General features: G+C 69.4%; 46 protein-coding genes and 12 pseudogenes. 27 read left to right on the top strand and 31 right to left on the bottom strand.

Features of this window, described 5'->3' with window-relative positions; all coding sequences use genetic code 11:
* Positions 1-538: 538 nt before the first annotated feature.
* The 3 genes and pseudogenes from AB0927_RS14485 to AB0927_RS14495 all read right to left on the bottom strand — a co-directional run.
* Entirely contained in the window at positions 539-1,723 is a 1,185-nt protein-coding gene (locus AB0927_RS14485; RefSeq protein ID WP_366667898.1) for a citrate/2-methylcitrate synthase, read from the bottom strand.
* A gap of 140 nt (positions 1,724-1,863) precedes the next feature.
* Positions 1,864-2,577 carry a Sua5/YciO/YrdC/YwlC family protein gene (locus tag AB0927_RS14490; RefSeq protein ID WP_366667899.1) on the bottom strand — a complete coding sequence of 238 codons (714 nt, stop codon included), beginning with the start codon at positions 2,575-2,577 and terminating at the stop codon, positions 1,864-1,866.
* A 708-nt stretch (positions 2,578-3,285) separates the two neighbouring features.
* A pseudogene (locus tag AB0927_RS14495) lies at positions 3,286-3,770 on the bottom strand (transposase); the annotation flags it as partial.
* A gap of 305 nt (positions 3,771-4,075) precedes the next feature.
* On the opposite strand from AB0927_RS14495, the gene AB0927_RS14500 reads away from it, so the two are divergent.
* Together AB0927_RS14500 and AB0927_RS14505 are read left to right on the top strand one after the other, a co-directional pair.
* Complete coding sequence (locus tag AB0927_RS14500; RefSeq protein WP_366667900.1) at positions 4,076-4,672, top strand: nucleotidyltransferase family protein; 597 nt, start codon at positions 4,076-4,078, stop codon at positions 4,670-4,672.
* A 167-nt stretch (positions 4,673-4,839) separates the two neighbouring features.
* Complete coding sequence (locus tag AB0927_RS14505; RefSeq protein ID WP_366667901.1) at positions 4,840-5,355, top strand: GNAT family N-acetyltransferase; 516 nt, start codon at positions 4,840-4,842, stop codon at positions 5,353-5,355.
* A gap of 62 nt (positions 5,356-5,417) precedes the next feature.
* Here AB0927_RS14505 and AB0927_RS14510 read toward each other — a convergent pair.
* From AB0927_RS14510 to AB0927_RS14530, 5 genes and pseudogenes are all read right to left on the bottom strand, one after another.
* Positions 5,418-6,023: pseudogene (locus AB0927_RS14510) on the bottom strand (S-methyl-5'-thioadenosine phosphorylase); the annotation flags it as partial.
* Positions 6,024-6,028: 5 nt separating this feature from the next.
* Complete coding sequence (mtnC, locus tag AB0927_RS14515; RefSeq protein WP_366667902.1) at positions 6,029-6,775, bottom strand: acireductone synthase; 747 nt, start codon at positions 6,773-6,775, stop codon at positions 6,029-6,031.
* Positions 6,776-6,798: 23 nt separating this feature from the next.
* Complete coding sequence (locus AB0927_RS14520; RefSeq protein ID WP_366667903.1) at positions 6,799-7,377, bottom strand: cupin; 579 nt, start codon at positions 7,375-7,377, stop codon at positions 6,799-6,801.
* A gap of 71 nt (positions 7,378-7,448) precedes the next feature.
* The gene (gene mtnA, locus AB0927_RS14525; RefSeq protein WP_366667904.1) at positions 7,449-9,182 is read right to left on the bottom strand and encodes an S-methyl-5-thioribose-1-phosphate isomerase; all 1,734 of its coding nucleotides are present in this window, start codon (positions 9,180-9,182) and stop codon (positions 7,449-7,451) included.
* An 8-nt stretch (positions 9,183-9,190) separates the two neighbouring features.
* Positions 9,191-10,416, bottom strand: a pseudogene (locus AB0927_RS14530) (pyridoxal phosphate-dependent aminotransferase).
* 167 nt (positions 10,417-10,583) lie between these two features.
* Here AB0927_RS14530 and AB0927_RS14535 point away from each other — a divergent pair.
* Positions 10,584-11,108, top strand: a pseudogene (locus tag AB0927_RS14535) (transposase); the annotation flags it as partial.
* Positions 11,092-11,832: a GNAT family N-acetyltransferase gene (locus AB0927_RS14540; protein ID WP_366667905.1), complete on the top strand. Its 741-nt coding sequence runs from the start codon at positions 11,092-11,094 to the stop codon at positions 11,830-11,832. The pseudogene AB0927_RS14535 and the gene AB0927_RS14540, both read left to right, overlap by 17 nt.
* Before the next feature lie 98 nt (positions 11,833-11,930).
* Here AB0927_RS14540 and AB0927_RS14545 read toward each other — a convergent pair.
* Together AB0927_RS14545 and AB0927_RS14550 are read right to left on the bottom strand one after the other, a co-directional pair.
* Positions 11,931-13,563 (bottom strand): annotated as a pseudogene (locus tag AB0927_RS14545) (ISAzo13 family transposase).
* Positions 13,564-13,698: 135 nt separating this feature from the next.
* The gene (locus AB0927_RS14550) at positions 13,699-15,177 is read right to left on the bottom strand and encodes an MFS transporter (protein ID WP_366667906.1); all 1,479 of its coding nucleotides are present in this window, start codon (positions 15,175-15,177) and stop codon (positions 13,699-13,701) included.
* Positions 15,178-15,306: 129 nt separating this feature from the next.
* Between AB0927_RS14550 and AB0927_RS14555 the strand changes: the two genes are divergently transcribed.
* Complete coding sequence (locus AB0927_RS14555; RefSeq protein WP_366667907.1) at positions 15,307-16,245, top strand: sigma-70 family RNA polymerase sigma factor; 939 nt, start codon at positions 15,307-15,309, stop codon at positions 16,243-16,245.
* 321 nt (positions 16,246-16,566) lie between these two features.
* Here AB0927_RS14555 and AB0927_RS14560 read toward each other — a convergent pair whose 3' ends face one another.
* Positions 16,567-17,751, bottom strand: coding sequence for an IS701 family transposase (locus tag AB0927_RS14560; protein ID WP_366667908.1), 1,185 nt, complete (start codon positions 17,749-17,751; stop codon positions 16,567-16,569).
* 276 nt (positions 17,752-18,027) lie between these two features.
* Positions 18,028-18,570 (bottom strand): hypothetical protein, encoded by a 543-nt coding sequence (locus AB0927_RS14565; protein ID WP_366667909.1) that lies wholly within the window; start codon positions 18,568-18,570, stop codon positions 18,028-18,030.
* A gap of 31 nt (positions 18,571-18,601) precedes the next feature.
* On the opposite strand from AB0927_RS14565, the gene AB0927_RS14570 reads away from it, so the two are divergent.
* The 3 genes from AB0927_RS14570 to AB0927_RS14580 are packed head-to-tail and all read left to right on the top strand — an operon-like array spanning position 18,602 to position 20,388.
* Entirely contained in the window at positions 18,602-19,063 is a 462-nt protein-coding gene (locus AB0927_RS14570; RefSeq protein ID WP_366667910.1) for a helix-turn-helix domain-containing protein, read from the top strand.
* A gap of 59 nt (positions 19,064-19,122) precedes the next feature.
* The gene (locus AB0927_RS14575; RefSeq protein ID WP_366667911.1) at positions 19,123-19,977 is read left to right on the top strand and encodes an alpha/beta fold hydrolase; all 855 of its coding nucleotides are present in this window, start codon (positions 19,123-19,125) and stop codon (positions 19,975-19,977) included.
* A 6-nt stretch (positions 19,978-19,983) separates the two neighbouring features.
* Complete coding sequence (locus AB0927_RS14580) at positions 19,984-20,388, top strand: nuclear transport factor 2 family protein (protein WP_366667912.1); 405 nt, start codon at positions 19,984-19,986, stop codon at positions 20,386-20,388.
* On the opposite strand, the pseudogene AB0927_RS14585 reads toward AB0927_RS14580, so the two are convergent.
* Positions 20,351-20,993: pseudogene (locus AB0927_RS14585) on the bottom strand (alpha/beta hydrolase fold domain-containing protein). The gene AB0927_RS14580 and the pseudogene AB0927_RS14585 sit on opposite strands and share 38 nt — an antisense overlap.
* Here AB0927_RS14585 and AB0927_RS14590 point away from each other — a divergent pair.
* Entirely contained in the window at positions 20,902-21,093 is a 192-nt protein-coding gene (locus AB0927_RS14590; protein WP_366667970.1) for a hypothetical protein, read from the top strand. The pseudogene AB0927_RS14585 and the gene AB0927_RS14590 sit on opposite strands and share 92 nt — an antisense overlap.
* Positions 21,094-21,182: 89 nt before the next feature.
* Here AB0927_RS14590 and AB0927_RS14595 read toward each other — a convergent pair.
* From AB0927_RS14595 to AB0927_RS14605, 3 genes and pseudogenes are all read right to left on the bottom strand, one after another.
* Positions 21,183-21,524: pseudogene (locus AB0927_RS14595) on the bottom strand (phosphoketolase); the annotation flags it as partial.
* Positions 21,525-21,759: 235 nt separating this feature from the next.
* Positions 21,760-22,881 (bottom strand): acyltransferase, encoded by a 1,122-nt coding sequence (locus AB0927_RS14600; protein ID WP_366667913.1) that lies wholly within the window; start codon positions 22,879-22,881, stop codon positions 21,760-21,762.
* A 59-nt stretch (positions 22,882-22,940) separates the two neighbouring features.
* Positions 22,941-24,734 carry a long-chain fatty acid--CoA ligase gene (locus tag AB0927_RS14605; protein WP_366667914.1) on the bottom strand — a complete coding sequence of 598 codons (1,794 nt, stop codon included), beginning with the start codon at positions 24,732-24,734 and terminating at the stop codon, positions 22,941-22,943.
* Positions 24,735-25,463: 729 nt separating this feature from the next.
* Here AB0927_RS14605 and AB0927_RS14610 point away from each other — a divergent pair.
* Positions 25,464-25,973: pseudogene (locus AB0927_RS14610) on the top strand (fumarylacetoacetate hydrolase family protein); the annotation flags it as partial.
* 28 nt (positions 25,974-26,001) lie between these two features.
* Positions 26,002-26,202: pseudogene (locus AB0927_RS14615) on the top strand (dioxygenase); the annotation flags it as partial.
* Between the two features lie 337 nt (positions 26,203-26,539).
* Here AB0927_RS14615 and AB0927_RS14620 read toward each other — a convergent pair.
* Positions 26,540-27,256 carry a DUF1963 domain-containing protein gene (locus AB0927_RS14620; protein ID WP_366667915.1) on the bottom strand — a complete coding sequence of 239 codons (717 nt, stop codon included), beginning with the start codon at positions 27,254-27,256 and terminating at the stop codon, positions 26,540-26,542.
* Positions 27,257-27,953: 697 nt separating this feature from the next.
* Here AB0927_RS14620 and AB0927_RS14625 point away from each other — a divergent pair.
* Both AB0927_RS14625 and AB0927_RS14630 read left to right on the top strand, forming a co-directional pair.
* Positions 27,954-28,868 carry a YceI family protein gene (locus AB0927_RS14625; RefSeq protein ID WP_366667916.1) on the top strand — a complete coding sequence of 305 codons (915 nt, stop codon included), beginning with the start codon at positions 27,954-27,956 and terminating at the stop codon, positions 28,866-28,868.
* A gap of 97 nt (positions 28,869-28,965) precedes the next feature.
* Positions 28,966-29,619, top strand: a complete 654-nt coding sequence (locus tag AB0927_RS14630; protein ID WP_366667917.1) for a YceI family protein — start codon at positions 28,966-28,968, stop codon at positions 29,617-29,619.
* Positions 29,620-29,936: 317 nt separating this feature from the next.
* Here the strand turns inward: AB0927_RS14630 and AB0927_RS14635 are convergent, their stop codons facing one another.
* A complete protein-coding gene (locus tag AB0927_RS14635; RefSeq protein ID WP_366667918.1) occupies positions 29,937-31,010 on the bottom strand; it encodes an alkene reductase in 1,074 nt (357 codons plus the stop codon).
* A 166-nt stretch (positions 31,011-31,176) separates the two neighbouring features.
* On the opposite strand from AB0927_RS14635, the pseudogene AB0927_RS14640 reads away from it, so the two are divergent.
* Positions 31,177-31,533, top strand: a pseudogene (locus AB0927_RS14640) (MerR family transcriptional regulator); the annotation flags it as partial.
* 636 nt (positions 31,534-32,169) lie between these two features.
* Here the strand turns inward: AB0927_RS14640 and AB0927_RS14645 are convergent.
* From AB0927_RS14645 to AB0927_RS14660, 4 genes are all read right to left on the bottom strand, one after another.
* Positions 32,170-33,162, bottom strand: coding sequence for an alpha/beta hydrolase (locus tag AB0927_RS14645; protein ID WP_366667919.1), 993 nt, complete (start codon positions 33,160-33,162; stop codon positions 32,170-32,172).
* A 363-nt stretch (positions 33,163-33,525) separates the two neighbouring features.
* Complete coding sequence (locus AB0927_RS14650; protein WP_366667920.1) at positions 33,526-34,353, bottom strand: hypothetical protein; 828 nt, start codon at positions 34,351-34,353, stop codon at positions 33,526-33,528.
* A 413-nt stretch (positions 34,354-34,766) separates the two neighbouring features.
* Positions 34,767-35,750, bottom strand: coding sequence for an alpha/beta hydrolase (locus AB0927_RS14655; RefSeq protein WP_366667921.1), 984 nt, complete (start codon positions 35,748-35,750; stop codon positions 34,767-34,769).
* Positions 35,751-35,876: 126 nt separating this feature from the next.
* Positions 35,877-36,800, bottom strand: a complete 924-nt coding sequence (locus tag AB0927_RS14660; protein WP_366667922.1) for an SDR family oxidoreductase — start codon at positions 36,798-36,800, stop codon at positions 35,877-35,879.
* A 137-nt stretch (positions 36,801-36,937) separates the two neighbouring features.
* Between AB0927_RS14660 and AB0927_RS14665 the strand changes: the two genes are divergently transcribed.
* Complete coding sequence (locus tag AB0927_RS14665; protein ID WP_366667923.1) at positions 36,938-37,555, top strand: TetR family transcriptional regulator; 618 nt, start codon at positions 36,938-36,940, stop codon at positions 37,553-37,555.
* A gap of 33 nt (positions 37,556-37,588) precedes the next feature.
* Here the strand turns inward: AB0927_RS14665 and AB0927_RS14670 are convergent, their stop codons facing one another.
* Positions 37,589-37,792 (bottom strand): Tn3 family transposase, encoded by a 204-nt coding sequence (locus AB0927_RS14670; protein ID WP_366667924.1) that lies wholly within the window; start codon positions 37,790-37,792, stop codon positions 37,589-37,591.
* On the opposite strand from AB0927_RS14670, the pseudogene AB0927_RS14675 reads away from it, so the two are divergent.
* Positions 37,788-38,162, top strand: a pseudogene (locus AB0927_RS14675) (carbonic anhydrase); the annotation flags it as partial. The gene AB0927_RS14670 and the pseudogene AB0927_RS14675 sit on opposite strands and share 5 nt — an antisense overlap.
* A gap of 38 nt (positions 38,163-38,200) precedes the next feature.
* On the opposite strand, the gene AB0927_RS14680 reads toward AB0927_RS14675, so the two are convergent.
* The 5 genes from AB0927_RS14680 to AB0927_RS14700 all read right to left on the bottom strand — a co-directional run bounded on the left by AB0927_RS14680 (position 38,201) and on the right by AB0927_RS14700 (position 41,940).
* Positions 38,201-38,596, bottom strand: coding sequence for a DUF2267 domain-containing protein (locus AB0927_RS14680; RefSeq protein ID WP_366667925.1), 396 nt, complete (start codon positions 38,594-38,596; stop codon positions 38,201-38,203).
* A 92-nt stretch (positions 38,597-38,688) separates the two neighbouring features.
* Complete coding sequence (locus tag AB0927_RS14685) at positions 38,689-39,111, bottom strand: Hsp20/alpha crystallin family protein (RefSeq protein ID WP_366667964.1); 423 nt, start codon at positions 39,109-39,111, stop codon at positions 38,689-38,691.
* A 258-nt stretch (positions 39,112-39,369) separates the two neighbouring features.
* Positions 39,370-39,528 carry a hypothetical protein gene (locus AB0927_RS14690; RefSeq protein WP_366667926.1) on the bottom strand — a complete coding sequence of 53 codons (159 nt, stop codon included), beginning with the start codon at positions 39,526-39,528 and terminating at the stop codon, positions 39,370-39,372.
* Between the two features lie 43 nt (positions 39,529-39,571).
* Positions 39,572-39,946: an NUDIX domain-containing protein gene (locus AB0927_RS14695; protein ID WP_366667927.1), complete on the bottom strand. Its 375-nt coding sequence runs from the start codon at positions 39,944-39,946 to the stop codon at positions 39,572-39,574.
* 365 nt (positions 39,947-40,311) lie between these two features.
* Positions 40,312-41,940 carry a helix-turn-helix domain-containing protein gene (locus AB0927_RS14700; RefSeq protein ID WP_366667928.1) on the bottom strand — a complete coding sequence of 543 codons (1,629 nt, stop codon included), beginning with the start codon at positions 41,938-41,940 and terminating at the stop codon, positions 40,312-40,314.
* 375 nt (positions 41,941-42,315) lie between these two features.
* Here AB0927_RS14700 and AB0927_RS14705 point away from each other — a divergent pair, with 375 nt between their 5' ends.
* The 11 genes from AB0927_RS14705 (at position 42,316) to AB0927_RS14755 (ending at position 53,502) form a co-directional block, all read left to right on the top strand.
* Positions 42,316-42,795 (top strand): general stress protein, encoded by a 480-nt coding sequence (locus AB0927_RS14705; protein ID WP_366667929.1) that lies wholly within the window; start codon positions 42,316-42,318, stop codon positions 42,793-42,795.
* 52 nt (positions 42,796-42,847) lie between these two features.
* Complete coding sequence (dnaK, locus tag AB0927_RS14710; protein ID WP_366667930.1) at positions 42,848-44,755, top strand: molecular chaperone DnaK; 1,908 nt, start codon at positions 42,848-42,850, stop codon at positions 44,753-44,755.
* 8 nt (positions 44,756-44,763) lie between these two features.
* Positions 44,764-45,375 carry a nucleotide exchange factor GrpE gene (locus AB0927_RS14715; protein ID WP_366667931.1) on the top strand — a complete coding sequence of 204 codons (612 nt, stop codon included), beginning with the start codon at positions 44,764-44,766 and terminating at the stop codon, positions 45,373-45,375.
* 6 nt (positions 45,376-45,381) lie between these two features.
* Positions 45,382-46,335 carry a J domain-containing protein gene (locus AB0927_RS14720; protein ID WP_366667932.1) on the top strand — a complete coding sequence of 318 codons (954 nt, stop codon included), beginning with the start codon at positions 45,382-45,384 and terminating at the stop codon, positions 46,333-46,335.
* Complete coding sequence (locus AB0927_RS14725; protein WP_366667933.1) at positions 46,332-46,739, top strand: chaperone modulator CbpM; 408 nt, start codon at positions 46,332-46,334, stop codon at positions 46,737-46,739. Before AB0927_RS14720 ends, AB0927_RS14725 begins: the two co-directional genes overlap by 4 nt.
* Positions 46,730-49,369 carry an ATP-dependent chaperone ClpB gene (clpB, locus tag AB0927_RS14730; protein WP_366667934.1) on the top strand — a complete coding sequence of 880 codons (2,640 nt, stop codon included), beginning with the start codon at positions 46,730-46,732 and terminating at the stop codon, positions 49,367-49,369. The genes AB0927_RS14725 and clpB overlap by 10 nt, the downstream gene beginning before the upstream one ends.
* Complete coding sequence (gene trxA, locus AB0927_RS14735; RefSeq protein ID WP_366667935.1) at positions 49,366-49,824, top strand: thioredoxin; 459 nt, start codon at positions 49,366-49,368, stop codon at positions 49,822-49,824. Before clpB ends, trxA begins: the two co-directional genes overlap by 4 nt.
* 6 nt (positions 49,825-49,830) lie before the next feature.
* A complete protein-coding gene (locus tag AB0927_RS14740) occupies positions 49,831-50,091 on the top strand; it encodes a UBP-type zinc finger domain-containing protein (protein ID WP_263233558.1) in 261 nt (86 codons plus the stop codon).
* On the top strand, positions 50,091-51,872 hold the full coding sequence (locus tag AB0927_RS14745; protein WP_366667936.1) for an FAD-dependent oxidoreductase: 1,782 nt from the start codon (positions 50,091-50,093) through the stop codon (positions 51,870-51,872). The genes AB0927_RS14740 and AB0927_RS14745 overlap by 1 nt, the downstream gene beginning before the upstream one ends.
* A gap of 41 nt (positions 51,873-51,913) precedes the next feature.
* Complete coding sequence (locus tag AB0927_RS14750; RefSeq protein WP_366667937.1) at positions 51,914-52,411, top strand: Hsp20/alpha crystallin family protein; 498 nt, start codon at positions 51,914-51,916, stop codon at positions 52,409-52,411.
* Between the two features lie 698 nt (positions 52,412-53,109).
* Positions 53,110-53,502 (top strand): DUF2267 domain-containing protein, encoded by a 393-nt coding sequence (locus tag AB0927_RS14755; RefSeq protein WP_366667938.1) that lies wholly within the window; start codon positions 53,110-53,112, stop codon positions 53,500-53,502.
* Between the two features lie 59 nt (positions 53,503-53,561).
* Here the strand turns inward: AB0927_RS14755 and AB0927_RS14760 are convergent, their stop codons facing one another.
* From AB0927_RS14760 to AB0927_RS14770, 3 genes and pseudogenes are all read right to left on the bottom strand, one after another.
* Positions 53,562-54,755, bottom strand: coding sequence for a PP2C family protein-serine/threonine phosphatase (locus tag AB0927_RS14760; protein WP_366667939.1), 1,194 nt, complete (start codon positions 54,753-54,755; stop codon positions 53,562-53,564).
* A gap of 127 nt (positions 54,756-54,882) precedes the next feature.
* A pseudogene (locus tag AB0927_RS14765) lies at positions 54,883-55,044 on the bottom strand (ISNCY family transposase); the annotation flags it as partial.
* 68 nt (positions 55,045-55,112) lie between these two features.
* Positions 55,113-55,562 carry a DUF1931 family protein gene (locus AB0927_RS14770; RefSeq protein WP_366667940.1) on the bottom strand — a complete coding sequence of 150 codons (450 nt, stop codon included), beginning with the start codon at positions 55,560-55,562 and terminating at the stop codon, positions 55,113-55,115.
* Between the last annotated feature and the right edge of the window lie 748 nt (positions 55,563-56,310).

Consider the following 56,310-nt stretch of genomic DNA (forward strand, 5'->3'; position numbering starts at 1 on the left):
GGCCCGGCGCGGGCCCGGCACAGAGCGAACCGGGACGGACGTGGGCCGGGTGGAAAGCAACGTGGCACAGACGGATGGAGCGGGCCGGTGCGAAGAGTGCGGACCAGGCCCGGGGGCCGCGGCGTGCGACGGAGCGGAGCGATTGCGGCACGGGCCCGGCGCGGGCCCGGCACAGAGCGAACCGGGACGGACGTGGGCCGGGTGGAAAGCAACGTGGCACAGACGGATGGAGCGGGCCGGTGCGAAGAGCGCGGACCAGGCCCGGGGGCCGCGGCGTGCGACGGACCGGAGCACGTGCGGAGCAGGTGACGCGGGCGGGGTTGGCCAGGCATCGCGAGGGCAGGGGGCGGGGTGGGTGGGGCGGGCTCGGCCAGGCACCACGACAGCGCAGGGGCGGGGCGGGGCGTGGCCGGCCGGCGCACCGCGGTGGCCCGGGGCGGGGCGGGGCGGGTTGGTGGGAGAGCGAGGCTGCGCGCGCTCTGTGAGGGAGAGACGCGCGCAGCCGTCCGTGGTCACCCCGAGGGCAGGGTGGGGTGGGTCAGAACTGCAGGTCGCGGGTGAGGGGCCCGGTGTACAGCTGGGCGGGCCGGCCGATGCGGCGTTCGGGGGCGGTGACCGCTTCCGTCCAGTGGGCGATCCAGCCGGGGACCCGGCCGACGGCGAACAGCGCGGTGAACATCTCGACGGGGAAGCCCATGGCCCGGTAGATGAGGCCGGAGTAGAAGTCGACGTTCGGGTAGAGCTTGCGCTCGAGGAAGAACTCGTCGCTGCGGGCGATCTCCTCCAGTTCCAGGGCCATCTCGAGCAGCGGGTCGTGGGCGGCCTTGCCGCACACTTCGCGGGCCACTTCGCGGATCACCCGGGCCCGGGCGTCGAACGTGCGGTAGACCCGGTGGCCGAAGCCCATGAGGCGGAAGGGATCGTTGCGGTCCTTGGCCCGGGCGACGTACTTGCCCAGGTCACCGCCGTCGTCCCGGATGGTCTGGAGCATCTCGATCACGGCCTGGTTCGCCCCGCCGTGCAGCGGGCCCCACAGCGCGGACAGCGCCGCGCTGACCGAGGAGAAGAACCCGGCGTTGCTGGAGGAGACCAGACGCAGCGTCGCGGTCGAGCAGTTCTGCTCGTGGTCGGCGTGCAGGACCAGCAGCGCCTCCAGCGCGCGGACCATGGCCGGGTCGGTGGCGACGGGCGTGTCGCCGAAACACATGTGCAGGAAGTTCTCGACGTACCCGGCCGACGGGTCCCATGCCCGGCGGGGGCGGTCCTCGACACGGGCGAAGGCGTGCGCGGCCAGGACCGGCATCGCGGCCAGCAGATCGAATCCCGCCCGCTCGGCAAAGGACGCCCCGTCCGCGCCCAGCGCGGTCATCACCGACGTCGCCGCCGCGAGCATCGCCATGGGATGCGTCCCGGCCGGCATCGCGTCGAAGAAGGGGCCCCACGCGGGGTGTGCGGGCAGCGTGCTGGCGGCGATCTCCCCCGCCCACCGCTCCTCCTGCGCGCCGGTGGGCAGTTCCCCGGTGACCAGGAGGTGAGCCGTCTGCAGGAACGTGCACTTCTCCGCGACCTGCTGGGCGGGATAGCCGCGGTAGAGGAGGATGCCCGCGTCCCCGTCGATGTAGGTGACAGCGGACCGGCATATCGCGGTGTTGGCCAGACCCGGGTCATACACCAGGCAGCCCTCGCGTGCCAGGTCCGCCGCCGCGACGGCCCCGCGTCCCATCACCGGCTCACTCACCGCGAGTTCGGCTCGCACCACACCGCCTGCGGCCCCGGTCCGCGGCTGTGGTACCCCAGGCGTCTCGTGCACTGTCCTGCTCATCCAGGTCGTCCCCTAAATCTCGTGTCCGTAGGCTCAGCGGCTCACAGAGCCACACTCAAACGCTTCGCCAGCACCGCCTTGTACGCATCCGTGTCCAGCTCCAGGTCCGGGACCACCGGCAGCAGCAGCGACGGCGGATACGCGCCGTCCCGCACCAGATACGGCCGCTCGAACGTGAAGTCCACGATCGTGTTCGACGGATTCACACCCTCCGCCTCGACATCGACACACTCATCGGCGCGGTCGTTCACCAGCACCGCGTCGACCACGCCCCCGATATCCGCGATCGCTTTCTCCCGCGTGACGACGAAGTTGCCCTGACCCGACAGATTCGCCGACGTCAAGGCCACCGGCCGGCCGAACACCTCCAGCAGCCGGTTCAGCGCACACGAACGCTGGAACATCACCGCGACCGTGTTCGCCCCCATCGTCATCCGCGGCGAGAACCCGTACGTGAGATCGAAAATGAACGACACCTCGGCCGGCCACACCCGCCGCAGCTCCGGCAACCCGAAACCCCCGGGAAACCGCACATACCTTTCCGTGTCCTCGATCGCCGGCACCGCCAGAGTCAGCGGACCGAACTTCGTCCGCTTCTTCGCCTCGAAAACACGAGAAATCGCTTTCTCGTTCTCCGCGTCACAGATCAGCACATAATTCGTGCGGCTCGGGACAACGACGATCCCGCCGTCACCGAGCACCCCCGCCACCTCGGCCAGAGAAGACTCCGACTCCTCCAGAACCAGCCCCGCCATGACACCTCCCAACGACTCAAAACCCAGCACACACCACCGGCCACAGACCCCGAACCCCCACCCCGGAATCAAACCCCGGAACAGAGACCCGGAACCCCGCCCGGCACCGACCACCCACTACCCTCCCCACCCCCACACCCCCCGTCAACCGTGATTAGCAAATCAATCAACACAACAAAACAACCCACCCAATCCCCCACCCCAAAACAACACCCCCACCACAACGAGAAACAACACCACGGACACAACCACCCCCCACAAAACACCAAACAGAAAACGGCTACCCCACCCCAGGAATCCACCCGCCACCCCACCCCACCCGCCCGCCCGCCCGCCCGCCCGCCGGAACAACCCGACACAGACACCCGCCGCACACACCCCGCACCAGACACCGGCCCTCCGGACAGGAACCCGCCCGGCCCACTCAGGGACGTCCCCGCTCACCGCCACCAGGGATGTCCCAGCCCCCCGGCCGCCCCGGAAAACCCCAGAACGGGGATGATCCCATCGAAGGACCGAGAGCACGCGTAAAAAAGGCGGCCGGATGACCAACACAACGACCGGCACGCATCCGGAACCCCGGCCGCTGCCACGGCAGTTCCAACCGGCAGCATCACTGACGATCGAGGCGCTGGCGGAGGCCTCAGGGGTGAGCGTCCGCGGGATCGGGGCCGGTTGGCGACCCGGCCGTCGCGGATCATTCACGTTGATGGCGTCCACGAAGACGACCGGGTAGACACGGTCGAGCGGACGTGACTGCCATTCGGCCATGCCTTCCATCACCTTGTCCGTGACGGTGCTGATGGTCTGCTTGGAGACTTCGGCTCCGCACACCTCGGCCAGATGAGCCGATATCTCCCCACGGGTCAGGCCCTTCACCGACAGCGACAGCGACAGCGACAGCGACAGCGACAGCACCATCTCGTCGACACCGGTCAGGCGGCGCTGCCGCTTCTTGACGATCTGCGGCTCGAAGGTGCCGGCCACATCCCTCGGCACCTTCACCTCGACCGAGCCGACGTCCGTCAGCACTGTCCTGGTGCGGGTGCCGTTGCGGCTGTTGCCGCCGTTCCGGCCCGCCGCATCGTGCTTGCCATAGCCGACATGGTCGGTGACCTCGCCCCCAGGGCGGACTCCAACACCCGCTTCGTCGCCTGCTGCAACAGCCCGCCCTCCCCGGCCAGCTGCAACCCGCCATTACGGACGCGACCGACCAGCATCGCGATCAACTGCCCGTCCGACACCGCCTCCGCCGCCCACTCGACGACCGGCTCTTCCACGGTCCCCGTACTCGGTGACGGCCTCGCTCACCAGGCGTCTCCTTGATCACCGGATCCGCCGTTGATTAGACACTCCCCTCCGGAGTCGTCGAAGGACATGTGAACCGGGTGAAAACGCTCAAGCGGGCGATGTATGTCCGGGCCTCGTTCGAACTTCTCCGGACGCGCATCCTCACCCAGCCGTGATGTTCCGAGAATGATCGTGGTAGGCAAGGCGCATGCTTGGCCGACTTCCTCTCAGTGAGCAACTCAACGGCTTCCGATCTGTGCTCTCAAAGAACGAGATCTTGACTGACGTGATGACCCGGGCGGCAACACTGGAGTTGCCCGGCTGGTACGTGACCGCGGGCTGCCTGTTCCAGACAGTGTGGAACGTGGCCACCGGCAGACCTCCGACCAACGGCATCAAGGACTACGACATCTTCTACTTCGACGACAGCGAACTCTCCGGGGAATCCGAGGACGCCGTGATCAAGGCGGGCCAGAAGGTGTTCGCTGACCTGCCGGCCGAGGTGGAGATCCGCAACGAAGCCCGCGTGCACCTTTGGTACGAGCAGAAGTTCGGGGTGCCCTGCCCACCGCACGCGTCCACCGAGGCCGCGATCGACTGCTTCGCTGCAACGACGTGCTGTCTGGGCGTCCGGCTGGAGGCCGACGGCGGATGGCGCGTCTATGCACCTCACGGGCTCTCCGACGTGTTCAACCTAGTCGTTCGACCCAATCCGGTTCTTGCCCCGCGGGAGGTCTATGAGATCAAGGCGGCGCGTTGGAAGAACGAGTGGCCGGAGCTCACGGTCCTGCCATGGCCAAACTGATGACCTTCACGGAACTGCGGACAGAGCCGTTTTCACGAATCGCCATCAGTCCAGTCCATCCGCTGCCGCAACCTCCTGCGCGGGATCCGTCGCACCGCAGGCCCCCGCATGCGCGCACCCGAGGGCGCCCGTGCGCTCACCGCCGTCGACAGGGCACTATCGGCTTCATGACCTCCACCCCCGCCGCCCCCGACGCCCCGGCGACGACTCGCCTGACGCCTTCCGTGACCGCCGCGCCCTACGACCACCCGGACGCCCGCCGCTTGACCCAGGTCCTGCGCGCCGAACAGCTCGGCCTGTACGGTTTCGCCGACGACCCAGACACCACTCCCGAGGCGGACTTCGACCCGCCCGGGCTGTTCCTCATCGTCCACATCGACGGAGAACCAGTCGGGTGCGGAGGGATACGCCTTCTCGACGAGCACACCGCGGAGATCAAGCGGATGTACGTCGCCGAACGGGCCCGCGGCCACGGGATCGGCCGGTACCTGCTCGAACAACTCGAACAACACGCCGTCAGCCGTGGAGCAACGCGCATCATGCTGGAGACCGGACGGCGCAACACCGCCGCCCTGGCCCTCTACCACCGCTCCGGCTACGTGCCTTGCCCGTCGTATGTGCCCGGACGCGACCACACCATCAACCGGGCCATGACCAAGCCCCTCGGCAGCAGCTCAGCGTGACTGCTGAAGGACTGCCCTGCCCGGCGCCGGCCTCGGCCCCCCGGAAGGTCAGGGGCCTGGTTGTAGCAGAGGGCGAGCTCGCGGGCGAGGGCCGCCTCGGGCAGCGCCGTCATGTTGACCAGGGATCAGCCCGCCGAGGCGTACCACTGGGACTCCGCGCGGCTGGAGAACCGCGGGCCCTCGATGATCATCATGGTGCCGCCGTCGGCGACCGGTCCGGTGCCGGAGGAGGCGTCGGCCTTCAGCACCGCGGTCCGTCCTGCGTCGCGTAGGGGTCGGCGAACGACACGTGCAGTGCGGTCTCGTCGTAGAAGGTGCCGGTCCGGCCGCTGGTGCGGTCCATCACCTGGTCCGGTACGACGATGGTGCCGGGACCCAGTTCGCGGCGGAGCGAGCCCACCGCGCAGGGGGCCAGGACGCTCCGGACGCCCGCTGCGCGCAGCGCCCAGAGGTTGGCGCGGTAGTCGATACGGTGCGGGGCGAAGGTGGCCGCGGCCGTGCCGGGGCAGGAAGGCGACCCGGCGGCCGGCCACGGTGCCGACGGTCAGCTTGTCGGACGGCTCGCCGTAGGGCGTGGTGAGGTCGAACTCCTCTGCATTCTCCAGGAGTTGATACAGCCCGGTACCGCCGATCACGCCGATCTCGGCGTGATCGGACAGTGCGGGCATCGCGCTCATGGCGGTGACACCTCGTGGGAGCGCGGGGACTCTGGGGGCGGGATTTCCTGGGGACGAGAGGCGCGGGAGGGGCCGGGCAGCAGCGGGTCGAGCGTGGCCACGGTGCGGTGGCGGGGGACGGCCGGGCCCCGGGGGTCGCCCTCCCGGCGGACGCCCACGGCGTGCCAGCCGGCCTGCACGGCGGCGTCCAGCTCGGCGGCGACGTCGCTCAGGAAGAGCAGGCGCCCGGGGTGCGCGCCGACGGCCCCGGCGAGGGTCCGGTACGACGCGGGGTCAGTCTTGCTGCCGGCGCTGCGGAGGTCGAAGTAGCCGTCGAGCAGCGGAGACAGATCCCCGTACGCGGTGTGGCGGAACCAGTCGAGCTGGGCCGCCGCCGAGCCGGAGGAGTAGATGACGACGCGCACCCCGGCCGCCTTCCAGGCGCGCAGCGCGGCGGGGACCTCCGGGTAGACATGGCCGTGCAGCGCGCCGGACGCGTACCCCTCCGCCCAGATCCAGCCCTGCACGGTCTTCAGCGGGGCCGCCTTCACATCGGCGTCCGACCAGGCGGCCAGCGCGGCCACCACACCGTCGGTGTCGAGGTCGGGCCGGTCGAGCTCCGTGCGCACGTCCTCGGCCACCTGCCGCACCCGGGACTCCTGTGCGTGCCGGGTGAACCAGCCGGCCAACTCCCGGCGCGCGTAGGGGAAGAGGACGTCCCGTACGTACGTGAGGGAGCCGGTGGTGCCCTCGATGTCGAGCACTACCACCTCCGTGTGCGGGCCGGTCACTCGGCGGATCCCACGATGTCGTCCAGGCGGGGGAAGCGGCCGGCGATGGGGATGCCGGTGAAGTCGCCGACCCAGCCGTCCTCCTCTTGGAAGAAGCGGATGGCGGCGAAGTCGGGGGTCTCGCCCATGTCGAACCAGTGCCGCGTCCCGGCGGGCACCGACAGCAGATCGCCGGCCTCACAGACCACGGCGAACACCCGGGCGTCCAGGTGCAGCGTGAACATGCCGCGGCCGTGGGCGAAGAAGCGGACCTCGTCCTCGCTGTGCCGGTGCTCCTCAAGAAAGGTCCGGCGGGCCGTCGCCGCGCGTTCCCGCCACTCCTCGGTGGGCGCCGGGTGCAGCCGGGCGATGTCGACGAGCTTCATGGAGTCCTTGGCGCACACCTCGTCGACGCGGTCGCGGTACAACTCGAGGAGGGCCGCGTCGTCGAGTGCGGGCGTGTCGTCGCTGCGGACGTGCCAGCGGCGCAGGCTGACGCCGCGGGCGGCGAGTTCACTGGTGATGCGCGCGTCGTCGGTGGTGCGCAGCAGCACCTGGTCCGGAGCGTCCTCCGGCATGATCTGCAACAGGGTCATTGGTCGGCTTCCTCAGCTCTCGGAGAGGTGTCGGGTGGGAGGGGCGGCTGGTGTGCGCGGCGGGCGGCCGGTCAGGCGGCCGCCGCCCGGCCCGCGGCGGGCACCTCGCCGGTGAGCAGCAGCAACTGGCACATGGACTCGACGCACTCCAGCCGGTTGCGGGCCTGGGCGAGGTCGCGGCCCCAGACGGTGACGCCGTGGTCGGCGATGAGGAGCGCGGGCGGGGCATCCGGGGACGCGGTCAGGTACGCGGCCACCTCCTCGCCGATCCGGGACACGTCCGGCCAGTTGGCGAAGACGGGCAGCCGGGTGCGGCCGGGCTCGGGCAGACCGAGCCCCTTGAGCAGTTCCAGGCCGTCGAGCGGCAGCCAGGCCGTCCGTCCGGCGGCGCCGGTGAGCCGGGCGAGGGCGGTGGCGTAGGGCGGGTGGGCGTGCACCACGGCGCCCGCGGACGTGGTCCGGTACACGGCCGTGTGGATCGCCGTCTCGGCCGAGGGCCGCAGGGCGCCGTCCGGCCGTACGGCGCGCGCGGTAACGGAGTCGACCAGCACCGAGTCTCCGGGGCCCAGCGACCCCTTGTCCAGGCCGCTGCCGGTGATCAGCGCACGCGGCTCGGGCCCGGGCAGCCGGACGGAGAGGTTTCCGGAGGTGCCGGGCAGCCAGCCGCGCGCGTACAGGTCGCGGGAGAGTCCGGAGAGGGCGGCGCCCGCCTCGGCCTCCGCGCCCGCCGCCGCCCCGGGCCGCACGTCCGCACCGGCCGGCCCGGCGGGCCGCAGCACCCGGGACTCCGAGACGACGGCGGTGATCAGCGCCCCCGGGGTCACGTCGAAGGCCGGATTGAAGACACCGGCGCCCTCGGGGGCCACCCGGACCCCGGCCACCGTGGTGACCTCCTCGGCGGCGCGCTCCTCGACCACGATGCCGGTGCCGTCGGCGAGCGCGGGGTCCCAGGAGGAATCCGGCGCGACCACGATGAAGGGGATGCCGTGCCGGGCCGCGGCGACGGCCAGACCGTAGGTGCCGATCTTGTTGGCCGTGTCACCGTTGACGGCAATCCGGTCGGCGCCCACCAGGACGCAATCGACCATGGACCGCGCCATCAAGGCGGCCGCCGCCGAGTCGGGGCAGATCCGGTACGGCACGCCCGCCTCGCCCAGTTCCCAGGCGGTGAGCCGCGAGCCCTGGAGCAGCGGGCGGGTCTCGTCGACGAACACCTCGGCGACCCGGCCGCGGGCGGCCAGCTCCAGAACGGTGCCGAGCGCGGTACCGCCCGCCGCGGTGGCCAGCCGCCCGGTGTTGCAGTGCGTCAGCAGCCGCAGCGGGCCCTCCGGCAGCAGCTCCTCCACCAGGTCGGCGGCGGTCGTGGCGGCGCCCCGGTTGGCGGCGATGTCCTCCTCGATCATGCGCAGCGCGGTCGCGAGCACCGCGTCGGGGCCCTGGGGCAGCTCTTCGATCACCCGGGAGACGGCCCAGGCGAGGTTGACGGCGGTGGGCCGCGCGCCGGCGATCCGTTCGGCGTCGGCGCGGACCGCGGCCCGGTCGACCGAACCGTCGGGCGAGGTGTGCAGCCGGGCGGAGAGCGCGACGCCGAGGGCGCCGGCGAGACCGATGGCCGGAGCGCCCCGCACCGCCAGAGTGCGGATGGCGTCGATCACCTCGTCCACTGTTCTCAGCCGTAGCAGGACGGCCTCCTGGGGCAGCGCGCGCTGGTCGACGACGCTGATGCCGTCCTCCGTCCAGGCGAGGGAGGTGGTGGCGGCCGGCTGGCCGGACGGCGCGCCGGTGGACACGGGTAGGGCCGACATGTTGCTCCTCAGTCACGGGGGCCGGGGAAGGGAACGGGCGGGAGGGGGTCAGCTCTCGTCGGGCCGGGGGTCAGCTCCTTGAACCGGCGCACCGCTTCCTCCCGTACGCCGGTCTGCTTGCAGAAGGCGAACCGGACCAGGGAGCGGCCGGCGTCCGGGTCGGCGTGGAAGACGGAGTGCGGGACGCCGACGACGCCGCAGCGGGCGGGCAGCGACCGGCAGAAGGCCACCCCGTCTCCCTCGCCCAGCTCGCTGATGTCGATGCTGACGAAGTAGGTGCCTGCGAGCCGCAGGACGTCGAGCCCGGCCGCCGCGAGTCCGTCGGAGAGCAGGTCACGGCGGAACTGGAGGTCCTCGCGGAGCCCGGTGAAGTACGCGTCGGGCAGCCGCAGCGCCTCGGCCGCGCCGCGTACTGGAAGGGGCCGGCCCCGGCGAACGTGAGGTACTGCTTCGTGGTGCGCACCGAGGCGATCAGCTCGGGCGCCCCCGTGGCCCAGCCGACCTTCCAGCCGGTGAACGAGAAGGACTTGCCCGCGGAGGAGATGGTCACGGTGCGCTCGCGCATACCGGGCAGGCCGGCGATCGGCCGGTGCCGCGCGCCGTCGTACACCAGGCGCTCGTAGACCTCGTCGGAGACGACCAGCAGATCGCGCTCGACGGCGAGGCCGGCGATGGCGCACAGTTCCTCGTCGGTGAGGACCGTGCCGGTGGGGTTGTGCGGGGAGTTGAGCAGCAGCAGGCGGGCGCGCGGGGTGACGGCGTCGCGCAAGGCGTCGAGGTCGGGCCGGAAGGCGGGCGGCCGCAGCACGGCCGGGACCCGAACCGCGCCGGCCATGGCCAGACAGGCGGAGTAGGAGTCGTAGGCCGGGTCGAGGGTGATGACCTCGTCGCCGGGCTCCAGGAGCGCCGGCAGCGCGGCGGCGAGCGCCTCCGTCGCCCCGGCGGTGACCACGACCTCGGTGTCCGGGTCGTACGCCGGCTTGTAGAACCGCCGCTGGTGCTCGGCGACAGCGGTGCGGAGTTCGGGGATCCCGGCGCTCGGCGGGTACTGGTTGCCGCGCCCCTCCCGGATCGCGCGCACGGCGGCCTCGGCGACGGCCGCGGGGCCGTCCGTGTCCGGGAAGCCCTGCCCCAGATCGATCGCTCCGGTCGAGGCGGCGAGCGCCGACATCTCCGCGAAGACGGTCGTGCCCAACCCGGCCAGCGCCCGGTTCAGTACGGGTCCGTCGCCCATGCCTCTCCTCCCCCACGACGCTCTAGCATCGCTGCGCGTCGGTAGCATTATCGTGCTGCACATCGCGTCACGGCAGACCACCCGACCAGGCAGGAAGAATTGCCTACAGCCACCGGGTGCGCAAGGCCTCGCCCAAGCAGCAGCCACCGCATCCACAAGGTCGACCAGAGCAGCGGCAGGATCTCCACCCTCGCAGGCGACGGATGCTCGACTCCATGCCGAAGTCCGCGCAGCCGGGGGCGAAGAAGGCCATCCAGGGCATCTACAACGCCGAATACCGTGACCACGCCGAAGCGGCGATCAAAACGGGCGCCCAGTTCTACGGAGCGAAGTTCCCCAAGGCCATCAAGAAGATGACGGACGATCAAGAGGAGCTGCTGGCGTCCTTCGACTTCCCGGCCGAGCACTGGATCCATCTGCGGACCACGAATCCGATCGAATCCACGTGCTCAACCGTCCGCCTGCGGACCAAGGTCACCCGAGGCGCCGGCTCCCGCACCGCCGCCTTGGCCATGGTCTTCAAACTCGTCGAGTCCGTCCAGCAACGGTGGCGGGCGGTGAACGTACCCCACCTTGTCGCCCTCGTCCGCGCCGGAGCCCGCTTCGAACTCGGCCACCTCGTCGAACGCTTGGAGACGAGAGCAGCCTCACCATTGCGCCGATTACCCTGCACCTATGGCCGACCTGCGTGAGCTGCATTCCATCCATGACCTCCGCAGCGCAGCGCACGGTGATGCGCTACTGCTATGGGCCGCGGGCGATCTATCGCACGGCACGCGGGTCTTTTCCCTCGGTGAGGCCGCAGCAGTGACGGCGCCGACGCTGTCCGGTCGCGACCGGCTTGCTGTCACCGGCCCTTCTGACGACGCTGCAGACTTGATCCGCGCAGTTCTGCCGCAAGTCGGCCCTACCTTCCGGCCCATCGGGGACGAGGACCTCATTCGCGGCCTCGTGACATGCGTTCCGGAACTGGAGATGGTCGACGCTTTCGGATGGATGCAGACAGAAGCCTCCGCCAGCCGCCGCGACGGGGCCGCGTGGCTAGCCGCATCGGATCGTTCCGACATCGCCAGGCTGCTGGACGAGGCGTTCCCCAAATCCTACGCCCGACCCGATCGGCCGGGCGTGCGTCGCTGGGCCGGCGCCCGCGATGAATCCGGAACGCTGCTGGCATGTGCCGCTGACGCCTGGAGCGCGCCGAGTGTCGGATTCCTTGCGGGTGTCGCCACCGCCGAACAAGCGCGTGGGCGTGGTATTGCCACGGCCGTGTGCAGTCTCGTCCTGGACAGCCTTGTCGTCGACCACGGCTTGGCCGCGTTGATTGTCGACAGCTGGAACACCGCCGCCGTCCACCTCTACCGCGGCCTCGGCCTGTCATGGCGTCCTCTCGCAGCCGCCCGCGTTACAGACTTCTGAATGCTCCCGCGCCGCGCAGCTCCCGAGAACCGCCGATCCATAAGATTTGACAATTGCTCGACCCAGAACCTAACGAAGCACTAAGGGCTTGCAGATCATTAACACGTTGTCTTGATCATGCTGGAGTCGCCGCTCTGGGCTCGAACCCGAGCCTGGAGGGCGGTGAGGGCGGAAGGCGGAGTGGCCGCCGGCGGGATGACGATGCTGTGCGCCTTGAGCAGTTTCCTGATCTTCAGCAGGGTGCGATGCATGGCGGTCCGACTGATATCGAACAGCACCGCGAGGGGTTCCGCGGCCAGCGCGACCCGCAAGTGAAGGACGGCTGCCAGGACCTGGTCAGGGAAGGCGAGCCGGGGCGGGCGACCGCGCTTGACGTCGCCGTCGACGGCCAAAGTGTCGCTGAGATCACGCAGTTGCTGCCGGGACATGCCGGTCAGGACGGGGTCGGACAGGAGAGCTGGGTCCCACTTTGGGGCCGGCTGCTGCGGAGCACGGGGCGCTGGGATGACAGGGCACGGTTGGGGGTGCACGGCGTAGTTCCAGTCGCCGTGGAAGGCGTGTCGGGTCAGTTGGCAGGGACGCCATCTCCGCGTCGCCGATCTGGACTCCGGTGGGGTAGATGTTGGTGTCCAACTCGGCCGTGACGCGTAGTCCGGTGCGGGTGGTGGTCGCGGCGATGGACTGGACGATGACTTCGTGGCTGGTCAGCGGGCGGCCGCGCCAGTTCATGGTGATGTGGGAGAAGAGCCGGTGCTCGATCTTGTTCCACTTCGATGTGCCTGGCGGTAGGTGGCACACGGTGATCGTCAGTCCTGTTTCGGCCGCGAGCCGGGCGAGTTCGAGTTTCCAGGCCCGGGTGCGGTAGCCGTTCGAGCCGCCCGCGTCGGCGGTGATGAGCAGTCGTGTCGCCTGCGGGTAGGTGCTCCGGCCCTGGCCGCACCACCAGCGGCGGATCGATTCCACCGCGAACGCGGCGGTGTCGTGATCGGTGCCCACGTTGACCCAGCCGGTGTTCGCCGCGAGATCGTAGATCCCGTACGGGACGGCCTTGCCCCGCTGTGGGTCGGCGAAGTCGTGGACGTTCACCGTCACCGGATCAGCCGCAGGCCGCCACTGGCGGCCGTTGTTCTTGAACTCGCCGACGAGTTCCTACTTCTTGGTGTCCACGCTGATCACCGGCTGGCCGGCGTCCCGGTGATCACGGGCCTGCTCGTTGAGATAGCAGAACTGGGCATCCCGGTCCGGATGCCGGCTTCCCTTGATGGTCTTGGCGTTGGCCTGAAGACTGAAGCCTTCCTCCCGCAGCAGGTCCGCGACGGTGTCCGCATCCGCACTGACCTTGTGCCCGGTCCGGGTCAACTCCCCCGCAAGAGTGCGGGTCGACTTCACCGTCCACCGCAGCGGCGACATCGGATCACCCCGCTCGTCCGGCTCGACCAGCGCCAGCAGCGCCGGCCGCAGCCCCGGATCGAGATCTGCGACCCTCTTGCGGCCTCCGCCCGGCCGCCGCACCCGCCCCAGAGGCTCCTCACCGGTCTCCAACTCGAACACGCCCTTGCGGACCGTGGTCTCACTCACTGACGCCGCCCGCGCCACGGCCCGAACACCACCGTGTCCCAGGACACGGGCCTCCGCGGCCATCAGCAGCCGTCGCTGCCGCTCGTCCAGATGCGGAAACAACACCGTGAACTTCACAGCGAGTCGGGTACAGATCTCGTCCGGGATGCGCATACCACACCAACGAGCCACGGGACAGGAAGCAACACCTTGATGATCTGCAAGCCCTTAGGTGTACTGACCCGGGAGGTTGATCAAGCGGGCGATGGGCGGCTTATTCCCGATGGCGGTGTGTGGCGTTGGCGTGACTCACAGACTCGGTTCCTTCACCTGGGCTGCCTCGGCGCGGGCCGTCGTCTGCTTGAACGCGTGCAGTGAGAGCCACAATGCGACAAGGAGGCTCGTGATGCAGATTCCGAGTGCGACGTGGTAGCCGGTTTCAAATGCGCGACGGGCCGTGCCCTGCATCTGGGTGGGGGCTGCATGGAGGTTTCCGGTGGCGATGGTGCCGGGGGCAGAGTGCGTGTGCCCGTATCGCGATGCGACCCAGGTGTGGTGGGTCACTGCCGCGCCGATGGCGCCGACGAGCGCGAGGCCTACGGCGGTACCGAGTTGGCGCGAGGAGTTCAGCACCGCCGAGGCGGCACCCGCGACGGGCGCGGAGACGTCGCGCATGGCCACGTGGGTGATCCCAGGCACCAGCAGTCCGAATCCGACTCCGGCGACCAGGTATCCGATGCCCGCCACAGCGAATGGGGCGGTTGGCGTCAAGGTGCTCAGTGCTGCCACACCGAGCGCTCCGGCCGCGCAGCCCGTGGTCACGATGGCACGTGACGTGAAGCGTTGACTGAGTTTGCCGGCCATCTGCGCGGCCACTAGGAACGGGGCGTTCATCAGCAGCCACGACAGGCCGGTGTGAAGGGCGGACCAGCCGAGAAGGTTCTGGAACATCAAGGTGACGTAGTAGAGCGTGCCGCTGAAGGCCAGGTAGCTGCTGAAGTAGATGAAGCAGGCAGCGATGAACGCCGAGTTGCTGCGCACCGCTCTCGGTACCAAAGGATCGCTGGCGCGGCGTTGCCACTGCACGAACGCCACGAGAACGAGCCCGCCGCCGATGAGCGGCAACAGGGTTCGTGCCGGATCCCAGGGCACGTCAGTCGCGGTGATCAGTCCGAAAGTCACTGATGCCAGGCCCACCGACGCAAGCACGACACCCTGCACGTCAAACGGCCGCGACTCGGACGTCGTAGCGGCCCGCGGGCCGGTCAGCAGAATCAAGGCAACCGTGACAACAATGATCGGGAGATTGACCCAAAAGATCGTTGACCAGCCGGAGGCGGACAGCAGGAGGCCGCCGATGATCGGGCCCGTGCCGAAGCCAATGCCGCCGATCGCTGCCCACCAGCCGATCGCGTGACCGCGCTGTTCCGGCGGGTAGGTATCAGTCAGTACGGCGAGGGTGAGCGCCAAGATGTCGGCTCCGCCAATTCCCTGACCGATCCGCGCACACACAAGTGCCGCGGGGCTGGGTGCCAGCGCTGCTCCGGCAGAGCAAAGGCCGAAGACGACCAGACCGGCCAACAGGACCGGCCGGTGGCCAAGCCGATCACCGAGTGCACCCATCAACGGGATGAGTGCAGCCAGCCCGAGGGCGTAGCCGCTGATGATCCACTCCAACAAGCCTGGCGCCACCTGCAGCTCATGCTGAATCGTCGGGAGGGCGACATTGACGATCGTGACGTCGAGTTGGATCGCGAAGCCGGCCAGACACAACGCCAGCAGCGCCATCCGGCGTCGTTGTCGGGCATCTAGGGTTGGCGCTGATTGGTTCGGGGTCATCACATCGTGCTCCTGTCACGTTCTCGCTCGTAGGCGTGTCACAGGACCTGACACCCCGCAACACGAGGACGTGACTGGATGGACTCTGCTGAACAGCTCAGCCGACACTTCGAAGAGAGCCGTCAACGGCTGACCGCACTGGCCTATCGGATCCTCGGCAACAGCGCGGATGCAGAAGACGCTGTCCAAGATGCCTGGGTTCGCCTCAGCCGTCCCGGCGCAACAGACGTCGCCGTCGTCACCAACCTCGATGGATGGATGACGACCGTCGTCTCACGCACATGTCTCAACAAGCTCAGAGCACGAGCCGCGCGACCCGAGAGCCCAACAGACGCAGCCGGGCCCGAACTCCACGTACGCCCCGACCAGGCACTGGGCCCAGAGGATCAGGCTCTTCTCGCCGAGCAGGTCAGCCTGGCGCTCCACATCGTTCTACAAAGTCTGACACCACCCGAGCGCCTCACGTTCGTGCTGCACGACTCCTTCGGGATGCCGTTCAGCGAGATCGCCAACGTCCTCGGCAAGTCGACCGAAGCTACCCGCAAACTCGCCAGCCGCGCGCGTCAACGAGTGCACGCCGTCGATCCCGCCGAGATCGAGACCAATCCCGCCAGTCAACGCAGCGTGGTCAACGCCTTCTTCGCCGCATCCCGCGACGGTGACATCGACACGCTTCTCACTCTGCTGCACCCTGAGATCACATTCCATGCCGACGGCGGAGCCACCCGGCCTGCCGCATCCGCCACGATCCACGGCCCAGAGAACGTGACACGACGCGCAGCGACATTCGCCATCCCAGACGCCACGTTCCAGCCCATCACGCTCAACGGCAGCGCGGCTGTCATCGTCCGCAGCAACCACCAGTCCGTCTCGATCATGGCTTTCGTGATCTCCCACGGCCGAATCGCCCAGATCTACTCACTGCTCGACCAACTACGTATCGAGCAACTGGTCAACGGCATCGGGCAGGCCCGCCAGCCTAGCGACAACGGATCTTCCCAGAGCGGCCCTCGCTGAGCCGCTCAACCAATGTCCCGGATCAGTACACCTGGCTCACCCGTCCACAACCTCCCCGGACAGAACAGCTAGGTCGAGCCAGGCTGCGGTGGCAGGGAAGAGGCGGGCGACGGCCTCGAATACGGCGGGGTCGGTGAGCGCGCCTCGGGTCGGATCACTAGTACTGCAACGGTGTTTGCCGTGACGGGTGGCCAGGTCACGGGCTGTGTCCGCGGCGTTTGTAGTGGCTGGTGTGGGCCTGGTGTTGCCGTCGTCGGCGCCAGGTCGACCAGTGCAGGATGTGCTCGACGGGTGTGGGCCGGCGGTCGGTGAGGCGGGTGATCAGCCGTCGTATCTCGGCGAGGCTGAGGTGGATGAGCGGGGAGGATCCGTTTCTGCTTTGTCGGCGTCCAGCTCGCGGGCTCGCAGGACGGTCAGGCAGGCGTGAGCGGCCATGGCGAGGGTCATGTGGCGGTGCCAGCCTGGGTAGCGGCGGACCTGGTAGTCGTCCAGACCGCATTCCTCCTTCGCGCTCTGGAAGCATTCCTCGATGGCCCATCGGCTGCCCGCGATGCGGATCAGCTCGTCCAGGGTGGTCCCGGCGGGGCAGTAGGCGATGTAGTAGGAGATCTCCTGCGGGCGGGCGACGCTGCGGCGGGCGATCACCCAGTGGCGGCGGTCGGGCCGGTGCCAGGGCCGCACCTCGACGCGTGCCCAGTCGTAGATCCGCAGGCCGTGGGCCCCGGTGCCGCAGGAACGGCGTTTCCATTTCTGCCGGGCAAGCCCGTTGAACAGATCGTGGACGCGATGGTCGATCGCCCAGCGGGTGACCACGGTGTCGTGCCGGGTGGTGGCCATGACGTGGAAGACGTCCGCCCGCTCCAGCTCGGACCGCCAGCCCTTGGAGAACCCGTAGGCGGCATCCGCGGTCACCCACCGGAAGGGGATGTTGTCCGTGATGGCGCGGCGGACCATCGCCTTGGCCATGGCCACCTTGGTCTCGAAGCCGACCTCGTCGTCGATGCCGGCCCGGCGGCACCTGTCGCGGTCGTCGGTCCAGGAGGCGGGCAGATACAGACGCCGGTCGATCAGTGTCCGCCCGCGGCCGGTGGCATAGGCGAGGAAGACGCCGACCTGGCAGTTCTCCGTCCGCCCAGCGGTGCCGGAGTACTGCCGCTGCACCCCGGCCGACCGCGTCCCCTTCTTCAAGAAGCCCGTGTCGTCCACGACCAGCACCGCTTCGGGGTCGCCGAGGTGGTCGACCACGTACTGACGCACGTCGTCGAGTACCTCATCGGCGTCCCACTCGATCCGGTTCAGCATCCGCTGGATACGGTCCGGGCCCGCGTGGCCGGCCTCCTCCGCCAGCGTCCAGCCGTTCTTGCGCTGCAGCGGAGCGATCAGCCCTCGCATATAGGCCAGAGCCGACTCACGCGGCTCCGACCTGCTGAAACGGTGCACGAATCGCTCATGCACAGCGTCCAGTTCGCGCGCCCACAACCTGACATCAGCAAGGTCCCCACCCATAACCACAACAACGACCGACCTGGCCATCAGTCACAGCAAACACCGTTGCAGTACTAGGGCGAGTATTCGGTCGTGATCAAGGGGTGGTCCTGACCAGGTCCTTGATCCAGATCATCGCGCCGCGAAGGTGGAGGCCGGCGAGATAGCTCGCAGGGGTCTTGTCATAGCGAGTGCACCGGACCAGCACCCACAAGGTCAAGTCCCCCATGTCCCGCTACAGCGAGCGACGCAACGACGGCCGCCCCGACCGGAGCCGCATCATCACCAACCTCGCCGTCACCGTCCTCGAACCCGGCCCCGAACAGCCGCCTCTGCCCACGGCCTCCCGCGACGACCGCCACACCGCCCCAGCCCAGCGCCGACGGCATCGCATCTCGCCCTGCTGCAGGACGACGGCGCGCCCGCGCAGGCGCCGGCCACGTCGCAGACGTCGAGGATCTCCTCGTCGGTGGCGCCGTGCCGCAGCGCCGCCTCCAGGTAGACCTCCAACTTGTCCCCGGTGTCCCCGATAGCCACGAGGACCGCGGCGAGCAGCGCCCAGTCGCGGTAGCCGCCCGCGCGGTGGGCCACCGGGCCGGCGAAGCCGGCCAGCAGCGTGCCGCGAAGCCGCGGACTGACGCTCGCGAGAGCGTCGATTTTCTCCACCAGCCGCGGACCGGCCAGGGTGGCCGCCTCGTTCCGGGCCAGGATCTCGCGCTTCCGATCGGGCGCCGTCCCGAGCGACGAGGGACCGCGCGATGTGCTGTGAATCCCGTGAATCGTCGTCTCAACCTCCCGGCGTCGACCGCCTGATGGCGGCCAGAACTGATAATGTGGCACAACTAGTTCCAATTAACAACCAGGAGATATTGTGGCTAACGCCTATAAGTCGAATGAATTCCGACACGGCCAGCCCTTCCTCGCCACCATCTCGGATCGGTGGAACTACCAGATCCTGAGTGAGGTGTTCTTCGGCACCTCCCGCTTCGGCGAGCTCAAGCGCGCACTGGGCATCTCGGCGAACATCCTGACCGCGCGGCTCAACGACCTCACCGAGATCGGCATGCTCGACCGACACGCCTACCGCGAGGACAAGCCGTGGTACGAGTACCGGCTCACCGAGGCCGCCCGCGAGCTGGTCGTACCGGCGATCGTGGCGATCACCCGCTGGGCCGAAGGGCACGCGCTCGCCACCGATAGCGACGGCGGCACCCCTCGCCCGCTGCTGCACACCACCTGCGGCAACGAGACCGACCCCTACCTCGCATGCAGTGCGTGCCATGAGCCGATCCAAGCATCGAACCTGGTCCCGCTGGTTGCAAACAAGAACTAGTAGCAATATGCTCTTAGTTGTGGGGCCGAACTCCGACCCCCTCGCGAAGGGAGTTCGCCATGACCGCGAACCGGTTCGAGGGCGCATCCGAGCGACTGATCCCCACCTCACTCGGGCGGATCAACGTGCGCGACGGCGGCAGGGCGGACGGTCCGGCCCTGATCTTCTGGCCAAGCCTGATGATGGAGGGGACCATGTGGCGTCCCCAGTACGATCACTTCGCCGACACCTACCGCGTCGTGCTGATCGACAGTCCCGGACACGGCAAGTCGGACGCCCTGCGCCGGATCATCGACCTCAAGGAGTGCGCCGACGCGCTCGTACAGGTCCAGGACGCGCTCGGCATCGACAAGGCGGTGCTGATCGGCAACAGTTGGGGCGGCATGCTCGCCGGCGTCTTCCCCGCCTACCACCCGGACCGGTCGCTCGCGACCGTCGGCATCAACTGCACCGCCTCGCTGCCGACGACCTTCGAGAGCATCTGGGCCACCGCCCTTGCCGGCTACCTGTCGCTGAACTCGAAGATGCCCGCCATCGCCCTCAAGGCCGCACGCGGCGCCTTCGCCGGACCCACCGCCGAGGCCGAGCGCCCCGAGTTCATCGACTACCTGAGCGTCATCCTGCGCAACGACCCCAAGTCGGTCGCCTGGGCCCTGCGCAGCATCCTGATCGGCCGTCGCGACGAGCACCGTCTGCTCTCCACGATCACCGACACCCCTGTGCTGATCATCGCCGGCGAGGAGGACAGCCAGTTCCCCGTGCACGCCGTGCGCCGCATGGCCGACGCCATCCCCACCGCCACCTTCAAGGTCCTGCTGCACACCGGCCACCTGGCCGCGCGGGAAAACCCCAAGGCCGTCAACGCCGAGATCGACGCGTTCCTGGCCACACTGCCCGCCCTGGAAAGGATCTGACGGCCCATGACCGACATCCGTCGGAGCGAAGCACCCGCGTGGATCGACGGCTTCATGCACGAGATCGACACCCTTGAGTTCGGCGACTGGTTCGCCACCCTGCTGGACGAGGACAGCGAGATGATCTTCGGCACGGCGAACGTGCACGGCGCCGAGGCGATCAAGGCCTTCTTCGTCAAGATCGACACCCCCCTCGACACCACGCACACGGTGCTCGAGGCATGGACGGGAGACGACGTCCTGATCCTTCGCGGCGTCGGAAGCGTCGCCAAGAAGACCGAGCCCGACAACGTCGTGCACGCGCCGTTCACGCACATCTTCCACCTCACCCGCGACGGCGAGGCGACGGCGCCGCGGATCAAGACCCTGCACATCACCGCGGGCCCCGTGAACACGGACGTCCTGCTCTGAACAAGCCAGGGCCCGGCGCCCCACGTCGGCTCTCCAAAGTGACCGGGACGTCGGCGTGGGCGGCCCGCGCGGCGAGCCGCAGGGCGTCGTCGAGGACGATCTCCCGGCCGCCGACCTGGATCAGTAGTGGCGGCAGTCCGTGCAGATCGGCGTGCGACGGGCTGGCCGGGGGTGCGCGGATCCGTGCCGGCCAGGTAGTCGGCGGCACGGATCTCAAGGGCCTGGCGGGTGAGCGCCGGGTGGGCCTCGGCGCGGGTCGTCATGCTGCGGCCAAACTGGGTGAGGCCCGTCCACGGGGACAGGACGGTCGCGGACAACGGCTGGGGCAGTCCCGCGTCCCGGACCGCCAGCAGCAGGGCGAGCGCGAGGCCGCCGCCGACCGATTCGCCGACGACCGCGACCGACGCGGCCGGCAGGCCCTGGTCGAGCAGCGCCCGGTAGGCGGCGAGGGCGTCGTCCACGGCCGCGGGGTAGGGGGGTCCGGGGGCGAGCCGGTAGTCGACGGAGAGGGCGGTGGCCGCGGTGCGGCGGGCGATCTCGGAGACCAGGCCGACCCTGGAGGCGACCGAGCCGATCACGTACGCGCCGCCGTGGAAGTACAGCACGGTGCCGCCCGAGGGCGCGGCGGTGCCGGCGTGCCCCTCGACGGCGGCCACCCCGCCCAGTTCAGTTGTGCGGGTGCGGACGTCGTCGGGCAGCGGATGAGAGCCGAGCATCTCGTCGAAGGCGTGGCGCGTCTTCTCGACATCGCCGCCGGGGTCGGACGGCGAGCTATTCAGCAAATGGGAGACGGCGTCCAGTTCCGTCCGCGAGAGGCGGGCCAGGATCGTGGGGTTGGCGATCTTGTATCCGATGAGGTGGAGGATCGGCAGGACGGCGCCGTCGTGGACGGGGTCGAGGAACTTGTTGGAGTGCCAGGAGGCGGCGAGGGGGCCGGTCTCCGCCTCTCCGTCGCCGATCGCAAACTGGCGGCACGTTCTCTCCATGCCGGCCAGGTCCAGGGAAACGTCCGGATAGACCTCGCTGTAGCTGCCCTCGATCGAGCCAGGAGTCGGCGACGACGGAGGGCCCGCCGTGTCCGGACCCCCAGATGGCCAGGACGTCGGCCCGCGGGTTTTGATCACCCTGTTCAGGTGTCACCGCGAACGCATTTCGCGATGATGAACTGCACGCCCTCGACGCCCACTGGCGAGCCGCCAACTACCTCTCCGTGGGGCAGATCTCTGCGGTGGGCAAGGCCTCTCCAGGGAGGGGTCGGGGCGCTCCGAGTGCCGGATGCGCGGTTCGGGGGCGGAGGCCGTCCGTGGCGCCCTGTCCTTCGGTCGGCAGTGGCACCGGCGGCGCGGCGGCGACGCATGGTGACCGTCGCAGTCACCGCCCCTGATCGGCTTTCCGTGCGGACCCGCGTGTCTTGATCTCGACCGGGGCGAACACCGCGATCAGTGCGAGGAGGGCGACCAGGGGTGCCAGCAGCCAGTACCAGCGTTGTGCCCACCAGGCGGCGGTGGGTTCGGGCAGAAGCGTGTGACCCAGGCGTTCGTAGACCCACAGCGCGGCGAGGTAGGCGGTCATGTGCCACAGGAACACGGTGATCGCCACCACGTTGAGGGCGACCACGGGTTTCCACACCGCGCGCCGGCGCAGCAGGCGCGCGGCGCGCGGTGTGATCAGCGCCAGCAGGCCGAGCTGGAAGACGGCGAGGGCCGCGATGGCCGCGTTGGTGGGGAAGATGTTCGACTCGGCGTCGCCGACCCCGGCGACCATCGAGCGGGGGTAGCCGGCGAACACCGTGAGGACGACCAGGGCCAGCAGTCCGGCCGCGGTGATCGCCAGCCGCTGGACGACGGGCCGCCGGCCGAGCTGCCAGGTGCGCCAGGCGTAGCCGAGCTGGTGGCAGAACAGCCACACCAGCGCGAGCGTCGCCCACTCGGCCCAGTCCAGGTCGAGGCCGCGGCCGAGCACACTGCCGAGGGCGATCAGTGCCGCGAGCGCGGCCAGGGTGCCGGCGGGGCGGCGGGTGTGCAGAGCGGCGGTGGCCGGCACCGCGGTGATCAGGAGGCTGTACACGCCGAGGAACCACAGGGGCGTCAGGTAACCGGGGAACCACTGCCACATCCATCGGTGCGGTCCGGGCAGTGCCGCGGCGATCAGCTCGCCTGCCAGCCACACCCCTGCCCATACGGCGGTGGGGGCCGAAAGCCGGCGGAGCCGGTCGGCGACGAAACGCCCGGCGGACTCCTCGTTCCGCCGGTGGCGTTCCCAGCCTGCGAGGTTCGCGTAGCCACCGACCAGGAAGAACACCGGCATGATCTGCAGCACCCAGGTGGCCAGCCAGCCTCCGGGAACGGCGTCGACCGGATTGGGCATGACGAGCGTGCCGACGGCCGTGCGGTGGGTGACCGACAAGGTCCAGTGCCACAGCGTGACGATCACGATGCTGAACACCCGTGCGGCGTCGACGACACGATCGCGTTTGTCAGGGGTCGCGCTCACCAGCCGGTCCAAGGCCCCGGAGCCGCCGCGGGTGACGCCCCCCCGGCGTGAACGGGACATCACGAGTCGTAGAGACTGTCGATCTCTGCCGCGAAGTCCTGGAGCACCCGGGCCCGGCGGACCTTCAGGGTCGGGGTGAGGTAGCCGTCGGCCTCGGTGAGGTCGTTCGGCAGCACCCTGAATCTGCGCATCCGCTCGGCCGGGCTGACGGACGCGTTGGCCTCGTCCACCGCGGCCTGGAGTTGGACGAGCAGGTCAGGGTCGTCACGGAGCTGGGCGGGGGTGGCCTCCGCGGGTTTGCCGGCGCTCTTCTTCCAGACCGTCAGCTCCTCCTCGTCAAGGGTGATCAGGCCGGCGATGTACGGCCGCTCGTCGCCCACGGGCACCGCCTGACTGACCAGCGGATGGGCGCGCAGCCGGTCCTCCAGTTCGGCGGGCAGGACGTTCTTGCCGCCGGCGGTGACGATGATCTCCTTCTTGCGGCCCGAGATGGTCAGGAAGCCGTCGTCGTCCAGGGAGCCGACGTCTCCGGTGTGCAGCCATCCACCCGGGCCCAGCGTCTCCTTCGTGACCGCCTCGTTGCGCCAGTAGCCCGGGAACACGACGGGACCGCGCAGCAGGATCTCACCATCCTCGGCGATCCGGACCGTGACACCGGGCAGCGGTCGGCCGACCGTTCCGATCTTGACCGCGGAGGGCTGGTTGACGGTGGCGGCGGCGCTGGTCTCGGTCAGTCCGTAGCCCTCGAGCACCGTCACGCCCACGCCTCGGAAGAAGTGGCCTAGCCGGGTCCCCAAGGGGGCGCCGCCGCTGATGGCATGGGTGACACGGCCCCCGAGCGCCGCCCGCAGCTTCCGGTAGACGAGCCGGTCGAACAGGGCATGGGCGAGGGCGAGCCCCAGGCCGGGGCGGCCACCTCGCTCCAGTCGTCGGCTGTAGCGGATGGCGACCTGTTCGGCCATGTCGAATACCGGTCCTCGCCCCTGCGCCCGCGCGCGCTGCTGGGCGCGGCTGTGGACCTTCTCGAGCACCCTGGGCACCGAGAGGATGAACGTGGGCCGCAGGGCGGCGAGGTGGCCGGGCAGCCGGTCGAGGTCGGCGGTGTGGGCCAGCCGGATGCCGTGTTCCACGCAGGCCACCTGGATCAGTCGGGCGAAGACGTGCGCAAGCGGGAGGAACAGGAGCGTCGAGGAGTCCTTGCGGAAGATCTCCGTCAGCGCCTCGATCGCGGCGCGGGCGTCGTAGAGCAGGTTGCCGTGGGTGATCACGCATCCCTTGGGCCGGCCGGTGGTGCCGGAGGTGTAGATGATCGTGGCGGTGTCGTCGGCGCGGACCGCGCGGCGGCGTTCGTCGACCTGGGCCTCGGACACGCCGGCGCCCTCCTGCCGCAGTCGGCGGAGGTCTCCGGCGTCGATCTGCCACACCTGGTCCAGCCCGGGAAGTGCCGCGTCGACGGCCTCCAGGCGACGGCGGTGCTCCGCGGTCCCGACGACCGTCGCGACGGCCTCGGAGTCCTTGAGCACCCATTGGATCTGCTCGGGCGCGGCGGTGTCGTAGATGGGCACGGGCACCGCGCCGATCGTCCACAGGGCGTAGTCCGTCAGCGTCCATTCGTAGCTGGTCGCCGCCAGCAGGGCGACCCGCTCGCCGGGCTGGATCCCGGCGGCGAGGAAGCCTGCGGCGAGGGCGCGCACCTCGGTGGCGAACAGCGCGGCGGTCACGGGCTCCCAGCCGCCGCTTCGCGTCGGCCGGTCGAAGAGGACGAGATCGGTACGGTCGCCCCGGAAAACCGCGGTGGCCAACTGGTCCTGCGGCGGAATCCGGACGACGGAAGGGCTCTCGTACTCACGCATATTCATAGTGTTAGCAAATCAGCTGATTCACACCATTCAGGCGGACTGTGTGAGGACAGGTGCGTGTTTTTTCGTGCCCGGTGCGGTGTGCGGGCCCGCGCACACCGGGCCGCTCTTGTGGTGCACACCGCGCCGAGCGGTCGGAGGATGCCGGTACCACGGAAACAGAGGCGGACCCGGGTGCGGATGGGCGGGGAGCACCTGTTCGCGGTGCTCCCCTGGTCGCACTGGCTCACCTGGCTGTTCCAGGTGATGGGCGGCCACCTGCTGCGGATCCGCAGCTGCCTCACCCCGGTGGGATCTCGACAGCACACCCGGACCGCCACCGCGGTCATCGAGTTCGTCTCCCGCGCGGTCACCGTCGGCTACGAACATCATTGCCGCGGCCTCTTCGACCATCGACACCCCGGGATCCCCCAGGCTCGCCTCCCGTGCCGCGAAGGGAAGGGGCGACGAACTGCCCAAGAGATCGGCGGAGGCAGCCCACGAACAGCCCCCGAACCCGCCCCCGAACCGCAAAGACTGCTCGTGACAGTCACCGCGGACGACCGCGAATCCGCCCCCGAATTCTTCAAGGAGGCGAGCGCCGTGTGCTGGAAACGCAAGTACGACAGGACAGCGCGCCGGGGCCGTCAGGGGGCGATTCGCGCGCTTTCACGGACGCGACGCGCGGTCCGCTGCACGGGACCGGCGGCCGGTCGGCCGCCGGGCTGGCGGCATGAGAACCCGGTGGAGCTGCCGGAGGGCACGGTGGACTGGGAGGCCGAACTCGTCGTCGTCATCGGAAGTCACTGCCACCGGGCGACCAGGGAGACGGCCTGGCCGTACGTGGCCGGACTGACTGTGGGGCAGGATCTGTCCGAGCGGCGTCTCCAGCTGACAGGGCCGGCGCCGCAGTTCTCGCTCGGCAAGTCCTACCCCGGTTTCGGCCCGCTGGGCCCTGAACTGGTCAGCACCGATGAGTTCGCCGACCCGGACGACCTCGAACTGGGGTGCATGCTCGAAGGCGGCGAGGTGCTGCAGAAGAGCCGCACCTCCGAGATGATCTTCGACGTGCCTGAGCTCGTGAGGCGTCTGTCGGCGGTGTGTCCGTTGCTGCCCGGGGATCTGATCTTCACGGGCACCCCGGCCGGGGTCGGGGCCGCCCGAACTCCACAGAAGTTCCTGGCCCCGGGTGACGCGCTCGTCACCTGGATCGAAGGCATCGGCACGCTGCGCAACCCGATGCTCGCCTCCTGACCCGACCCGACGGAATCCCACTCCGATCTGGTACCTCAAGGATCCGGCCGGCAACTTCTCCGAGTACTACTCCGACCTCGACTGCATCGTCGACGACGCACTGTGGAAGCCGGGTGTTTTCGAGGGCGTCCAGTCGCTGTACGCCTGGGGGCCGCCCATGCCGCCGTCCTTCCTCGCCCCCGACGACCTGGGCGCGTTGATGACCGGCGCGCACAGCCCCGGACGGTGAGGACAGCCATGTACCAGCAGACAGCCGCGCCTGCTCGGCGCAGGGGCCCTCTCTTCACTCCCGCACTCCGACTGCGACGGCCGATCGGGCGGGCCGGTGAGCCGGCAAGCCATCCTGCCCCTGCGTCGCGGACGGTCATCAGCATCCGGATCACGACGACAGGCGGAGGTGCGGCATAGGCGTGCCCTGGCAGGCGGCCGCAGAACCGGTGGAGCCGATCTGGCAGCCCGCTCCGGCACCAAACAGAAAGCCACGCCTCACCGAGTTCGGCGAGTTCGTGGCCCGGAGCACCGCGTCGGGCCCGACCCCACCTCGGGCGCGGACCCGCCCGGCCCGGTCACGGGTTCCAGTAGACGGTGCAGGACACACGGTCGAAGCGGCGGGCCGCCAGGTCCGCGCGCTGGATTCCCCAGTGCACGCTGTCGACCTCCTCGAGGTCGTCCATCGCTTGCCAATGGGCGAGCATCACCCAGTCGTCGACGGCCTCCGACACCGGTTCACCGCCGCCCCAGGTCCCCTCCTCCGCGCTGTGCACCGCGGCGTGCACGATGTCTTTCAGCAGGTCGTTCTCCGCGTGCCCGCCGATCCGCAGATACCGGTCGTCGACCGGGCCGTGGCCGGTGCTGCCCCACAGCCTTTCGAGCTCGTCGAGGTGCCGGAACCCAGCGGCCCCAGCGTCCTTCTCGAGCAGTTCGGCCAGGTAGGGGTTGGGCAGGGACGGCTCTGTCCTGGCCCTCAACTCACGCTGCGGGAAGTTGCCGAAGACCTCCTGGTACTCCTGGCGCCATTCCTCCCCCTCCGCCTGGTCCTTGTTCCAGGCGTTCCTGTCCCGCTCCACCACGGGCGTACCGGCAGGAACGTAGATGGCCTGGCCGTGGTTGCAGCATTCGTAGGCGTCCCAGATCCAGGCGAAGAGCAGCAGGTGCCCGTCCGGCGGCAAGGAGAGGTCCGTCGACTCCTTCGGCAGCGCGGCGAGATCGATGGACGCGACGTAGGGCTCCTCGGGGTCCGCCATCCCGTCGGGCAGCAGCAGCGGCCCACCGAACCGGCCCACGACCGGCCCGTCCCCACGATCCTCGAGGAGGGCGCAAGGCCGGCCACGGGCGATCCAGCGGTCCACCAAGTCGACGGGTATCCCCCGCTCAACTGCTCCCGCACGAAAGGACGTCACCTTTTCCCGAAGTTCAGCGATCACACCGGCACCGTAACGTCCGGCACCGACATCGACATCGGGTGCGGGTCCGCCCCGGACCGAGAAGGCGACACGGCAAGCGCGGGAGGTCACGAGGCGCCCGTCTCGGGGTCTATCAGGACACTCCCCGCGGCCGGCGCCGAGGTCGTGAAGTCCACGCCGAGGCGGCGCAGGTGACAGCCAGCGGCGAGCGGCGCAGTGCAGCGGGCCGGCAACACACGGCGGGCTCTGTGTCGGGTTCGTGATGAAACCGCAGACCGTTGTGAAAATCCCGGCCTTTTTCCGTGTCCTTCACTACAGCATTGCAGCAAAGCTGCGAAGTCGGGGTGTGGCGATATGGTCGGCCGATGTACCGATATGTGGCCTCGCATCCGCCCGCAGGCGGGTGGAACAGCTTCGACATCGGCTCGAGTGACGTGCCTGCGGAGGGGCTTATGATCGTCGGCGAACTACTCGCTTTGCGTCCGCCCTCCTGTCGTCGACGATTCTTGGCGAACGCGAATGTAAGAACTCTGAGCGGGTCGCGTGACCGTGGCGCAGAGAAAGAAGGGTGAACTCCATGGCTCTCGGGCTGCTCCGTCGTCGGCGATCCCGTGGTGCCTCCGGTGCCGGATCGAGCATCTCGGTCCCCCTGCCGCCCGGTGCCGGAGCGTTCGGCTTCCAGGTGCTCGATCCCGTGGGGCAGCCCATGGGCGGAGCCGAGGTCACCGTGACCGCGCTGGACAGCCACCGGGTCGCGACGCGTGGCACCACGGACCCCCATGGCTACTTCATAGCAACGCTGCCACCGGGCTCCTACAGCGTGATGACCGTGGCCGAAGGCCTGTCACCTGCCCGTGAGAACCTCGACATCGCGGCCGGGGTGGCCCTGCCCACCGTGCGCATCGCGCTCCAGCCCGCCCGCCAGATGGAACTTCCGACAGCCGGAACCTGGCTGTTCGACCCTCCGCACACCGCGATCCGGTTCATCGCCAAACACGTGGGCATGGCCCACGTCCACGGCCGGTTCACCCGCTTCCAGGGCAGCATCCGCATCGCTCCGGACATGGCCGACTCACAGGTGGCGGTGCGCATCGACGCCTCCAGTGTCACCACGGGCAACAACACCCGCGACAACCATCTGCGTTCCGCCGACTTCCTGGACGTCGAACGCTACCCGTACATCGACTTCACCAGCACCCGGTTCGCCCACCGCGGCGGCTCCAAGTGGACCCTGCACGGCACCCTCACCATGCACGGCACCAGCCGCTCCGTCGGCCTCGACACCACCTACCTCGGGATGATCAACGGGGGCTACGAGCAGGAACTGCGCTGCGCGGCCCTCGCGAAGGCCGAACTCCATCGGGAGGACTTCACGCTCAACTGGCGCTCCATGCTCGCCCGCGGCATCGCCGTCGTCGGGCCGACCGTCCAACTGGAGTTGGACGTACAGGCGATGTACCGCACCCACGACACGCCCACACCGCCGCAGTAGACGCACACACGAGCGCCGCACACGGGCCACCGATCGAAGCCGTTCCCGGCGACACCTTGACAGCACAGAGCGAGCAGATGGGAAAGGGCTCACCACCATGGGCATCTTCGGCCGACGCCAGACCGCCGTCAGCGAGCCGACCCCGACTGACGGCACCGGCGCCTTCGCCGCGGAGTCCACGTCCCGGGGTGTCGCGCTCGACCCGGCACTTCGCGCCCTGACCGGGCGGTGGACCATCGACCGCCCGCACAGCCGCATCGGATTCTCCGTGCGGCACGCCATGGTCACGACAGTCCGGGGGGCTTTCACCGATTACGACAGCACGTTGTACTTCGACGGAGCCCAGCCCTCCGAGTCACGGGCCGACCTCGTCATCCGGATCGCCAGCGTCGACACGGGCGTGGCGCAAAGGGACGCGCACATCATCGGCGCCGACTTCTTCGACGCGCACCACTACCCGGAAATGACCTTCCGCAGCACCTCCACCGTCCACGAAGGCGGAGAGACCTTCCGCATGACCGGGGACCTGACCATCCGCGACGTCACCCGGCCCGTCGACCTGCAACTCGACTACCTCGGCTCGGTCCTGGACCCTTTCGGCTTCGAGCGAGCCGGATTCGACGGCACCACCACCATCGACCGCACCGAGTGGGGTCTGGTCTACAACCAGCGCCTCAAGGCAGGCGGCACCATGGTGAGCGAGAAGGTCAGGCTGCAGTTCGACATCTCCGCGATCCGGTCGACATCGTAGCGGCGTCAGGGCGATACTCCTGCGACGTCATGGCGACTCCGCGGAGTCGCAGGAAAACCGTTGGCCTGCCTGCCCGACGTGCTCCAGGCATGATCCACTGCTGCCCACCTGCCGCGAGACCGAGCGTCTGACCCTGCGCCGCCTGTCTGCCGAGGACGCGGACGTGCTGACCGAACTGGACAGCGACCCGGCGATGATGCGCTACCTGACCGGCGGCAGTCCCGCCCCGCCGGCGAGGCTGCGTCGGCGCCGCCGGAGGCGGTCAGGCCCGCCGCCAGGGCGGCGGAGCCCGCTTCCGTCCGCCCGCGGTGAGCCGGTCAGGCCGTGTGCTGGTACGCCGAGTAGGTGATGTAGCCGGCGTCGCCGCCCTGGTAGAAGGTGTCCTCCTCGGCGGGCGCGAGGGGCAGACCCGAGCGCAGGCGTTCCACCAGGTCGGGGTTGGCGAGGAAGCCGCGGCCGAAGGCGATCAGGTCGGCGCCCAGGTTCAGCCAGTGGTCGGCATCCGCCCGTCCGGCCTGCTTCGGGCCGCCCGCCATGGTCGGGCTGACGATCAGGGTGCCCGGCCAGGTCTTGCGCAGTTGGAGGAGTACGTCCTCGTCGGTGCTGGCCGTCAGGTGCACGTAAGCGAGGTCGAGACGGGCCAGCTCCGTCAGCAGAGCGGTGTTCAGCTCGGCCGCGTCGTCCTCGGTGACCCCCCAGATGCCGCCACCGGGCGACAGACGGATACCGGTACGGGAGGCTCCCACGGCTTCGGCCGTGGCTGCCGCCGCCTCGACGGCGAAACGGATCCGGTTGGTGACCGAGCCGCCGTAGCGGTCCTCGCGCAGGTTGGCGTTGGACGACAGGAACTGGGAGATCAGGTAGCCGTTGGCGCCGTGCAGTTCGACGCCGTCGAAGCCCGCGTCGACGGCGCGGCGGGCGGCGTCCGCGTAGGAGCGGGCCTGCTCGGGGACCTCGTGGGTCTCCAGGGCCCGCGGCACGGGCGCCAGCTGCGGACCGCTCGGGGTGAACACGCTGCCCTCGGCGGGGACGGCCGAAGGGCCGACCGGCTGGAAGCCCGTGGTCTCGGGGTGCGAGACCCGTCCGCCGTGCATGATCTGGGCGAAGATGCGTCCGCCGTTGGCATGGACCGCGCCGGTCACCTGCCGCCAGGAGTCGGTCTGCTCATCGGTGTGCAGGCCGGGCGTGCCCGGGTTGGACTGGCCCACAAGGCTGGGCTGGACGCCTTCCGTGACGATCAGGCCGGCCGTGGCGCGCTGCGCGTAGTAGGTGGCCATCGAGGGGGTGGCCAGGCCGCCGGCGGCGGCCCGGACACGGCTCATGGGGGCCATGACGGTCCGATTGGGCAGAGTGAGTTCGCCGAGGCGGTAACTGCTGAACAGGGAAGGCACGTTGTTCTCCACGTATGCGTGTGCGTCTGCGTCCGTGCTCCGTCTGCCGAAGCACACGAGTACGCTAAAACCTGACACCGATGTCAGATGCAAGCCGAGAACACCACGGACTCGCGTGAGGCCCGTCACAGAGCCCCCGGCGCCGCGGACACGGCAGGAGGCGGTCATGCGGATCGGAGAACTCGCGGCACGCGCCGGGGTGAGTGTGCGGTCATTGCGCTACTACGAGCAGCAGGGGCTTCTCAGCAGCACGCGTACGCCGGGCGGGCAGCGGCAGTACGAGGAGGGCGACGTGGAACGTGTCCGCTTCATCCAGAGCCTGTATGCGGCCAACCTCTCCAGCCGCACCATCGCCGAGGTCATGCCGTGCGCCGAAGCACCCAGTGAGCGCAACTCCGACGCCGCGCTGGAGCGGATGGCCCGCGAACGCGAGCGGATCACGGCGCAGATCGAGGATCTCCTGCGGGCCCGCGACACGTTGGACGCCATGGTGGCCGTGGCCCAGGCACACCGCGAAACGCTGCTTGGCGACACCCCTGCCACAGCGTCCCGGGCGGAGGCCGCTCCTTCTTCGGGGACGGAGGCGAGAACGCTCACCGGGTCCGGGACGCGAAGAGAACCGTGGCCCGCTTGAGGACTGCCGCGTCTTCCCGCGGCCGGCCGCTGGACCCTCACCTTCAGGGCAGGTACAGGGTGTGCTCGCAGGCGGATTGGGCGAGGAAGGTTCCGGCGCCACGCGCACGGCCCCTCTTCGTCGAATTGGTGACGCGCCGTCGGCGGCCGCCTCCACCACGGTCGGACGGTTGGGCAGACGCACGTGAGATCCGACGGCGAGGGCTGCGCGGGGCTTCACTCGGGTCGCCCGTAGTGGCCCGCCCCTCGGTCGTAGAGATTTCAGACGCACGTGGCAACGTCGGCTCCTGGCTGGCTCTTGACCCCGTTTCGGTTCGTGCGCCGCAAGGCGGAGTTCGACGGCGCCAGTCCGCTGTCCGCCACGGTTCGCCTGGTCGACTGGTCGACTGGTCGCGCCGGCTGCAGGCCCACATGGCCGACCACGCCTTCAAACAGGGTGCGCTGGCCGAGAGGGTGAACGATGAGCTGAAGGCGGCCGGTTATCCAAAGAGCTGGTATTCCGGGGAGACCGCGGGCCGAACGCTCGTCAGTGCGTGCGGCGTCGCATCCGGCGCCCCAGAAGAAGGAGTGCCGGGCCGGCCACCAGAGATGCGGTCGTGATGCCGCCCAGAATGACCGTTCCCGTGGAGCGTCCGGAGGTGCCGGTGTCGGCCAGTGTCGGGCGGGCGGAACCGGCGGTGGTGGAGGAGTTCGCGGTGGCGGCCTGGAGGATGAGGTCGGTGACGGCGTCGGGACGCGCGATCAGGGAGACGTGGCAGGTGTCGATCTCCACGGTGTGGGAGTGAGCGCGTTTGGCCTCGAAGCGTTCCTGGTCGGGGTTGATGGTCTTGTCCTGCCGACCGACCAGGGCCCAGGACGGTATGTCTTTCCATGCCGCGACCTTGGCGGTCTCCGAGAACGCAGCGGTGGCCGCGGGCCGTTGAGTGTCCGCCAGAAGGTTCGCCTGGCCGGCCGGCAGACAGGCGGCGAAGACCGGGTGCACCTTGTCGCGTTTGAGGTACAGGTCGGTGCCGCTGGCGCCGGTGGTCTGGTAGGGCACGGACGTGGTGGCGGTGCCGAGGGCGCTGGGGAAGCGGGCGGAGAGCGACATGCCGCTTTCGCCCACGTCCGGCATCAGTGCCGAGATGTACACGAGGGACTTCACCTGGGGATTGCCGGCTGCGGCGGTGCTGATCACGGCTCCGCCGTAGGAGTGTCCGGCGAGTACGACGGGTCCCTTGATACTTTTGAGTACGGAGGCGATGTAGGCCGAGTCGCTGTACAGCCCGCGCAGTGGGTTGGCCGGGGCCATGACCGTGTAGCCGCGGCGCTCCAGCCGTTCGATCACCCCGTTCCAGCTGGAACCGTCGGCGAAGGCACCATGCACCAGGACGATGGTGGGCTTCTTCGTGCCTGTGCCACCGTCCGCGGCGGCCGGGACCACCGTGGCCGTGCACAGGGCGGTGACGGCGCATCCCGCCGCCGCAATAAGGAGACGCTGCGTGATGCGTCGTATGCCAGAGCCCGAAGATGCCGTCATGTTGTGCTCGCTTTCCGCTGGGGCCTATGACACATCAGCGTTCCCGAACTGGCGCGACCGAGCCCCTCGACCGGTGCCAACCGCGTGAACCGGCGTGGCATCAGGGTGATGGCACGCATGTTGCGCGCGGCCGCCGTGGAATGACGGACGGGGCACGGCGCGAAGGCCGGGAGTCCGCACTCGGCGCAGGTGCGCGGACCGGAGTTGATCCGGAGCGGCGAGCGCGTGACCAGCGAGCCTGCTGCCCGGCGGTGGGACGGCACCCATGTTCCACTGGATTCGCGGGTGTCCTGTGGTTCCTGTTCACCGCGGTCCTCGTCATCTCTGTGGCCGTGGGCGTGGGTGCCGGCGCTGCTGCGTGGACTACCGCGCCGGTCCGGGTTTGGAGTTGTAGAGCAGGCTGTGGTAGCGGCCCTCCTCCTCCAGCCCCGACGGGTCACCGCCGAGGGCCCGCACCGCCTCGATCGCGTGCCGCCGCTCGCGTTCGTCCGTGAACCTCCGCTGCGGATAGGTCCGGGACACATCCACCGTGGTACGCAGCCCGTGTGCGGCCAGCGTCCGCACGACAGGCTCGTATGACACGGTCCGTAGCACGAACGCGCTCACCCACACGGGGCGCCGGACTGCGTCCAGCAGCGCGGCAAACGTCCGCTCGGTGATGTAGCTGCCGCCGCCCGTCAGGGTCATCAGCCCGACCTCGTCCAGGGCGCCGCGCAGTCCCGGCCCGGGCGACACCCGTTCCAGGTCGTCGGTGAAACCGGCTTCCAGCAGACCGGCTTCCTGGGCATAGCGCACCGCCGGGGCGGCGATGTCCAGGCCGTACACCCGCAGCGCGTCCGGCCGCCGCCGCTCAGCGTAGAACTCCCGGTCCCACGCGGCCAGCCCCGCCGACGTCATCCGCCAAGCGGTGTCGGACATGTACCGCTCGTACAGCTCCGCGAGCGTCACCTCATGATTGAGCAGGGCGGCGTTGATGCCGTAGGAACAGCACAGGTCCAGCACCACCGGCCCGCCGGCCCGCCCGTCACCGTGCGCTGCCCACTCCGCGGCCAGCTGCCGGAACACCGGCTGGGCGTGGTGCGGGATCTCGTAGCCCAGTGGAGCGAGCCGCGTGAAGTAGGCACGCGGGTCCGGCTGGATGTACACGTCGTCGAATCGGGACTTGCCGCTCGCCGCACCGTCAGAGCCCAACCCGCCCACACCGCACTCTCCTCGCACCGCTCCGTTGCCCCATCATGTCCCCCCTCCCCTGCCCCACGGACATCCGCCACGCGGCGGCGGTGTGGCATGGGCCGATCCGACGGCCGGGCGCTGACCTCGCCCTCAGCGGCTATGAGGCGCGGGCGTCCGCGTCCGCGCGACGGGGCCGGGCTCAGGAGGTGGGGGTCTCGAACTGCCCCAGGTCGAGGTCGCTGATGAGGTCGGGCCTGGTGGTTGCCGTTCGAGCCGGCCGGGTCCCGGTGCTCGATGTCGGGTTGTGCGGCCAGAGCGTGGGGCCGAGGAAGCCGACGTGGGTGCCGGCTTCCTCGTCGGGTTACCGGCTGTCAGCAGGTCCGTGGGGCGGCCTGCCGGCCATCACCGCGCGGCCGGGACGCGACGGATGTTCAGGGCTGACGGGCACTGAACTGGCGGCGCAGGTATCCGTACCAGGCGTGGACGTAGACGGCGCTGACGGCGGCTTCGGGGGCGAAGAGGTCCCAGGCGTGGTAGGCGCCGGGGTACAGGTGCAGTTCGACGGGCACGCCGCTGGCCTGGAGCCGCGTCGCGTAGTTCAGGTCCTCGTCGCGGAAGACGTCGAGTTCGGCGGCTGCGATGAAGGTGGGCGGCAAGGCGGTGAGGTCCGTCGCGCGCGAGGGTGCGCTGTATGGGGGCACATCGTCGGCGCCGGCGCGGTCCCCGAGGATCAGGTGCCAGGCCAGGATGTTGGTCGCGCGGTCCCAGATTCCGATGTCGGTGACCTCGTGGCTGGACGCGGTGGTGTTGCGGTCGTCGAGCATCGGGTAGCTCAGCGCCTGGAACAGCGGCGCCGGCTCGCCCTGGTCGCGGATCATGAGCGAGGTGGCTGCGGCGATGCCGCCGCCGCCGCTTTGCCCGGCCAGGGCGACGCGGGCCGCGTCGATGCCGAGTGCGGCTGCCTGACTGCGAAGCCAGCGGTAGGCGAGCAGGCCGTCCTCGGCGGCGGCCGGGGCGGGAGCCTCGGGCGCGAGCCGGTAGTCGACGGAGGCGACGATGCAGCCGACCTCCAGGACCAGGTGCTTGAGGGTGGGATCGTCCTGGGCCGCGTACCCGAGGACCTGCCCGCCGCCGTGGAACCAGACCAGCACCGGCAGCGGCCCGGCTGCCTCGGTGGGCCGCAGCAGCCGGATGGCGAGGGTGGATCCGTCCGAGCGGGGCGCCTGGACCTCTTCGACCGACACGGACGGCTCGTCCGGTATCTGGGCCGCGATCGCCTCGGCGAAGGCTCGGACGCCGGCGCGTGTGCCCTCCAGGTCACCGAGGTCGAACACCCCAGCCTCCGTCATCGGCACCGCCTTCAGGACCTCGGCGAGTTCCGGGTCGAGCCGCTCGTGTGCGTTCTTGGTGTTCATGTTGTTCGTCTCCTTCCGGCTGCACAGCAGCCGGTCGTGCAGGGGGATGGTGGGTCGTTTGGGCCGGTTCCGCCGAGCCGTGTGGATGGGCGCGGGGAACGGACCGGAATGGAGAAGGGGGCGGGCTCAGCGCGCGGCGGTGGCGCCGGTATCGAAGTAGTGACCCTGGCCGAGGTCGTCGACGAGGCTGGGCTGGACGGGCGCCCAGCCCAGAAGGTCGCGGGTCAGCGTGCTTGAGGACGGGTTGTCGGCCTGTGCGTGGGCGCTCAGGAAGCCGAAGTGGGCCTCGGCCTCGGTCGGCGCGATGCTGACCACGGGCAGCTTCAGCCCGCGGCCGATGCCCTCGGCGATCTGGCGGAAGGTGATCCCTTCGTCGTCGACGGCGTGCAGCCGTGACCCGGCCGGGGCGGATTCCAGCGCCAGCCGGTACAGGCGTGCCGCGTCGAGCGTGTGCACGGCGGGCCAGCGGTTGGCACCGTCGCCGACGTAAGCCGAGACGCCCTTGGAGCGGGCGATGGAGATGAAGGTCGGGACGAAGCCGTTGTGGTCGAGCGAGCTGTGCACGGTCGGAGTGAGCCGGACGACGGACGACCGGATGCCGCGCTCGGCGAGTGCGACCACCGCGTTCTCGGCGTCGATCCGCGGTCCTGCGTCGAGTACGTCGGCCTCAGTGAGCAAGCCCTGCAGTCCCGCGAAGGCGAACAGCGCGGTTCCCGAGGTGGCCACCAACGGCTTGCCGGTGCCGGCGAGCGCGTTTCCGAGCGTGTCGAGGGCGCGCAGATCCGCTGCGACCGCGCCGTCGAAGTCGCCGGCGAACATGGCGTCGTGCTTGAAGGCCAGGTGGATGACCCCGTCAGCCGCAGCGGCGGCCGCGGCGAGGCCGTCGAGATCATCGAGGTCGCCTCGGTGCGCCTGGGCGCCGGCAGCCGTCAGCGCGGCGGCGGACTTGTCCGAGCGCGCCAGCCCGACGACGTGGTGTCCCGCTTCGAGGAGCTCGGGGACGACGGCGGAGCCGAGATGTCCGGAGGCTCCGGTGACGAATACGCGCATGGTGTTGCCCTTTGCTGCGGGCTCCCCACCAGGGGCGAAGAGCCGTGATGTCAGTTCGTGACATCACCGTAGCGCTCATGTCAGCCTCTGTCATCACTCTGATGTCAGATTCTGTCATCGGTGGGTAGGATCGGAGCATGAGCCGATGGAAACCCGACGCACGTGGCCGCCTGGAGAAGGCGGCGATGGAGCTCTACAACGACAAGGGCTTCGACGCCACCACCGTGGCGGAGATCGCCGCCCGGGCCGAGGTCACCGAACGCACCTTCTACCGGCACTTCGTCGACAAACGGGAAGTCCTCTTCCAGCCCAACGCCCTGGCCGACGTCCTCGCGCACGCCACGGCCACCGCCGCCAGCCCTCTGGCGCCACTGGAAGTGATCACACACGCCCTCACCGAAGCCGCTCCCGTCTTCGAAGAACGCGCAGAACTGGTACGGCAGCGCCAAGCCGTCATCGCCGCCAATCCCGAACTGCAGGAACGCGAACTGGCCAAACAGGCCTCACTCGTCTCCACCCTCGCCCACGCGCTCCGGGAACGCGGTCTGGATTCCACCACCGCGGCACTCGCGGCCGAAATCGGGATCGCCGCCTTCAAAGTCGCCTTCGAACGCTGGATCGACGACTCCGACCGGCACACCCTCGCCCAACACATTCGGGAAACCCTGGACGCCACCAGGCACCTCATCGCACCGGCCGAACACGCCGCCGCGACCGACGACGCGAGCTTCCAAGGCCAGGGGAATGTGGCATGAATGCCGTGGGCACCCCGGGCAAGGGGCCCGCAGCTATCCGTCCTCGTCGTTGTCGGTCTCGTCGTCGCTGTACGGGTCGCGTAGCTGCCGCAGGCCCGGCGCCAGCGGCCGGGTGAACGCGTAGCGGCCGAGGAAGTCGATGTGGTCGTACGGGAGCGGGGACAGCCGGCCGAGCAACTCGTCGGTGACGGGGAAGCCGTCGGCGGCCAACTGCTTGACGGCGGCGTCGAGGTCCATCGAGTTCGGCGTCGCCGTCCTCGATGCGCCGCTGGTCGTCGTCCGCGGCCACGACTCCTGCGGCGCCGTCGCCGCGGCCCGCTCCGCCCTGGAGAACGGCCAGACCCCGGGCGGCTTCGTCCGCGACGTCGTCGAACGGGTCACCCCGAGCGGGCTGGCAGCCCGCGCCGCTGGACGCGACAAGGCCGAAGAGGTCCTGTCCGAGCACATCGAGCACACTGTGGACCTTCTGCTCGAACGCTCCCGCGTCCTGGCCGAGCGGGTGGCCGCCGACCGGCCCGCCGTGGTGGGTCTGTGCTACCGGCTGGCCGACGGCAGCGCGCAGCTCGTCGCCGCCCGCGGCCTTGATGCGGCGGTCCCCACCGCATCCCGACCGTCCCGGCCGTGGCCGCTCACCCGGTGGGATAGTCAGCTCGGCCGTGGGCGTCCGAAGAGCAGGTCGTAGCCCGGCGGGAGTTGGAGCAGGACGCGGTTCATCAGGTCCTCGCCCGCGACATCGGCCACGACGCTGAGCACCGCGCTGACGTCCCAGGTCGCGGTCTTCTCCGTGGCGCCTTCGATCCAAGCCGCGGTCGCCCGGATGAACCGCTCAGGCGTCAGCGGTTCGCGGGCCTGAAGGGGATTGCGGAGGACCAGAGAGAGCGCTTCGGGCAGCCGGGCGGCCAGCTCGGCGCGCACATCGCCCACCAGATGGGCGCCCAGCAGGGCCAGAACGACACGGGAAGACCGCTCTGCTTCCTCCTGCGTGGCGTATTCGCCGCGGTCCTGGACCGCGGCGATGAACGAGTCCCAGCGCATTGCCATGGCGCCCTCCTGAGTCGACGGCCGCCGCACAGCTCGGACGGCTTCGCGGGCGGGAGCCGCCGGCTCCAGGCTCCCGCCCGTCGTGCGCGGGCTCAGCTACTGATCTGCTTGCGCGAGTCGTCACCGCTGATGGCGATCTTGCGGGGCTTGGGCTGCTCGGCAACCGGGATCCGCAGCCGCAGCACACCGGCATCGTAAGAGGCATCGATGCGCTCCGTGTCCAGGGTCTCGGCGAGGAAGAGCTGGCGGCTGAAGGACCCGGTGGGCCGCTCCGCGATCACGACCTCGCTGTCCTCGCCGGCGCTCGGGCGGCGCTCCGCCTTGACGGTCAGCACGTTGCGCTCGACATCGAGCTCGATCGATTCCGGGGACACGCCGGGCAGGTCGAGCTCGACGACGAAGGTTTCGCCGTCGCGGAAGGCGTCCATCGGCATCGCCGCCGGCCGCGCCGCGGTGCCGAAGACCTGCTGGGTGAGCCGGTCCAGCTCGCGGAAGGGGTCGGTTCGCATGAGCATCATCGGTCACTCCTCCCTGAAGGCGTGATGCACATGTCGGACAGTTCCTATATAGCTCACCTCATTAAAGTTGACAAGAGCGGACTCAGGTTCGTCTCGGCCGGTTCGGCTGCGGAGCCAGTGGAGGGTCTCGCGGCCATCTGCCGGTGCGCGGCTTCCTGAACGCCGGCTGATCCCCCGTGCGGTATGCGGTCAGGTCCGATGGCTTCGTGCCATTCACCCGCGACCGACCCGGTCCCGACAGTCACCGACACCCGGCTACAAAGGCCTTCTCGAACCAACGGCGGCCGTTGACGTGCTGGCCAGATAGTTGCGGGTCGCGGTCCCGGCCGGGCCCTGGCTGACCTCGGCGGGCGTGATCCGGTACAACAGCGGCAGGATCCCGGCCACGACCATCGTTTCGGACTCGGCACTCATCACGGCGCCTTCGACGGCCCCGGCCACCACGCAGCGAGCCCCCTCACGGGACCGGCTGCCCAGCCTTGGCCCGGCCACGCTCAGGGTACGCGCGCGCACCGCGGTCACCAGCCCATCTCGGAATATGCGCGGCCTTCGGCGATCCCGGCGATGGCCGCCCGGGCGTAGGGGCGATCGGCTCCGGCAACTCCCCACGCGGCCACCACTGCCAGGCCAGGCACTTGTCGGCCTCGCGGACCTCGGGAACGCCCTTCCAGCGACGGGCCCGGAAAACCATCTGCGTCAACGGCTGTCCGCCCGACGTGTCCACGACGTGTACGACATGCGCCGGATCCACGTCCGCCGGGTCGATGACCAGTCCAGCCTCTTCCCGGGCCTCCCTCACCAGGCAGGCGAGCGCGTTCCCTGTCAAGTTCATCTGTTCAGACCTGTGACGACGATTTTTAGTTGGCACAAAAGAGGGATAGTTGGCACCAAGATCGCGGGGCTTTCAGGGGTGCCGGCGCATCACCTCGATGCAGGTGGCTCGGGCCGCGTTCGATCGGTCCCGGGGGTGGGGATTCCGAGGTTCATGCCGCTGTCGGTGGTTGCTGCCAGGCGAGGTTTCGAGGTCCACGGCGCAGAGGAACCGCTCGGGGCAGGACACTTGCGGTGAGCGGCAGGCCATCGCCTTCGAACCGCTGCCGGTGGTCTGAGTGATGCCTGAGAGCCATTTCGGCGGAGCGCATCCTGCTCCCCACGGTGATGGGGACAGCGGAGCCGGCCCCGCGGTGCGTGGGCGCCTCAACCGTGTCCGCCCAGCACGATCTTCCACACTCGGGTCGCCACTTGGAGGTTCAGCCGGTCCTCGACGTTCGCGAGGTCGTTGCCGCTGATGTCGCGGATGCGCTGGAGCCGGTAGCGTAGCGTGCTGCGGTGGATCGCGAGGGATTCGGCGGTCTCGTCGTAGTTGCCGCCGCAGTCGAAGTACCGGGACAGGGTCTCCACCATGGCCGCGTGGTGCCGGGAGTCGTAGTCGATGAGCTGCCCGAGCCACTCGTGGACGAACGTCTCCAGTTCCCGGTAATCGCTGCCAGGTCCCAGGATGCGGTAGAGGCCGAGCTCGTCGAAGAACGTCGTGCCGTAGTGCTCGCGGGAGTGGCGGCGCACTTCCAGGGCGCGCTGCGCCTCCTGGTAGCGGTGAGGGATGTCGTCCAGGGAGTCGCAACGGGCGCTCACCCCGATCGTCGCGGACCGTGTCCCGGTCTCCCGGGCGAGCGCCTCGTAGAGCGCGCGGGCGTGCGGCCTGTCGTCGGCGATAAGGACGACGTGGTCGGAACGTCGGGTCAGCAGCGAGCGCATGCCCGCGCCAGAGGCCGCCCGGCCCACGGTCTGCGCGAAGGAATCGTCCACAGTCCGGTCCGACCGCTGCACCACGACCACGTAGTGGCTGCGGTGCAGGTCGTGTCCGACTGCCTCGGACCGGGCGTAGGCGCTCGCCTCGTCCGCCCCTGCCAGGAGGTCGTCGACCAGTTCGCGGTGCAGCCTCAGCTCCACTTCGGCCAGATTGCGCAGGTGCGCCAGTTCCAGGGCGAGCGACGTGGCGGCGAGTTCCAGGGCGAGCACGGTGTGCTCGTCGGCCTCGTCCCGGGCATCGACCAGGGCCAGCACGCCCAGGATCTCGCCGTGCGGGCGGACCAGGGTGATCAGCCGGTCCTTTATCCGCACCGGCCCGACCTCGCGGGCGACGGCGTGCAGCATTTCGTCCTGGCGCACGGGGTCCGGTTCCGGATAGGGCTGGGGGCGGCTGGGCCCGGTCCAGGACCTCAGCCGACCGAAGCGGTCCTCGACCAACGCGGGGAATCCAGTGAGCCTGTGCAGTGCGCGGGTGACGGCTTCCTCGCTGCCGCCCGAGGCAGCGACGTTGGCCATGAGCGCGTGAACGGCCCGCTGGTACCCCAGCTCAGCCGCGACGGAGATCAGCTGCCGCTGGAGGGAGGTGCGTTCCTCCCTTAGCCGGTGCAGTTCCAGCGCGTCCTCTCGTTGGCGGCGGTGTGCGAAGGCGACTGACAGTGCAGCGGCGGTGTACTGGACGAGCGTGACGAGCAGGGAGTACTCGGCCTCGGTGGGCCGGGAACGTGACGTCACCACGAGGTAGCCATGGAGCCTCTCAAGTCCGCGTAGCCCCAGGGCCCGGCCCCAGGACCAGCCGGGTACGGTCACAGGGCCGTCTTGCCCGGCCAGCTCCCGCACCCTGCAGTCCACGGCCGGGGCATGGATCTCCCCGTTCCTCGGGCTGGGGACCAGGTCGCCGTCCACCTTGAGGTATCCGGCCTCGGCGCTGTACGGCCCTGCGGCGGCTACGTTGCCCATGGCCAAACGCAGGATCTCGCCTTCATCCGGGGTGTCGAACAGGGCACGGCAGAGTGCCATCAGTTCCTGGGGGGTTTGGTCGGCTGGGGTTGGAGCGGGTGGGCGAGGCTCTTTCCGCGCGGCCCTGGGGTGCCGCCCAGCGCTGCCCCGCGGAAGGCTACCCTCCTGGTCCGAGCGCCGGCGGTACAGGTTGTGCGCCCGGCTGCTGACCATGGGATCACTCCGTTCTCTCCAACCCTACAGGGAGGCGAGCGGTGTTTCGCGTACCCGCTCACGGGTCGGCTTCTCCGAGATATCCGGATGGTTCCTTTCGTGCTCGTGGGGCGACCGGACCCGTGTATTTCTGACTCGCCAGGCGCAGGCGTGGAGCCACTCGGCTCGCCACCCTGGGAGTGTTCGAGACCCTCCGTGCGGACTGGCAGGAAGGGCTGGGCGATGACCGAGCAGCATCGCAGGTCGGCTGCCTCGTGCAAGACGTACCAGGAAGCCGAACGCGCCGTTGACCACCTCCCTGACCACGGGTTTCCCGTGGAGAGCGTGGCGATCACCGGCCGGGGCCTGCGCGTGGTCGAGCAGGTGATCGGCCGGGATGGACTACGGCAGGGCCACCCTTCACGGAGCGGCGAGCGGTGCGCTCCCCGGTGTCCTGATCGGCTGGCTGTTCGGCCTTGTGAACTGGCTCGACCCCGTCGTTTCCGCTTTGCTTCTCGCCCTGTACGGGTCGATCTTCGGAGCGATCGTCGGCGCGCTGTTCGGCTGCTGCACGCCCTGCAGGGCGGACGCCGGGATTTCGCCTCGCCCCGCTCGATGCAGCCGAGCCGGTACGAGGTCGTGTTGGACGAGGCGGTCGCCGACGAGGCTGTACGGCTGATCGGCGGGCTGCAGACCACCGGCGGAGGTTCCACCCGTACCTGAACGAACATGATCCGGAGAGTCGGCGCAGGCGCCGGACCGGGAGGAGTTCCTCATGGCGAAGGCAGTGGGCATCGACCTGGGCACCACCAACTCGGTGATCGCCGTGTGGGAGGGCGGCGAGCCGTCCGTCGTGCCCAACAGCGAGGGCAACCGCACGACACCGTCCGTAGTGGCCTTCACCGACACTGGCGAGCGCCTGGTGGGCCAGTTGGCCCGGCGCCAGGCGATCCTCAACCCGAAGGGCACCATCTACTCGGCCAAGCGGTTCATCGGTCGGCACTTCGACGAGATCTCCGACGAGGCCAGGGCGGTGGCGTACGACGTCGTCGAGGGCGACGGCGGGGCGGCCCGTTTCAAGGTGCGGGACAAGCTGTACGCGCCTGAGGAGATCAGCGCCCAGGTGCTGCGGAAACTCGCCGACGACGCTTCCAAGCAGCTGGGGGAGCGGGTCACGGAGGCGGTCATCACGGTGCCCGCCTACTTCAATGACGCTCAGCGCACCGCCACCAAGGACGCCGGACGGATCGCGGGACTGGAGGTGCTGCGGATCATCAACGAGCCGACCGCGGCGGCCCTCGCGTACGGCATGGACAAGAAGCAGCACGAGACCGTCCTCGTCTTCGACCTGGGCGGCGGCACCTTCGACGTGAGCATCCTCGACGTCGGCGACGGCGTGGTGGAGGTGCGCTCCACCGCCGGCGACAGCCACCTGGGCGGCGACGACTTCGACCGGCGACTCGTGGATTACCTCGCGGACGACTTCCAGAAGGAGAACGGCATCGACCTGCGCAAGGACCCGCAGGCGCTGCAACGCCTTTTCGAGGCGGCGGAGAAGGCCAAGACCGAGCTCAGCTCCGTCACCCAGACCCAGGTCAGCCTGCCGTTCATCACCGCCGACGCCTCGGGCCCCAAGCATCTCACCGACTCGATCATGCGGTCCACGTTCGAGCAGATCACCAGCGACCTGGTGGAGCGGTGCCTGGGACCGGTCCAGCAGGCCATGGCCGACGCCAAGGTCGGCGAGGGCGACATCGATGAGGTCATCCTCGTCGGCGGTTCCACACGTATCCCGGCGGTCCAGACCCTCGTGCGTCGGCTGACCGGCGGCAAGGAACCCAACATGAGCGTCAACCCCGATGAGGTCGTCGCCCTGGGCGCCGCGATCCAGGCCGGGGTGCTCAAGGGCGAGGTCAAGGACGTCCTGCTGCTCGACGTCACACCCCTGTCGCTGGGTGTCGAGACACGCGGTGGCGTGATGACGAAGATCATCGAGCGGAACACCACCATCCCCGTCCGTCGCACCGAAACCTTCTCCACCGCCGAGGACAACCAGCCCGCCGTCGACATCGTCGTCCTCCAGGGCGAGCGCGAACGGGCCGCCGACAACCGGGTGCTCGGCCGGTTCCAGCTCACCGACATCCGCCCGGCGCCGCGGGGCGAACCGCAGATCGAGGTCACCTTCGACATCGACGCCAACGGCATCCTCAACGTCAAGGCACGTGACCGGGACACCGGCAAGGAACAGGGCATCACCATCAGCGAGAGCTCCAACCTGGACCGCAGTGAGGTCGAACGCATGGTCCAGGAGGCCGAGCGCAACCGGGCCCAGGACCAGGCACTCCGCGAGGCCGTCGACGCCCGCAACGAGCTCGACGCGGTCGCCTACCAGGTCGAGAAGCGCCTCGCCGAACTGGGCGACGCAGCGCCCGCGCACGAGAAGGCACGCGCCGAGATGCTCGTGTCCGACGCCCGGGCGGCGGTCAAGGAAGAGGCGGGTGTGGAGCGCGTGCGACCCCTGACCTCCGAACTCCAGCAGATGCTCGCCGGGCTGGCGGCCCATCAGGGCGCCGCTACCGCAGGCGGTCCCGGTCAGGACACCACCGGGGGCGGCGCGACCGGTGGCCCGAGCGGCGGTGGCGGTGACGATGACGTCATCGATGCCGAGTTCGACAAGGACTGAGGCGCGCCATGTCCAGCCGCCCCCAGGAACCCGACCGGGCCGCGTCGGAGCCGGTCGAACCGGTCCCGGAAGGCGCCGTACGCCCTCCTCGTGGGGATTTGCCGCAACCGGGCCCGGCGCCCCGGCCGGAAGCGGCGAACGACGAACCGGGATGCGACGCCGCCGGCCCCACGCCTGCCGAGGACGAGTACACGACCGCGATCCAGGAACTAGAGGACCGCTGGCGGCGCGCGCTCGCCGACCTCGACAACCTTCGCAAGCGCCACGCCAGGGAACTGGAGCGGGAGAGGACGGTCGAGCGTTCCCGCACGGCGGCCGCCTTCCTGCCCGTCCTCGACAACCTCGAGCTCGCCCTGACCCATGCCGGCGCCGATCCGGGTGCGATCACGGAGGGCGTCCGGGCCGTACGCGACCAGGCGGTGAACGTCCTCGAACTGCTCGGCTACCCGCGGCACGCGGAGACCGGCGTCGCCTTCGACCCGGCCCGGCACGAGGTGGTCGGCGTCGTCCAGGACCCCGACGCCCCGCCGGGCACCGTCGTCGAGGTGCTGCGCCCCGGCTACGGGGACGGCGAACGGCAGCTCAGGCCCGCCGCCGTGACGGTCGCGAAGCGGGAGTGACCGGTCATGGCACGGAACTTCTACGAGGTGCTGGGCGTGTCGCGGACCGCGAGCCAGGACGAGATCCAGCAGGCATATCGCAAGCTCGCCCGCAAGTACCACCCCGACGTCAACAAGGACCCGGGGGCGGAGGAACGCTTCAAGGACCTCAACGAGGCATACAGCGTTCTGTCGGACCCGAAGACCCGGGCCCGTTACGACCGCTTCGGCGAGGACTTCCGCAAGATCCCCGAGGACTTCGACGAACGGGTCGCGGCCGGAGCTGGCGGCGGCTTCCGCGCTCGGAGGACCGCGGGCGCGGGCGGCCCCCGTGTCCGGTACGCCACCGGTTTCGGCGACGACTTCGGAGCGGAGGGCATCGACATTGAGGACCTGCTCGGTTCCATGTTCGGAGCCGGCGCCGCCCGAGGCGGCGTCCCCGGAGCGGACCAGGAGGCCGAACTGTCGCTCACCGTCGAGGAGGCGTACCGAGGCGGCCGTCGCAGCGTCACGCTCGCCGGTCCCACGGGGCAGCCGCGGCGGTACGAGGTCGACGTGCCACCGGGTGTCACCGACGGGCAGCGCATCCGGCTGTCGGGCGAGGGCGGCCGGGGCAGTGGTGATGCCCCCGCGGGCGACCTGTACCTGCGGGTACGTATCCAGCCCCACCCCCGGTTCCGGCTGGACGGCCGCGACGTGCACGTACAGGTCCCGGTCGCCCCCTGGGAGGCGGCCCTGGGCGCGACCGTGCCGGTGCCCACCCCCGGCGGCGGCACGGCCAAGGTCACGGTGCCCGCGGGCTCGTCCAGCGGCCGGCGGCTGCGGCTGCGCGGCGAGGGCATGCCGAACCCGCGAGGCGCGAACGGCGACCTGTACGCCGAACTCCGTGTCATGGTGCCGCCCGCCCTCGGCGACCGGGAGCGCGAACTGTTCGAGGAGCTCGCCGCAACCTCCTCGTTCGACCCCAGGAGGACGCGATGAACGACCGACCCGCGGGAGCGGCAGGCATCGGCCGGGCCGGCGTGGGCGACCGTCCGGTACGGACGGGCGCCGACGTCACCGCCTCGGCGGCTGTCCGGTACGCGCTCGTGCCTGTCCCCAGGCTCTCGCTGGACACCGTGGCCCGTCGCTCGGGCCTCCACCCCGATCTGATCCGCCGGTTCGTCGCCCTCGGCCTGGTCGACGCCGAGCTCGATGCCGCGAAGCACCTGGTGTTCGACCCCACGGCCCCGGCGGTCCTCGCCCGCATCCAGCGGCTGCGCTCCGGACTCTGCCTCAACTACGCATCCATCGGCCTGGTGCTGGACCTGCTGGACCGCATCAGCCTGCTCGAAGCCGCCCTGCGCCGCGCCGGCACGAGGAGTGAAACACCCCCATGGACATAAACAGTCTCACCCAGAAGTCCCAGGAAGCCCTGCAGGAGGCCCAGACCGCGGCCGTCCGCATGGGGCAGACCGAGGTCGACGGGGAACACCTGCTGCTCGCGCTTCTCGATCAGGAGGACGGTCTGATCCCGCGGTTGCTGCAACAGTCCGGCACCGAGCCGAAGGAGCTGCGCGCTGCCGTGCGCGAGGAGCTCTCCCGCCGTCCGAAGGTCACCGGCCCCGGCGCGGCACCCGGCCAGGTCTTCGTCACTCAGCGCCTCGCCCGCCTGCTCGATGCCGCCGAACGGGAGGCCAAACGCCTCAAGGACGAGTACGTGTCCGTGGAGCACCTCCTGCTTGCCCTGGCCGAGGAGGGCTCTTCAACCGCCGCCGGGCGACTGCTCAAACAGGCCGGCATCACCAGGGACTCGTTCCTGAGCGCGCTCACCCAGGTCCGCGGCAACCAGCGCGTCACCTCCGCCAACCCCGAAGTGGCCTACGAGGCTCTGGAGAAGTACGGCCGCGATCTCGTCGCCGAGGCCAGGGCCGGGCGGCTCGACCCGGTCATCGGCCGGGATGCCGAGATCCGCCGGGTCACCCAGATCCTCAGCCGCAAGACCAAGAACAACCCCGTTCTCATCGGCGACCCCGGCGTCGGCAAGACCGCCATCGTCGAGGGCCTCGCCCAGCGCATCGTCCGCGGCGACGTGCCCGAGGGCCTGCGCGACAAGACGGTGTTCGCCCTCGACATGGGCTCCCTGGTCGCCGGCGCCAAGTACCGCGGTGAGTTCGAGGAACGCCTCAAGGCCGTGCTCAGCGAGGTCAAGGCCGCCCAAGGGCGCATCCTGCTCTTCGTCGATGAACTGCACACCGTCGTCGGTGCGGGCGCCGCCGAAGGGGCCATGGACGCGGGCAACATGCTCAAGCCGATGCTCGCCCGCGGTGAACTCCACATGATCGGCGCCACCACCCTCGACGAGTACCGCAAGCACATCGAGAAGGACGCCGCTCTCGAGCGCCGCTTCCAGCAGGTCCTGGTCGACGAGCCGAGCGTGGAGGACACCATCTCCATCCTGCGCGGACTGCGCGAACGCTTGGAGGTCTTCCACGGCGTGAAGATCCAGGACACCGCGTTGGTCTCCGCGGCCATCCTCAGCCATCGCTACATCACCGACCGGTTCCTGCCCGACAAGGCCATCGACCTCGTCGACGAGGCGTGCGCCCGGCTGCGCACCGAGATCGACTCGATGCCCGCCGAACTGGACGAGATCACCCGCCGTGTGACCCGCCTTGAGATCGAGGAGGCGGCCCTGTCCAAGGAGACCGACCCCGCCAGCAAAGCCCGCCTGGAGGAGCTGCGCAGGGAACTGGCCGACCTGCGCGGCGAGGCTGACGCCAAACACGCCCAGTGGGAGGCCGAACGGCAGGCCATCCGACGCGTGCAGGAACTGCGCCAGGAACTGGAGCAGGTCCGCCACGAAGCGGAGGAGGCCGAACGCGCCTACGACCTCAACCGAGCCGCCGAACTGCGCTACGGACGCCTTCAGGACCTGGAGCGCCGGCTCGCCGCAGAGGAGGAGCAACTGGCCGCCAAACAAGGACAGAACCGGCTGCTGCGGGAGGTCGTCACCGAGGAGGAGATCGCTGAGATCGTCGCCGCCTGGACCGGCATCCCCGTCGCCCGTCTCCAGGAGGGCGAACGCGAGAAACTGCTGCGCCTCGACGAGATCCTGCGCGAGCGGGTCATCGGCCAGGACGAGGCCGTCAAGCTCGTCGCCGACGCCATCATCCGCGCCCGCTCCGGCATCCGCGACCCACGCCGCCCCATCGGCTCGTTCATCTTCCTCGGCCCCACCGGCGTCGGGAAGACCGAGCTGGCCAAGACCCTCGCCCGGGCCCTGTTCGACTCCGAGGAGAACATGGTCCGCCTCGACATGAGCGAGTACCAGGAGCGTCACACCGTCAGCCGGCTCATGGGCGCACCGCCCGGATACGTCGGCTACGAGGAAGGCGGCCAGCTCACCGAGGCCGTACGCCGCAAGCCGTACTCGGTCGTGCTGTTCGACGAGATCGAGAAGGCGCACACGGATGTCTTCAACACCCTGCTGCAGATCCTCGACGACGGCCGCATCACCGACGCTCAGGGCCGCACGGTCGACTTCCGCAACACCGTGATCATCATGACGTCCAACATCGGCTCCGAGCACCTCCTCGACGGCGCCACCGCCGAGGGCGAGATCAAGCCCGACGCCCGCGCCCTGGTGATGGGCGAGCTGCGCGGGCACTTCCGCCCGGAGTTCCTCAACCGCGTCGACGACATCGTGCTGTTCAAGCCGCTCGGTGAGCGGCAGATCGAGCGCATCGTGGAACTGCAGTTCGACGAACTGCGCCGCCGCCTCGCCGAACGCCGCATCACCGTCGAACTCACCGACGCGGCCAGGGAGGTGATCGCCCACCAGGGCTACGACCCGGTCTACGGGGCCCGCCCGCTGCGCCGCTACATCTCCCACGAGGTCGAAACCCTCGTCGGACGGTCCCTGCTGCGCGGCGACGTCCAGGACGGCGCGACGGTGCGCGTCGACGCCGAGCACGGAGAACTGGTGGTCACCTACGACCAGCCCGAGGACGTGAAGGGAACGAGGGCGGCATGAGCACCGTGCAAGCCACCAACGTCACCTGCCCGCACTGCGGGCGCACCAACCGGGTGCCGGCAGCCGCCGAGGGCCGCCCCAGGTGCGGCAACTGCAAGCAGCCGCTGCCGTGGATGGCCGACGCGGGCGACGACGACTTCACCGACGTCGTAGAGCAGGCCACCGTGCCCGTCGTCGTGGACCTGTGGGCCACCTGGTGCGGCCCCTGCCGCATGGTGAGCCCCGCGCTGGAGGAAGTCGCCGCCGATCTCGCAGGAACGATCAAGCTGGTCAAGGTCGACATCGACAAGAACCCGCGTCTGGCGCGGCGGTTCGAGGTCCAGGCGGTACCGACGCTGCTGGTCCTCGACAAAGGACAGACCATCGCCCGGCAGTCGGGTGCCGCACCTGCCCCTGCCTTGCGACGGTGGGTGGAGCAGTCGATCGCGGGCCGCGCCCCGGCTGGGAAAGGATGATCGGCCATGACCGTACGGACCGACCCCCACCTCGCCCTCGTGCGCCCCGTCACCCCGCGTGCCCCGGGGTGCGAGGAGTGCCTGGCCACGCATTCCCCCTGGGTCCACCTCAGGCTTTGCCTGACCTGCGGCCACGTCGGCTGCTGCGATTCCTCGCCGAACCGGCATGCCCGCCGTCACGCCGCCGCCGACGGCCATCCGATCGTGGCGTCGCTGGAGCCCGGCGAGGACTGGCGGTGGTGCTTCGTCCATGAGGCGTTCGTGTGATGCCCGGCGACGAGACGCGGCCCGGCGCATCGCCGGTGCCGGACGAGGCGGAGGAGAGCGTCCCCTTTGAGACGCCCGACATCTACGGCGCCTATCCCCGCCTGTCGGACGACCAGATGGCCGGCCTGGCGCAGAACGGCCGGCGGCGCGCGGTTGACGCCGGTGCCGTGCTGATCCGGGAGGGGGAGCGGTGCGAGACGTTTTACGTCGTCCTCAGTGGTTCGGTCGCCATCGTCGAGGGCTACGGCATGCCCGATGAACACCTGCTACGTGTGCACGGCCCCGGCCGCTTCATCGGCGAACTGGGCCTCCTGAATGGACAGGTGGCCTTCTACACCGCCGTGGTCAGGGACCCCGGCGAGATTCTCGCCCTGTCCATGGGCCAGCTGCGTGACCTGGTGACCCGGGACTCCATCCTTGGTGATGTGGTGCTGCGCGCCTGCCTGGGCCGCCGTGCTCTGCTCGTCGGGCAGGGCGCCGGTTTCCGCATCATCGGCTCGCGCTATTCGCCCGACACCCGGCGGCTGCGCGAGTTCGCCGCCCGCAACCGGCTGCCGCACCGCTGGATCGATCTGGAGACGGACGAGGAGGCAGAGGCGCTGCTGCGCCGCTTCGCGGTTGGTCCGGAGCAGACGCCGCTGGTGATCTGGCGGGACACGACGTTGCTGCGCAATCCGAGCAACGCCGAACTGGCCCGGTTCATCGGCCTGCCGCCCCTGCCGTCGAGCAACGGCCACGGCGATCTCCTGATCGTCGGCTCCGGTCCGGCCGGTCTCGCCGCCGCGGTGAACGCCGCCTCGGAGGGCCTCGGCACGACCGTGGTCGAGGCGATGGCCACCGGTGGTCAGGCCGGGACGTCCTCCCGCATTGACAACTGCTTCGGCTTCCCCTCCGGCATCTCCGGCGCCGAACTCACCGAGCGCGCTGTGCTCCAGGCGGACAAGTTCGGCGCCCGGATCAGCGTCCCGGCGGAGGCGGTCCGGCTCGAACCGCGGGACGGCCACTACGCCGTCAGCTTCGCCGACGGCAGCGAGATCACCGCCCGTACCGTTGTCCTGGCCACCGGCGCCCGCTACCGCCGCCTCCATGTGCCCGGCATCGAACCGTTGGAGGGCGCGAGCGTCCACTACTCGGCGACCGTCTACGAGGCCCAGCAGTGCCGTACCGACCCGGTGGCGGTGGTCGGCGGCGGCAACTCCGCAGGCCAGGCTGTGCTCTTCCTGGCCGGGTACGCACCGCAGGTGTATCTGCTCGTCCGTGGGCCGAGCCTTGAAGCGCACATGTCCCGCTACCTGATCGATCAGATCGAGCGTCACCCCCGGGTGCGCGTGCTGCTGCACACCGAGATGACCGAGGCACTCGGCGACAAGGCGCTGGAGGCGGTCACCGTGGTCGACCACCGTACGGGCGAGCACCGCCACCTCGCGGTGCGTGCCCTGTTCGTCTTCACCGGCGCAGACCCTCACACCGAGTGGCTGTCCGGCGCGCTCGCCCTCGATGCGCGCGGCTACGTGCTCACCGGCGCGGAGGCGCAGGCGTGCTCCGTTCCCGAACTGTGGCAGAGCCAGGGCCGCGACTGCCTGACGTTGGAGACCAGCCTGCCTGGCGTCTTCGCCGCCGGCGACGTCCGCAGCGACTCGGTGAAGCGCGTGGCCTCCGCGGTCGGAGAAGGCGCGATGAGTATCCACTTCGTGCACCGCTACCTGGGCCACGCGGCCGCGCCGGGCGGCACCGACAGATCCCCGTACACCCGTCCGAAGGAGTCCGCTTGGCTCGCATGACGCCCAGCGGGCGAGGAGATCACGAGAAGGAGGCGATGGGAATGACCATGCCCGTCCGGCGCCACCGCGGTGGTTCAGTGCAGGACAGGCCCCTGGGCTGGGCACGCGATCCGCTGACGGAGTTCGACCAACTGCTCGGTGAGATGAGCGGACTGATCGAATCCACGGTGGGAGGCGTGGCGCCCGCAGTCGCGTGGACACCCCTGGCGGATGTCACGGAGTCCGACGACGCCTTCCACGTCGAGATCGAACTCCCCGGCGTCAAGAGCAAGGACATCGACGTCGAAGCCAACGGCCAGGAGCTGGTGGTCACCGGAGAGATCAAGGAGAAGGAACGCAAAGGCGTCCTGCGCCGGAGCACCCGCCGCACCGGAGCCTTCGAGTACCGGCTGCGGCTGCCCGGAGAGGTCGACACCGAAAAGATCAATGCACAGATGTCGGACGGGGTGCTCACCATCACCGTCCCCAAGGCCGAGGTCGCAAAGCCGCGGCACGTCGAGATCAGCGAGACGAGTGAAAGCACCGAGAGCAGCGGCTGAGACGCCGACCGCGGTTCCGGACACACGTCCGGCACCGCGGTCGGGCCGGTGACGCTCGACACCCGGGTGACTCATGGATGACCTCCCGTGTCACAACCTCTCACGGCGGCGGAGACTCGGCGCGCGGCTCCCCACCGGCTTCCCTTTCGGCGCCGCAGACGTCCGGGCGCGCAGCAGCCGAAGGGGGTGCAGACTCAGCGGTGCGCGTCGGCCCATGTCCGCTTGGTCCTCTCGGTCGAATGCCCGTGCGTGCGCTCGGCGTCCTGGGCCGATGGATATCGCTTGCTTCCCTCCGCTCCGCACTGACGCGCGCAGTGCCAGAGCATCGTGTCGCCCTCATGGAGAAGGGAAAACGGTGTCCCAGAAGGTGGCAGCGCAGCGCAGAAGACCACACCATGCGGACCTGTCCATTCCGGCCTGTTCTGTCCCTTTCCAGGTAACAGCCCATGGCGCTGAACAAGGAGGCGTGGCATGACCAGCACTGCCGAGTTTGGTGTCGTCACGACCAAGGTCCCCGCCCGGCCGACCGGCTGCGTGGTCCCGATTCCGATTCCATTGGTGGATCGTCATCGGTTTGGGAGCCGTCTGAATTCTGGACGGACTCGAAGTGACGATCGTCGGGGCGGTTGCCGCCCGGCGCGACGGCACACCGGGCGAGCCTTATGACCAGCGGTGACCGGGGCAGAAGGAAGGCAGCTATGAAATACGACGGATTCCTCGCCCGTGTGCGCGAGCGAGGCGAATACAACGACCAGGCCGAAGCCGCGGACGTCACCAACGCCGTGCTGGAAGTGCTGGCCCAACGGATCAGCCCGGGAGAGGTCAAGGACCTCGCATCCCAGCTGCCCGGCCCGCTGGGACAAGTTCTGGACGATGCCACGCCGCAGCAGGTGCGAGGCTTCGGGATCGAAGAGTTCTACCGCCGGGTCGCCGAGCGCACTCATGCCCGGCCGCGTACGGCGCAGTGGGACGCCAGCGCGGTCCTGACCACCGTTGCCGACGCTGTCACCGGCGGAGAGCTGAATCAGATCATCAGCCAACTCCCCTCCAGTTACGCGGTCCTGTTCGGCAAGGCCGACCTCGCGGACTGAGCTCGCGAGACGCCCAGAACGAAAGCCGGCGCCACGGCTGCGCTCTCCGGCTCTTGCGGTCACGGATCAGGGGGCTGCCACTCGAACATCAAGATCGTGGCGTCGTCGCTGAGTTTGTTGTGCCGATGATCGAGGATGGCGCGGATGAGCAGGCGCAGCGCTTCCGGGGCGCTCTGCCCCGCTGCGGTCGACCGGATGATGTAGTCGGTGAAGCGTTCCAGGCCGAACTCTTCGCCTGCCTCGTCGCGTGACTCTACGACGCCGTCTGAGTAGAGCAGTATTCGGTCACCGGGTTGGAGGCTGACCTCGTGCACCTGACGGACGGTCCCGGCGAGACTGGCGGGCAGACCCAAAGGAGGCTCAGGTGGCCGCTCCAAGGCATTGTGGAGCAGGCGGTGGCGACGGATGAGCAACGGAGGCGGGTGGCCGCAGTTACACCAGCGCAGCACGCCGGTGGGCATGTGCAACTGGGTGAAGACACCCGTGCAGAACTGCTCCGGAAGCCACTTCGCCAGCGCCTCGTCCACGGTGCCCGCGAGTTCGTTCAGGTCTGCCCCGCTGCGCCGGGCGTTACGGCAACCTGCCATGGCGACAGAGGTGGCAAGTCCGGACGCCAGGTTGTGCCCCATGCCGTCAAGGATTGTGGCGTGCAGAACGTCCTCGGTGAACGCATGGTCGAAAGCATCGCCGCCCAGTTCGTACGCAGGCTCCAGGACCGCCGTCGAAACGACCCGCCCGGTGCCGATCGACCGGGGAGGGAGAAAAGCCCTCACCATCTCCGTGGGCAAGTGCATCGGCCTGGTACGCATGCGCTGTGCAATGGTGTCGCTGTAAGTGCGCTTGGATGTGATGATCGGTGCGAGGAGCAGCGCCGTCGTTCGACAGCGCCGTAGCTTGAGTCCGTCCAGGGTGCTCATGTTCAGCTCCACGACACCCAGCCGCTCCGCTCCGTCGGTCAGGGGCAGCCATACGTTCAGCCCGCCGGAGGGGACTTCTTCCACTCGGAGAGAGTCGGTGCGGTAGGCCCATCCGGCCAGCGAAGTGTCGAGTTCCAGTTCCGGCTCGCTTTCGACAAGCGGCACCAGCAGTCTTTGCTGGATGTCGACCAGATAGACAACGGCCCTGCCCATACCCATGGCCTCGGCATACCGGTTAACGACCACGGGCAGTTCCGCAGGTGATGCCAGCTGGGCTGCTCTGACGAGTTCCTCCAGCAGCCGCTCACCGGATCCGACGGACATGTTCCTGTCCATGCCTTCGATGATCCCTGCGAGGTCGAGCCGCCACAATCTGAGCTCTGCGACACCCGGGATGTGGCCCGATCAGCCTGGGGTGCTAAGGCCTGCCCTTGCGGATCGGTCGGGCTTCGGGAGCGACTTACGACACCAGCCGGTAGGAGATCGTGCGGATCCCCGCAAGCCGGACAGCGGTCGGCTCCAGCAGGCGGCGGGTGCCCGCCGCGGTCTCGGCCAGCTCACCGACCAGGATCGCTTTCGGCAGCACCTTGGACGAGGGCCTGCGGCGAGCCAGCAGATCGTTGCGGCAGCCGAGGAAGCAGAGCGCGCTGACGCTGTTTGGCCGTGGTCTGCACCGCCTGGTCCGGTCGCCATTCACAGCAGGAGGTCGAAGACGGGTCGGGCCTCGTCCCAGTGCTGGGTCTGGGGGTTCTTCAGGTCGGGGTGGAGGATCTTGAAGCACTGAGCAAGGGCCAGGCTGAGTCCGCCGATGATGTCCGGATAGGTTGCCTCGGTCTCCTCGTCGGGCGTGCGGTCCAGAGCGGGGTGGGTGGCGAGCTGTTCCAGGATCGGTTTGAGTTCTACTTCCTGATCGATCTTCCGGAAGTGGTGAATGCTCTCCTGCAGGCCTTTCGTGATCGGTAGGTCACAGGTCCGGATGATGTCGCGCCCGTTGGCCTTGGCAGTGGCCTGGGCGACGGTCAGCAGATCATAGAGCTTGGCGTCGAAGAAATCGCTGTAGCGCTTGAGATCGTTCTTGTCGACGTCCAGCCCCGCGGCCGCGCGGAAGAACCTTTCGAACCTGGCGATGGACATCACGGTCATGACGGCAACCTCCGGCTGCGGGCGCCGGGGTGGCTCCCGGCCCCTGGGCTTCCTATTCAGCCTGGCCGACGGGGCGCGCGAACGCATGCGCATGTCGGGCTCAATTAGCCTCCCTGGATTGCCCTGCCAGGCCCAGGCGTCCGACTGCCCGGGTAGTCGGACGGGCGTGGATCCACAGCAGGGCGAACACCGCGTCGCGGAGCTGCCCCACGTAAAGGGTGACCCCAGATGTCGCTGCTCATGAGGCCGAACGCCGCGGTGACGAACACGCCAGCGAGCGCTCGGGAGAGGCCGGTGAACAGCACAGCCAGAGCCGGTTGACGCGCACCATCCCGCCTAGCGGCCGCAACCGCCCGCGGACGTGCGGTGCCTCGCTGGTGTACTGGACCTCCCGGGTGGCAGGGTGTTGCCGGACTCCATCAGCGCTCCAATCACGCCGAGGGCCGCTCCCCTCAGCCGGTGGGCGGCGCGCATCAGGCTGAGCATGGGCAGCGACAGCAGCGTGATGTGCTCCGGCGGGCCGATCATGGCGATGACGGGGCGGGTGCAGTCAGTTAGGGCAGGTCCGTCACCCTTCTTCAGTCGCTTCGCGACCTCCGTCGGCCATCACGGATCGGCCACGAGGACGACGTCGAGTCGCGGCCGCTGCGGCTGACAACTGGCGCTGGGGGGTGTGGTCATCGATCGCCCTGTACTCGAGGGTGCCGGTTTGTGAGTGTAGGTCGGCCCGGGATCGTGCGTCCGCCGA

This window comes from Streptomyces sp. NPDC048106, assembly GCF_040706415.1.
Taxonomy (GTDB): domain Bacteria; phylum Actinomycetota; class Actinomycetes; order Streptomycetales; family Streptomycetaceae; genus Streptomyces.

Coding starts and splice junctions, on each gene's coding strand:
- AB0927_RS14485 (WP_366667898.1), bottom strand. CDS start 1,723: ATGGGACGCGGGGCCGTCGCGGCGGCGGACCTGGCACGCGAGGGCTGC.
- AB0927_RS14490 (WP_366667899.1), bottom strand. CDS start 2,577: ATGGCGGGGCTGGTTCTGGAGGAGTCGGAGTCTTCTCTGGCCGAGGTG.
- AB0927_RS14500 (WP_366667900.1), top strand. CDS start 4,076: ATGCTTGGCCGACTTCCTCTCAGTGAGCAACTCAACGGCTTCCGATCT.
- AB0927_RS14505 (WP_366667901.1), top strand. CDS start 4,840: ATGACCTCCACCCCCGCCGCCCCCGACGCCCCGGCGACGACTCGCCTG.
- AB0927_RS14520 (WP_366667903.1), bottom strand. CDS start 7,377: ATGACCCTGTTGCAGATCATGCCGGAGGACGCTCCGGACCAGGTGCTG.
- mtnA (WP_366667904.1), bottom strand. CDS start 9,182: ATGTCGGCCCTACCCGTGTCCACCGGCGCGCCGTCCGGCCAGCCGGCC.
- AB0927_RS14540 (WP_366667905.1), top strand. CDS start 11,092: ATGGCCGACCTGCGTGAGCTGCATTCCATCCATGACCTCCGCAGCGCA.
- AB0927_RS14550 (WP_366667906.1), bottom strand. CDS start 15,177: ATGGCGCTGCTGGCGTTGTGTCTGGCCGGCTTCGCGATCCAACTCGAC.
- AB0927_RS14555 (WP_366667907.1), top strand. CDS start 15,307: ATGGACTCTGCTGAACAGCTCAGCCGACACTTCGAAGAGAGCCGTCAA.
- AB0927_RS14560 (WP_366667908.1), bottom strand. CDS start 17,751: ATGGGTGGGGACCTTGCTGATGTCAGGTTGTGGGCGCGCGAACTGGAC.
- AB0927_RS14575 (WP_366667911.1), top strand. CDS start 19,123: ATGACCGCGAACCGGTTCGAGGGCGCATCCGAGCGACTGATCCCCACC.
- AB0927_RS14580 (WP_366667912.1), top strand. CDS start 19,984: ATGACCGACATCCGTCGGAGCGAAGCACCCGCGTGGATCGACGGCTTC.
- AB0927_RS14605 (WP_366667914.1), bottom strand. CDS start 24,734: ATGCGTGAGTACGAGAGCCCTTCCGTCGTCCGGATTCCGCCGCAGGAC.
- AB0927_RS14625 (WP_366667916.1), top strand. CDS start 27,954: ATGGCTCTCGGGCTGCTCCGTCGTCGGCGATCCCGTGGTGCCTCCGGT.
- AB0927_RS14630 (WP_366667917.1), top strand. CDS start 28,966: ATGGGCATCTTCGGCCGACGCCAGACCGCCGTCAGCGAGCCGACCCCG.
- AB0927_RS14645 (WP_366667919.1), bottom strand. CDS start 33,162: ATGACGGCATCTTCGGGCTCTGGCATACGACGCATCACGCAGCGTCTC.
- AB0927_RS14655 (WP_366667921.1), bottom strand. CDS start 35,750: ATGAACACCAAGAACGCACACGAGCGGCTCGACCCGGAACTCGCCGAG.
- AB0927_RS14660 (WP_366667922.1), bottom strand. CDS start 36,800: ATGCGCGTATTCGTCACCGGAGCCTCCGGACATCTCGGCTCCGCCGTC.
- AB0927_RS14665 (WP_366667923.1), top strand. CDS start 36,938: ATGAGCCGATGGAAACCCGACGCACGTGGCCGCCTGGAGAAGGCGGCG.
- AB0927_RS14670 (WP_366667924.1), bottom strand. CDS start 37,792: ATGGACCTCGACGCCGCCGTCAAGCAGTTGGCCGCCGACGGCTTCCCC.
- AB0927_RS14680 (WP_366667925.1), bottom strand. CDS start 38,596: ATGGCAATGCGCTGGGACTCGTTCATCGCCGCGGTCCAGGACCGCGGC.
- AB0927_RS14685 (WP_366667964.1), bottom strand. CDS start 39,111: ATGCTCATGCGAACCGACCCCTTCCGCGAGCTGGACCGGCTCACCCAG.
- AB0927_RS14690 (WP_366667926.1), bottom strand. CDS start 39,528: ATGAGTGCCGAGTCCGAAACGATGGTCGTGGCCGGGATCCTGCCGCTG.
- AB0927_RS14695 (WP_366667927.1), bottom strand. CDS start 39,946: ATGAACTTGACAGGGAACGCGCTCGCCTGCCTGGTGAGGGAGGCCCGG.
- AB0927_RS14700 (WP_366667928.1), bottom strand. CDS start 41,940: ATGGCACTCTGCCGTGCCCTGTTCGACACCCCGGATGAAGGCGAGATC.
- AB0927_RS14705 (WP_366667929.1), top strand. CDS start 42,316: ATGACCGAGCAGCATCGCAGGTCGGCTGCCTCGTGCAAGACGTACCAG.
- dnaK (WP_366667930.1), top strand. CDS start 42,848: ATGGCGAAGGCAGTGGGCATCGACCTGGGCACCACCAACTCGGTGATC.
- AB0927_RS14715 (WP_366667931.1), top strand. CDS start 44,764: ATGTCCAGCCGCCCCCAGGAACCCGACCGGGCCGCGTCGGAGCCGGTC.
- AB0927_RS14720 (WP_366667932.1), top strand. CDS start 45,382: ATGGCACGGAACTTCTACGAGGTGCTGGGCGTGTCGCGGACCGCGAGC.
- AB0927_RS14725 (WP_366667933.1), top strand. CDS start 46,332: ATGAACGACCGACCCGCGGGAGCGGCAGGCATCGGCCGGGCCGGCGTG.
- clpB (WP_366667934.1), top strand. CDS start 46,730: ATGGACATAAACAGTCTCACCCAGAAGTCCCAGGAAGCCCTGCAGGAG.
- trxA (WP_366667935.1), top strand. CDS start 49,366: ATGAGCACCGTGCAAGCCACCAACGTCACCTGCCCGCACTGCGGGCGC.
- AB0927_RS14740 (WP_263233558.1), top strand. CDS start 49,831: ATGACCGTACGGACCGACCCCCACCTCGCCCTCGTGCGCCCCGTCACC.
- AB0927_RS14745 (WP_366667936.1), top strand. CDS start 50,091: ATGCCCGGCGACGAGACGCGGCCCGGCGCATCGCCGGTGCCGGACGAG.
- AB0927_RS14750 (WP_366667937.1), top strand. CDS start 51,914: ATGACCATGCCCGTCCGGCGCCACCGCGGTGGTTCAGTGCAGGACAGG.
- AB0927_RS14755 (WP_366667938.1), top strand. CDS start 53,110: ATGAAATACGACGGATTCCTCGCCCGTGTGCGCGAGCGAGGCGAATAC.
- AB0927_RS14760 (WP_366667939.1), bottom strand. CDS start 54,755: ATGGACAGGAACATGTCCGTCGGATCCGGTGAGCGGCTGCTGGAGGAA.
- AB0927_RS14770 (WP_366667940.1), bottom strand. CDS start 55,562: ATGACCGTGATGTCCATCGCCAGGTTCGAAAGGTTCTTCCGCGCGGCC.